This window comes from Dactylosporangium maewongense (assembly GCF_039531485.1).
Taxonomy (GTDB): Bacteria; Actinomycetota; Actinomycetes; order Mycobacteriales; family Micromonosporaceae; genus Dactylosporangium; species Dactylosporangium maewongense.
This window is the reverse complement of sequence record NZ_BAAAQD010000018.1, coordinates 1-57,671: the sequence shown is the minus strand read 5'-3', so window position 1 is coordinate 57,671 and position 57,671 is coordinate 1. Positions and strand designations below refer to the sequence as shown.

Here is a 57,671-nt window from a genome sequence, read left to right as displayed (position 1 = left end):
CAAGCCTGATGAGCTTTCTGAGGTCCTCGCCGCTCTTTAGGACTCCGAAGCCGGCGCCTGACCCCGCTGCTACGCAAGCGGCTGCTGCTTCTGCGACGGGGGCGCGTGAGCTGCGTGTCGGCTTCGTCGAGGCCGGCCGGCCATGTGGGCTGGGTGAAGACCCGCCGCGTTGTCGGCCTTCCGGGGGCTCCAAGGTCCGCGACGTTCTCCCTGAGGTCCTCACCGCTTTGAAGGGCTCCGAAGGCGGCGCCTGACCCCGCTGCCGCGCAAGCGGCTGTCACTTCCGCGGCTGGGTCCTGCAAGCTCGGCGCCGGCCTCGTCAAGGCTGACCGCTTTCGTGGGCTTCATGGAGATGTGCGGTGTCGCCGGCTCTTCCGAGGGCTGTCCAAGGGCCGTGACGTCCTTCTCAAGCCCTGACGAGCTTCCGAGGGGCCGCACCGTTCAAGGCCGCCGAAGTCGACGCCTGACCCCGCTGTCGCGCAAGCGGCTGCTGCTCTCGTGGCTGGGGACGCGCGAGGTGCGCGGCGGCCCCTCCCAGGCCGGCCAGCTGCCTCATGGAGTTCCTGGAGACCGTGGCGTCGCTGGCTCCTAGAGGGTTGCAAGGCCTGCGACGTTCTTGTCAGGCCTGATGAGTTCCTGAGGTCTCGCCGCTCTCCAGGACTCCGACGACGGCGCGTGACTCAGTTGCGCGTTGGCTCCACCAAGGCGGGACGCCTCATGGACCTCATGGCCGCGAGTCACGGTGCGCGGGGACGGGAGGTGTGGGGCGAGGCGTGATCGCGCGGTTCCTGCGGGAGGAGCTCGGTGGCTGCCGTGTTGCTCTTGCTGCGTTCGGGTGGCGCCAGTTGGTCGGGGGCGGCGGTGCGGTGGGTGTCCCCAGGCTGTCGCCGGTTGGCGGCCGCTGATCTTCGTGGGCGTGGGCGTGATCGAAGGATGGGGGTGGTCGCCATCGTGGCCAGGTCTGTCCTTCGATCAACGGGCGGGCGGAGGCGGCGGTCGGGGGTCGTGGGTCGTGTGCTCAAGGTGACGCTGCGGGCGGGGTGGTGTTGGGGGGTGAGGGGACGATGCGACAGTCCGAGGGAGGGCCGGCGCGCGGGACGGGTGGGTGACATGGGTGAGCGGGTGAGGGTGGTCGTGCTGGGGGAGAGCGCCGTGGTGAGGTGGGGGTGTTAGCGGCGTTCGTGCCGATCTGGGCGCTTACCGCTGTCGGTTACGTCGCCGGGCGGACCGGGGTGCTGGGGCTCGGGGCGGTGGACGTGCTCGGGCGGTTCGTGTTCTACGTGGCGATGCCCGCGGCGCTGCTCGACACGTTGAGTCGGCGGCCGATCGCCGGGTTCGCGGGGGAGGGGGTCGCCGCGTTCGTGGGTGCCACGGTGGTGGTGGGCGCGGTCGGGTTCGGGGTGGCGCGGTGGGGGTTCCGGCGGTCGTTGGGGGAGCAGACCATCGCGGGCATGGCGGCCGGGTACGTCAACGCGGGGAACCTCGGCATACCGGTGGCGGTGCAGGTGCTCGGGGACGCGTCGTTCATCGCGGTGGTGCTGCTCATCCAGACGACCATCCTCACGCCGGTGATCCTGGGGACGCTGGACCTGGCTCGGGTGGAAGAAGCAGATGGGCGGGCGTGGCGGCGGCTGGTGACGGTGCCGCTGCGGAGTCCGGTGATGCTGGCCTGCGTCGCCGGGGTGGCGCTCGGGGCCGTGGGGCTGAAGCTGCCGCCGCTGCTGGCCGGGGTCGCGGCGCTGCTCGGCGACGCCGCGGTGCCGTCCGCGCTCGTGGCGCTGGGGTTGTCGCTGGTACGCACGAACGACCCCGACCAGGCGCCCGCCCGCCCGGTCGAGGTGGCGCTGTCGGTGGTGCTCAAGTCGTGCGTCCAGCCGCTCGTGTGCTTCCTGCTCGCCAGGTACGTCCTCGGGCTGCACGGCGCAGGGCTGTTCGCGGCGGTGCTGTGTGCCGCGCTGCCGACCGCGCAGAACACGTTCGTGTTCGCCCGTGCGTACGGCGTGGACGGGCGCTTCCCGCGGGACGCCGTCGTCGCGTCCACGGCGGTGTCGATGGTGACGCTGACGGTGGTGGCTGTGCTGCTGGGATGATTGGTCGGGTGGATGCCGATGCGATCGCAGCGCTGGCCGAGCCGCAGCGCCGGGCCGTGTACGAGTACGTCGCCCGCAGCGGGGAGGCGGTCAGCCGGAACGCGGTCTCGGACGGGCTGGGCATCGGGCGGACCCTGGCCGCGCACCATCTGGACCGGCTGGCCGAGGCGGGGCTGGTCGAGGTGTCGTTCGCGCGGGTCAACGGGCGCAGCGGGCCCGGCGCGGGGCGGCCGTCGAAGCTGTACCGGCGAGCCGCGGCCGAACATGAGCTGAGCCTGCCGCCGCGGGACTACCGGACCCTGGCCACGGTGTTCGCCGACGCCGTCGAGGAGGCCGGGGTGGAGCCGGTCCTGTACGAGGCGGCGCGGCGGCAGGGCGAGCGCCTGAAGCGGGACGCGACCAGCGACGAGGAGCTGCTGCGGGGGCTGGGGTACGAGCCGTACGAGGACGGTGCGGTGTGGCGGCTGCGGAACTGCCCGTTCGACGGGGTGGCGAGGACGCACGCGGCGCTGGTCTGCGGGGCGAACCTGGCGCTGCTGGAAGGGGCGCTCGGGGAGCGGGTCCAGATCGACCCCCGGCCGGACGGGTGCTGTGTGACCGTTAGGCGGTACCAAAAATAACCATGGTTAGTTTTAGAATGACGCCATGACCTTCCACCTCGCGCAGCTGAACGTCGGCCGGACCGTCGGGCCGAAGGAAGACCCCCGCATGGCCGGCTTCTACGGGGACCTCGACCGGATCAACGCCATCGCCGACGGCTGGCCGGGGTTCGTCTGGCGGCTCGTCGACGACGGCGGGGCCGACGCGACCTCGCTGCGCCCGTTCGGCGTCGACCTGCTCGTCAACCTGTCCGTGTGGGAGAGCCTCGAGACGCTGCGGGACTTCACGTTCCGCAGCGGTCACCTCGACGTGCTGCGACGGCGGCGCGAGTGGTTCGTGCCACTCGGGGACGTGTACGCCGTCAACTGGTGGATCCCGGCGGGGCACATCCCGACGGTCGAGGAGGCGGGGGAGCGGCTGGACCTGCTGCGACGCAAGGGCCCGTCATCCGATGCGTTCACGTTCCGCGACCCCTTCCCCGCAGCCTGAGCCCCGATCGGCCCGGTACCCTCGGAGCATGCCCGCCAATGCTGACCGTCGCGTCGCCCTGCTCACCCTCGGCTGCGCTCGTAACGAGGTGGACTCCGAGGAGCTGGCCGCCCGCCTCGCGGCCGGCGGCTGGGCGGTCACCACCGACGGCACCGACGCGGACGTGGTCGTCGTCAACACCTGCGGGTTCGTCGCCAAGGCCAAGCAGGACTCGATCGACACGCTGCTCGCCGCCGCCGACACGGGCGCCAAGGTCGTCGCGACCGGGTGCCTCGCCGAGCGGTACGGCGAACAGCTGGCCGGTGAGCTGCCCGAGGCGCACGCGGTGCTCGGCTTCGACCACTACCCGGACATGGCGGCGCGCCTCGACGCGATCATGGCCGGCGAGACCATCGCCTCGCACGCGCCGCGCGACCGGCGCACGCTGCTGCCGCTGACCCCGGTGGCGCGCCGCGAGGCGGTCGAGGTGGTCGTGCCGGGCCACCTGCCGGCGCACCTGCGCGGCGTGATGCGGCAGCGGCTCGAGAAGGGGCCGGTCGCGCCCCTCAAGCTGGCCAGCGGCTGTGACCGGCGCTGCTCGTTCTGCGCGATCCCGTCGTTCCGCGGCGCGTTCGTGTCCCGGACCCCGGACGAGGTGCTCGCCGAGGCGGAGTGGCTGGCGTCCACCGGCGTCCGCGAGCTGGTGCTCGTCAGCGAGAACTCCACCTCGTATGGCAAGGACCTCGGCGACCCACGCCTGCTGGAGCGCCTGCTGCCGCAGCTGGCGGCGGTCAGCGGCATCGTGCGGGTGCGGGTGTCGTACCTGCAGCCGGCCGAGACCCGGCCGGGGCTGGTCGAGGCGATCGCGACCACGCCGGGCGTCGCGCCGTACTTCGACCTGTCGTTCCAGCACTCCAGCGAGCCGGTCCTGCGGCGGATGCGGCGCTTCGGGTCGACCGAGCGGTTCCTGGAGCTGCTCGAGTCGGTCCGCAAGCTCGACCCGGAGGCCGGCGCCCGCAGCAACGTGATCGTCGGCTTCCCGGGCGAGACCCGCGAGGACGTCGACGAGCTGGCCCGCTTCCTCACCGAGGCCCGCCTCGACGCGGTCGGCGTGTTCGACTACAGCGACGAGGACGGCACCGAGGCCGCCGACCTGCCCGACAAGGTGTCCGAGAGCGACATCAAGAAGCGGTACGACTGGATGAGCGCCCTCGCCGAGGAGCTCTGCGCGCAGCGTGCCTCCGACCGGATCGGATCCCAGGTCGACGTCCTCGTCGACTATCTCCTCGACGACTCGGTCGAGGGGCGCGCCGGGCACCAGGCGCCCGAGGTCGACGGCTCCACGACCCTCGTCGCCGGCGACGGGCTCGACCCGTTCTCGCTGCGCCCCGGTGACCTCGTCCGGGCCAGGGTCGTCGACAGCGTCGGCGTCGACCTGGTCGCCGTCCCGATCGAGATGATCAGTCCGGCGGCCTCATGACCGTTCTCAAGCCCGTCCCGTTGCTCAACGCGGCCAACGTCCTGACCGTCGTGCGGATGGTGCTCGTCCCGGTCTTCGTCTTCTTCGTCGTGGCGGGCGGGCTGACCGACACCGGCTGGCAGCTCGCGGCGGGCATCACGTTCGTCGTCGCGTCGGCGACCGACTACGTCGACGGGTGGATCGCCCGCACGTACAACCTGGTCACCTCCTTCGGGAAGGTCGTCGACCCGATCGCCGACAAGGCGCTGACCGGCGCGGCGTTGGTGCTGCTGTCGCTGTACGACCGGCTGCCCTGGTGGGTGACCGTGCTCATCCTCGTGCGCGAGTGGGGGGTCACCGCCCTGCGCCTGTGGGTGATCAGGCACGGCGTCATCCCCGCGAGCCGGGGCGGCAAGGCGAAGACGGCCCTGCAGATCCTGGCGATCGGCTGGTACCTCACGCCGCTGCCGGACGGGCTCGCCGCCGTGGGACCGTGGCTGATGGCGGGCGCCCTCATCGTGACGGTCGTCACTGGATTGGATTACGTCGTGCGGGCGTACCGGGTGCGCCGCGACTCCCTGCGCCGCCGCCGCGCGAGCGTCGCGAGTGGCGGGCCGGACACGTTCGGCGAGGCCGACCGGCTGGCCGCCCAGGACCAGATGCTGAGCACGCCGATCGCCGCGCCGGCGGTCGCGCCCGTGGCGGACGAGCCGGTCGCATGAGCGGACCGTTCGCCCTGGACCCACGCAAACTCGCCCTCGGTGTACGCGGGCTCGCCTTCGGTGCGCGCGGCGCCGGGACGTGGCGGAGGTGACGGCGTGAGTGCGGCTGAGGTGCTGACGACGCTGCAGGGGCGGGGCGAGACGCTCGCGGTCGCCGAGTCGCTGACCGGAGGGTTGCTGGCCGCCGAGTTCGTCGCCGTGCCCGGGGCGAGCGTGGTGTTCCGCGGCGGGATGGTCGCGTATGCGACGGATTTGAAGGCGGCGTTGCTGGATGTACCGCCGCCGCTGCTGAACTCGCATGGACCGGTGGATCCGTCCGTCGCGGCCGCCATGGCCGCCGGGGCGCGGGAGCGTTGCGACGCCGACTGGGCGGCCGCCACGACCGGCGTCGCGGGCCCGGATCCGCAGGGTGGCCAGCCTGTCGGCAGGGTGTACGTCGCCGTCGCCGGACCCCTGCCCGAGCACGCCGCCGTCCGGGAGCTCACCCTGCCGGGTGACCGCTCCGAGGTCCGCGCGGGCGCCGTCGAAGCGGCCGTCACGCTCCTCGCCGAGGTGCTGGCGACCACCATCACCTCGCGATAACGGCGGGGTAGGGTGTCGATCGGCGCCGCACCAGGTACCGTGGCGGGTACCAGTTTTCGCGGGGAACCCATTCGCGGACTGCCTCAGAGGGGGTGCCAAGGTGCTGCTTCGTCGAGTGATCGGTGACGCGCTGCGTGCGCGGCGGCAGGCCCAGCACCGGACCCTGCGCGAGGTGTCGACCGCCGCCAACGTCAGTCTCGGCTATTTGTCCGAGATCGAGCGCGGGCAGAAGGAGGCGTCCAGCGAGCTGCTGGCCGCCATCTGTGAGGCGCTCGGTGCCGCGCTGTCCGAGGTGCTGCGCGACGTGAGCGACACGCTCGCCACCGCGGAGGACCTGCCACGCGTGCTCGTCCCGGTCGGTGCGCCCGAGTCCACGCAGGACGCCGCGCCCGCATCCGACCCAGCCGCCGCGGGAGCAGGCCCGTCCGCGCCGGAAGCCCGGCTGTCCGGCCGCAGCGGCCCGAAGACCAAGGTCACCACCGACGCGAAGCTGTCGGTAGCGGTGCGCCACGACGGCCCGCTCCGCACGACACTGCGCGCGACCCGCAACCCGCGCGAAGTCGTCTACGCCGCCTGACGCCTTCGCGCGCCACCGGTCGTTTCCGCGACCACCCGTCCCTCCACGCTGCCCATAGCCAGAGGGCCACTGGCCCGTCGGCCGCGCCGTAGGCGCCGTTTGGGTCCCTGTCGTGCCTCCGTCGAGCCGCCGCCCGTGTCTCCGCTGTGCCGCCGCCGCTCGCCCATCGCCGTCGGGCCGCCGGCCGTGCGTTTCGGCCGTTGCTCGGGTGCCCCGTCCGGCTGCGCGCGGAGGGTGAGGGGCGGCGGGGCGTACCGGCGACGCCGCGGCGAAACGGGAGGCGTGGCGGACTCGATCGGGCCTGCCACACTGGGGGCCGGGTGTGCTTGGTGGCTTCTGACAGTCGGATTGACTTCGGTCTTGTTCGGTGCTCGTCAGTGGAAGGCAGACTTGCAGTTGTGGGTGTGAAGGAGCAGCTGACCGAGCCCTGGGGGCTCGTCGCGGCCGGTGTGCTGGGTGGAGTGGGTGGGGCGGTCGGCGCCGCGCTCGCTCCGGCTGGGGTGCTTGCCGGGATTCCGGTGGGGCTTGCCGTTGCCGGCGTCGTGTACGGCGTCCGGATCGGCGTCGGTGCGCTGTTCGGGCGGGGGCCGGGTAGGCGGTCCGCGCGGCATCTGCCGGTGCCGGCGCGTGGTGGGGACGCTGAGCGGTGGTTGCGGAGGGCAGAGTCGGCGGTACAGACGCTGCATCGGCAAGCGGAGACGCCCTCCGACGCCGTCCTGCGGGTGCAGGTGGCCGGGGTCGACGAGCGGGCGGCCGAGGCGCTGGGAGATCTGGTCAGGTTCGCCGGTCAGGTGACGCTGGTCGAGCGGACGTCGGCGGGCATCGACGTCGCCCGGCTCGAGCACGACCGGGCGCAGTTGACGCAGGGGATCGACGGGCTGCCGGCGGGGCCGTTGCGGGCGGAGCGGGAGCGGGCCCTGCGGGCGGTGACCGACCAGCTCGGTGTGGCACGGCGGCTGCACGACGCCCGCGAGATGCTGCTCGCGCGGATGCAGTCCGCTGTACTGGGTCTCGAAGGGCTGGTCGCGCGGATGGCCGAGCTGCTGGCCCTCCACGCGGCGTCCGACGTCGGCACGTCGCTCACGGCGGTGAAGGTGGCAGAGCTCGCCGCGGGACTGGAGGGCATGCGCGACGGTCTGGCGGAGGCGGAGCGGCTGTCACGCTCGGCGCTCACCGGGGAGCAGGTGCAGTAGTGCGCATCCCTGAGATCACCCTGAGTCGCACGTGTTTCACACCGCTTTGTCCGCATTATCCCACCGTTTGAGTTGACGCTGGGCGTGACGCTCTCGCGCTCGCCTGACACGATGGAAGCCGCACGTTTGTAGTGCCGGCGCAGAGAGGACCGCGAGATGGCGAATCCCGCCGTGAAGGGCTGGAAGTACCTGATGGCGCTCTTCGGCGCCAAGATCGACGAGCACGCCGATCCGAAGGTGCAGATCCAGCAGGCGATCGAGGAGGCGCAGCGCCAGCACCAGGCCCTGGTGCAGCAGGCCGCGGCCGTGATCGGCAACCAGCGGCAGCTCGAGATGCGGCTGTCCCGGCAGATGGGTGAGGTCGAGAAGCTGCAGGCCTCGGCCCGGCAGGCGCTCACCCTCGCCGACAAGGCCCGCGCCGAGGGCAACGAGACCAAGGCCGTGGAATACGAGCAGACCGCGCAGATCTTCGCCACCCAGCTCGTCGCGGCCGAGCAGGGCATGGAAGACATGAAGACGCTGCACGACCAGTCGCTCAACGCGGCCGCCCAGGCCCGCCGCGCGGTCGAGAACAACGCGATGCTGCTGCAGCAGCGCCTCGCCGAGCGCACCAAGCTGCTCAGCCAGCTCGAGCAGGCCAAGATGCAGGAGACCGTCGCCAAGTCCCTCGAGTCGATGAGCGGCCTCGCCGCGCCGGGCAACACGCCGTCGCTCGACGAGGTGCGCGAGAAGATCGAGCGCCGCTACGCCAACGCGATGGGCCGCGCCGAGCTCGCCTCCAACTCCGTCGAGGGCCGCATGCTGGAGGTCCAGCGCACCACGCTCGACATGGCCGGCAGCTCCCGCCTCGACCAGATCCGCGCGAGCATGGCCGGCGACCAGCTCGCCGCCGCGCCCGCGACGCCCAGCACGCCCGCCGCGGCCTCCCCGGGCCCGCGGGACGCCGGCGTCGCCCGCCTCGACGAGATCCGGGCGAGCCTGAAGGACAAGCAAGCGGGGGACACCGCCAGCGCCGGCTGACGAGTTCAAGGTCTATTGGGGGGAGTGCCGGTCATGGCGTCGGAGCGGGCGAAGCATCTGAAGCGACTGCGGCGGCTGCACCGCTCCGCGCGTGGCTGGTCCGTGCGGGCCGGCCTGCTGACCGGTGCCACCGCGATTCTCGTGCCGTACAGCGGCCTCGGGCTGCCCGACGCCTTCTGGGCGGCCGGCGCCGGCGGCTCCATCGCGATCGCCATCTGGCGCTGGATGGACCTGCGGGCCTTCCGGGCCCTGCCGGTGCCGCCCGAGCCCGACCCGGCCCTCGTCGGTGCCCAGGCCCGGGAGAAGCTCGTCGGGATCGTCGCCAAGCTGCCCGCGGGGCGCACGGCGATCGCGGAGTTCGGCCGGCAGCGCGAGTCGTTCAAGCTCCGCGGCCTGACGGTCGCCGAGCCGTGGCGGCGCCTCGACCGCGCCTCGGCCATGCTCGCCGGGCTGGTCGGCCGGCTCGGCCCGCACGCGGAGGCCGCCGTGCTGGACGCGACCGTCGCCGAGCAGTCGCTGCGCGACCTGGCCCAGCGGACCGCGTCCGTCGAGCGTGCCATGAGCCTGGGCCCGGCCGGCGACTCGCTCCGGCCCGCCCACGCGTCCCTGGCGGCGCAGCTGGAGCAGGGCGTGTCGGCGTATGAGCAGTTCGTCACGGCGGCGGCCGGCTGCGTCGCCGAGGACAGCGCCACGATCGGCAACCTGGCGGATGCGACAGCGTTCCTGAAGGGCGTCGCCGAGGCGATGTCGGACCTGCGCTCGACCCCGCGGGCCAGCACCGCCTGAAGCGTGCCGCGTCCCGTGCGCCGCGCGGCGGTTACTCGTTGGGGAGCAGGTAGCGCCAGCTGGCTCTGACCGTGTCGCCGGACGCCGACGTGTACGCGGGCCAGGCGCCGCGCTGGTCCAGGTCGCGGGTCAGGGTGCGGACCACGGCCCGCGCGTCCTCGCCGGAAAGGTCCGCCTTGCGGAGGCCGCCGGCGTCGGGGGCGGGCAGCTTCACGTCTGCCGGCCACGGGTTCACAGTGGCGGGCTCGCCGTCGACCGGCATCGCGACCAGCCTCACCCGGTCCGCCAGGTACGGCTGGGCCGTCGCCGCCACCGACTTGTGCACGGCGGCGAGGCGGTCGCGGGCGTTGTAGAGGACGTCGGCGTAGACGTGGTCGGTCTTCAGCTCGTCGAACCCCTCGGCGGTGAACGCGAGCGGCCCCGACGGCGACCACGTGCTCACCCTCGTCACGGGCGCGTTGAGGATCGTCGGCGCCGCGGACCGCGGCTTCTGCGCGTCGCTGGAGCCCAGGTCGGCGAGCAGGCCCGCGGCGAGGCTCTGCAGCGCGTCCGGGTCGAGGCGGGACCGGTACGCGGCATCAGCGATCGCGTCGCCGTCACCGAAGACGACGAGGCGGGGCGCGCGCAGGGCGAGCATCGCCGTGCCGACCAGGCCGCCGGTCAGCTCCCAGACGGCCAGCGGCGTGCCGTCGGGCGGTCGCAGGGTCGGGACCGGGGTCGCGGAGGCGAGCGGAGTGCCGTCGCAGGCGCCGAGCGCGGAAGCCACGAGCGCGGCGGCCGAGGCGGCGAACAGCCCCCGCCGGCTCAGCCGGTGATGCACCGGTACAACACCACACCCAGCGTCACGCCCAAGACCCTACCGCGTGCCCGCAACGATCAGTGCGCGGGCGTGAGCCTCACGACAGCCGACTCCACAGCGCGGGAGCGGCGGGCGGTGACCAGTCCGACTGTGATCTGTGCGCCTGCCTGCACGCATAGACGCCGCCCTGGTACGTCACCTGCGCCCCGACCTTGTAGGCGACGCCCACCGCCCACGCCGGGACGGTCTTCTTCGCCGCCGGCGACCGCGAGACGGCGGTGGATGAGGGCGGCTTCGAGGTGGGCGAAGGCACCACCGGCGGCACCACCGGCGGCACCACCGGTGGCGGCGCCGTTGACGAGGTCGTGGCGACGGGTGACGGTGCCGGCGCTGACGGTACAGTGGCATCGTCGAAACCGGTGGGAGCCGGCGGCAGGCAGGCGGCCCCGACGCCCGCGGAGTTGTAGCAGAGGTGGGTGTCGTCGGCGCCCACGACCGGTCCGCCGTTCGAACGCGCGACCGTGACGGCACCCAGCGTGAACACGATCAGCGCCGCCGTGCCCCACAGCAGCGTCCGATCCGTCGGACCCAACCGGTGAACTCCGTGCACGCCCAGCACTCCCTCGCCTGACCAGCGAGTTCGCAGCCTACGGGCCAGGTGTCGCGGAGACAACCGGCTGGCAGCGCGGGCACCAGTACGTGATCCGGTCGTGGTCGCCGCCGGTCCAGCGCTCGATCCGGGTGCCGCATCGACGGCATTCCCTCCCGGCGCGCTCGAACACCCAGTTGGTCTCGCCGCGGCGCAGCGAACCGGTCGTCGTCTGCGTCCAGCGGCCCCGGTTGGAGTTCAGCAGCCGGTGCGCCAGGTCCACCATCGCGGGCAGGTCCGGCACCGCGCCGACCTCGGTCCACGGGTTGACACCCCTGAGGAACAGGACCTCCGCCTTGTACAGGTTGCCGATGCCGGCGAGATTGCGCTGGTCGAGCAGGGCGTCGGCGATGTGCCGGTCGGGCCTGGCGGCGAGCCGCGCGACCGCCTCCGCCGGGTCCCAGCCGTCGCCCATCAGGTCGGGCCCGAGGTGCCCGATCAACTGGCGCTCGTCCCTGGTCGGCACCAGCGCGAGCTCGTGCAGGTGGAAGCCGACGGCGACGGCCGTCGGGGTGTGCAGCGCGACCCGGATCAGGTGCGCGGGGCGGCCGGTCCAGCGCTCGCCCGGACGGTACGTGCGCCACGCCCCGTCCATCCGCAGATGCGAGTGCAGCGTGTAGGCGCGGTCGGGCTCGCGGCTCAGGCGGAGCAGCAGGTGCTTGCCGTAGCTGGCGGACTCGTGCACCCGCCAGCCGGCGAGGTCCGTGGTCGCGAGCTTCGGCACCCGGAAGTCGCTGCGGGTCAGCTCGTGACCGTCCAGGGCGTCGGCGAGCACGCGGGCGGTGTTCCAGACGGTGTCGCCTTCGGGCACCGGCCTAGCTTATGGGAGCAGCGGCGCCACTTCCGTGGCGAGCAGGTCGAGGTGCTCCAGGTCGTGCAGGTCGAGCACCTGCAGGAACGCCCGCGACGCGCCCGCCTTCATGAAGTCGGCCAGCTGCTCCGCCACCCGCGCCGGCGTGCCGTACAACTGCCCGCCCGACGCCGGCGGCCCCTTCGGGTCGAGCCCGGACGCCTCCGCCCGCCGCCGGACCTCCGCCTCGGTCGCGCCGCACACGATCGTCTGCGCGAACGAGAACACGATCGGCGCCCGCCCGTCGCGCCCCTCGGCCTCGATCGCGGCGACGACCCGGTCGTAGGACGCGGTGGTCTCCGCCAGGCTCGAGAACGGCACGTTGAACTCGTCGGCGAACCGCGCCGCCAGCAGCGGGGTCCGCTTGAGGCCCTTGCCACCCACGATGATCGGCGGGCCGGGCCGCTGCGCGGGCTTCGGTAGCGCGGGCGAGTCGGTGAGGTCGTAGTGGCGGCCCTGGTAGCTGAACGTGGCGCCGTCCGGCGTCGCCCACAGCCCGGTCACGATCTCCAGCTGCTCCTCCAGCCGGTCGAACCGTTCGCCGACCGGGGGGAACGGAACCCCGTACGCCAGGTGCTCCCGCTCGTACCATCCGGTGCCGAGCCCCAGCTCGACCCGGCCACCGCTCATCGCGTCGACCTGCGCCACCGCCACGGCGAGCGGCCCCGGAAGCCGGAACGTCGCCGAGGACACCAGCGTGCCGAGGCGGATCGTGGACGTCTCGCGGGCGAGCGCGCCGAGCGTCACCCACGAGTCGGTCGGGCCGGGCGCCCCGCCGCGGGTCGCCATGTAGTGGTCCGAGCGGAAGAAGCCCTCGAAGCCGAGCCGCTCGGCGTGCTGCGCGAAGGCGAGCTGGTCCTCGTACGTGGCGCCGAGCTGAGGTTCGATGAACACGCAGAGCCGCATGCGTCCGACACTATCCTGATGGACCCCTGGATCTCCTTCACCACCGACTACGGGCTCGAGGACGGGTTCGTCGCCGCCTGCCACGGGGTGATCGCCCGCCTGGCGCCCGCCGCGCGGGTCATCGACGTGACGCACCTCGTGCCGCCCGGCGACATCGGCCGAGGGGCGCACGTGCTGGCACAGACCGTGCCGTCGCTGCCGCGTGGCGTACACCTCGCCGTCGTCGATCCCGGGGTCGGCACCGCACGCCGGCCGATCGCGATCGAGGCCGCGGACGGCGGGTTCCTCGTCGGGCCGGACAACGGCCTGCTGATCCCGGCGGCGGAGGCCCTCGGCGGCATCCGTCGCGCCGTCCACCTCACCAACGCGGCGTGGTTCGCGCCGGACGTGTCGCGCACCTTCCACGGCCGCGACGTGTTCGCCCCGGTGGCCGCCCGCCTCGCCGCCGGCGCCGACCTGTCCCTGGCAGGAAGTGCCACCGCGGCTCTTGTACGACTACCGCCGCCGTTCCTCGAGGTGACGCCGTCCGGTGTGGTGGCCTCGGTACTGACGGTCGACCGGTTCGGCAACCTGCAGCTGGCTTCGCCCGGTTCCTTCCCCGGGGGCGTGGTCACCGTCAACGGTGCGTCGGCCGTCTCGGGCGGCACCTTCGGCGACGCGCCCGCCGGCGGGCTCGTGGTGTTCACCGACTCCGCCGGCTACCTGGCCGTCGCGGTCAACGGTGGCAGCGCCGCCGAGCTGCTCGGCGTCCGGGCCGGCGACCGCGTGACCATCGTTCACGCCACGTAGCCGCATCGTCGCCGCACGTGGTCGAGAGTGACGGAGGGTGATGTCCCGGCATATGATCCAGCCGTCCGATCGATCACACATGGCATCACAACTGGCGGAGAGTGGGACATGTCAGGCGCCGACTGGATGAAGCCCAAGCCCGACGAGGCCCGCGAGCCGGTCGACCTGCAGACGGACCGGCCACACCCGGCCCGGGTCTACGACTTTCTGTTGGGCGGCAAGGACAACTTCCCCGCCGACCGGGGCGCCGCCGAGGCCGGCCTGCGGGCCAACCCCAACAGCCGCATCCCCCCGCGCGAGAACCGGGCGTTCCTGCGCCGCGCGGTGGAGCACCTGGCCCGCGAGGCGGGCATCCGGCAGTTCCTCGACATCGGCACCGGCATCCCGACGTCACCCAACGTGCACGAGGTCGCCCAGGCGATCGCGCCCGACTCCCGGATCGTCTACGTCGACAACGACCCGATCGTCCTCGCCCACGCCCGCGCGCTGCTGACCAGCAAGCCCGAGGGCCGCACCGAGTACATCGACGCCGACCTGCGCGACACCCGCCGGATCCTGGACTCGCCGCAGCTGCGCGAGGTCATCGACTTCGACCAGCCGGTGGGCCTGCTGCTGATCGCGATCCTGCACTTCGTGGGCGACGCCGACGAGCCGTACCGGATCGTGCAGGAGCTCGTCGACGCCCTGCCGTCCGGCAGCTACCTCGCGCTGTCGCACCTCACCGGCGACTTCGACCCCGTCGCCTGGGAGCACGTCGCCGCCATCTACGCCCGCCAGGGCGTGACGATGCAGGTCCGCCCGCACGCCGACATCGCCCGGTTCTTCACCGGGCTGGAGCTCGTCGACCCCGGCCTGCCGCTCGTCACGAAGTGGCGCCCCGACGCCGAGGTCTCACCCGACGTCACCGACACCCAGGTCTCCGTCTACGGGGGTGTGGCCAGGAAGGCCTAGGCCCTGCCTGTGAGCCGCTTTTCGGGGTTCCCGGGGGTGTGACCCGGGGGCGGTCGGGCAGTGGCGTGCGGTGGCTCGCAAAGCTCCGGCGCTGGCGATGGTGCTGCTGCTGCTCGTGACGGCGCTGGTGGTGCCGGTGTCGTGGCCGCGCGCGCTGCAGACGGTGTGCACCACGGACATCGTCCAGGCCAGGGCCGTCGCCGGGCTGGCCAACTTCTCCGCCTGGCTGCGCCGCAACAACGCGACCGGGTTCATCGGGGAGATCGGCTGGCCCGCCGACCGCGACGCGGCGCAGTGGTCCGCGGTCGCCGAGGCCTGGTACACCGCCGCCGACGCCGTCGGGCTGCCCGTCACCGCCTGGGCGGCCGGCACCTGGCCGGCCAACTACCCGATGGCCGTCTACCGCCCGGTCGCGCACGGCATGGACGTCGACGTCGTCGGCCCGCAGGCCCACGTCGTCGAGCGCCACGGCACCTCCGCCGGCTACCTCCGCGGCGTCAACCTGGCCGCCGGCTCCTTCGCCACCTCCGAGGTCAACGGCGGCTTCGGCAGCGCCAACCCCGGCCGGTACGGCGACGACTACACGTACGAGACCCCCTCCAGCTACGAGTTCCTGGCCTCGCGCGGCATCCGCCTCGTCCGCCTCGCCGTCAACTGGGAACGCCTCCAGCCCGTCCCGTTCGGGCCCTTGTCCTCCGAGGAGGTCGCCCGGGTCCGCCTCGCGCTCGACCACGCCAGCGCCGCCGGCCTCCTCGTCGTGCTTGACCTGCACGGGTACGGCGACTTCGCTCTCGGCGGCGGCCGCCACCAGCAGACCCTCCTGCGCCTCGGCGCCCCCGGCCTGCCGACCACCGCGCTGGCGGACTTCTGGCGCCGCATGGCCCCCGCCGCCGACAACCCCGCCGTCATCGGCCTGGGCCTCCTCAACGAGCCCACCCGCCTCGCCGCCGACGGCCGCGCCGGCGCCCTGATCTGGGAACGCGCCGCCCAGCAGACCGTCGACGCCCTCCGCGCCATCGGCGACCGCCGCGCCCTGCTCGTCAGCGGCTACATGCCGATGGGCCCGCCCTCGTGGGGCCTCATGCACCCGCGAGCCTGGATCCACGACCCGCTGCACCGCGTCGCGTACGAGTCCCACGCCTACTTCGACCACGACGGCAGCGGCCACTACTGGAGCTCCTACACAGACGAGCTCCGCGACGTCACCTGGCCCCATCCCACCCTCTGCCAGCGACTGACCCCACTGACCCGTCAGGTGCTTCAATCGTCCGAGTGATCGCCGTCCGCTCTGCCCACCCCGCCGACCTGCCCGCCGCAGCCGACGTCTGGCACGCGGCGAACGCCGCCCGCGGCCTCCCGCCAACCCCACAACGCCTCGCCCGCGTCCGCGAGAAGCTGGCCGCCCCGGACGCCCAGGTCCTGATCGCCACCCTGCCCGCGCCTGCGCCTGCCGGTCCGGTGGCTGCTCCAGCTTCATTCGGGTCGGCGCCCACCGAGCCCGCACCGCACCTCGCCGGTTCCGTGGCCGGATCTGCCCATTCCCCGACGGAATCTGTGGCTCCGGCGGACGTGCTCGCCGCGCCCGGACCTGCTGGACCGGTGGCTGTTCCAGCTCCGTCCGAGCCCGCACCGCCACTCGCCGGACCTGCCTGCTCCCCGACCGGACGCGCGGGTGCTGCGGACGGGTCGGCACCCGCTGGTTCGACGGCCGGACGGGGCGAGTCCGAGGTCGCTCCGGCGCGGGTCGCGGCGGCGACGAGCGGACCCGGGGCGATGCCTGCCGAGGCCGGGACGGTGGTCGGTATGGCCCTGGTCGAGCCGGGGCGCGCCGACGACGGCGAGGGTGCGTTGATTCCCGGGTACGGTCACGTGTCGATGGTGTTCGTCCACCCCTCCCACTGGTCGAACGGCTACGGACAGCACCTCCTCCGCGCGGTCCACGCCCTCGGCTACACCCGCACGACGCTGTGGACCCGCCGATCCAACGAACGCGCCCAGCGCCTCTACGCCGCCGCCGGCTACGTCCCGAACGGCCGCACCACCCACCTCCTCGACGGCGACGAGATCATCCAGCTGGAGCGCCGCGCCGAGCCGGTCTGACCCGTGCCGCCGGGCCGGCTCACCGTGGTCCGTCCCAGGTCCAGTGCGGCATCGTGACGTCGGCGGGCACCTGGGAGTCCGGCGGCGAGTACTGCATGACGTCCGCCGCCGCCCAGGTCATGTAGTCACGCAGGGCCGCCCGGAACTCCGGGTCCGCGGGCAGGCCGGCGTCGTCGCACGCGAGCACGAAGCAACGCACGAACCGCTCCCCGAGGTCGTCCTCGGCGCCCATCCGCGCGTGCAGGTCGAGCACGCCGAAGTGGGTGCCGCACGTCTGCGAGTACGCGGGCGGACCGCCGAACACCTCGGCCAGGTACGTCCCGAGCCGCTGCACATGCTCAGGATGCTGCCCCGGATGCCCGAACGGATGGTTGAGCACCGGATCCGCAAGGCACCGCTCATGCAACGCCGCCGCCAGCGCCTGGAACGCCGGAGCGCCACCGGCGTGCTCGAACAGCGAGACCCGCCGCTCGCCTGCGAGTTCACTCATCGCGCCGTCTCCTTCCGTGGTCACACGCGATGGTCGCGTGCCGGTCGCCAGCTCCGCAGCCGAAGCGTCCAGCTGGGTGCGGTTCAGCTCTGCGGGTGGAGCGCCTGATCTGGTGTGTGGCTCAGTTCCGTGGGTGGAGCGTTCGGTCGGGCGTGTGGCTCAGCTCCGCGGGGGAGCGTTCGGTCGGGTGTGTGGCTCAGCTCCGCGGGTGGAGCGCTTGATCGGGTGTGGATCAGTTCCGCAGGCGGAGTCCCTTCGGGGTGGTCCGGAACCCTGCTGCCGACAGCGCGTCGCCGAGCGCCGACGCGTGGATGGACTCCCCGTCGGCACGCTCGACCGACATCGCGCCGAGCGCACCGCCGTGGACGGCGTCGGCGAGGGCCTTCGCGGCGAGCGCGAGCAGCTCGGTGTCCTCGACGTACGACAGCAGCGTCCGCCCTCCGCGCTCCACATAGATGACGAGGTCACCGCCGACCGTGACGACGAGCGCGCCCGCCTTGCGCCCCGGCCGGTGCCCGGAGCGCTCACCGTCACCGGCGTCGACGACCCGCTCGGGCCAGGGCAGCGCGGCCCCGTACGGATTGGCTGGATCGGTCGAGGCGAGCACCAACGCGTCGCGGGTGTCGGTGCCGCCGCGCAACCGGTCGACGGCCCCCGGCAGCGCGAACTGTGCCGCGCCCAGACCTTCGACGAAGTAGCCCCGCCGGGCGGCGCCCCGCTCCTCCATCGCCGCGAGCACGGGATACACGCCGGCGAACGCCCCCGGCAGATCCTCGGCCATCACCGCCCCACGGGTGACGATCCCGTGCCGGTCCAGGAGCAGCTCGGCGTTGGCGGTCGCCCGGCGGGTCGGGTCGAGGTCCCGATCGGGCAGCCGGTGCCACCGCCCGGCCCCGGTCGGCGGCCCTGACCGCCCACCGGCGAGCGACGCCCGCGCCGCCGCGATGCCAGCGCGCCGGTACCGCGACCGCGGCGCCGCCGGCTTCGCCTTGTGCGCTCCACCACCACCGAGCTTCGCCCGCAGAGGACCGAGCGTGTCGTTGGACAGCTGCCCGGCCCACACCAGATCCCAGACCGCGTCGAGCACCTCCGCCTCGCTGACGAACCCCGGCGCACCCCAACCGTCCGAGTCCCCACCCGGACCGCCGGCGTCGCGTGAGCCAGCCGACCCGGCGTGCAGCGACGCTTCGACGCCCCGCAGGGTTTCGCTGATCGAGCCGGGTGCCGCCTTCGCCCTCCGCAGTCTGGCGACAGGAACCGGCGGCGGCACGACCGCATCGGGCTCCTCGCCACCGGCGGAACTGCCAGCACGCCTCCGCGTGGTGGCCTCGTCGTCCGCTGCGGGCAAGGCCACGGCTCCGTTGTCAGGCTCCGACAAGGGCGCTGGCCCGCCGGCCCCCGACGACACCACGGACCCGTCACCGGATGCCGACGCCGCCCCGAATTCGCCGCTTGGCGCCGGCCTCGCCACGGACCCGTCGCCTGGCGCCGGCATCGCCCCGACATCGCCGCTGGATGCTGGCAACGCCACGGACCCGCCGCCGGACACCGACCACGGCGTCGACTCGCCACCGGATGTCGATGACCTGACACCCTTCCCGCCCGGACGCGCCCGGCCCTCGGTCGCGGAGGCCCCAGCCACGGACGACGAGCTCGCGCCGCCCCTGGACGACGACCCAGCCGCAGAGGGCGAACTCGCGCCTCCCTTCGGCGACGACCCGGCCGCGGGCGGCAGCTCCCTGCCCACCGCGGAAGGCGGCGGAGCGGAGGCGAGGATCTCGTTGACCCGCTCCGCCAGCGTCCGCAGGAACAAGGCCTGCCCACCCGCGAGCGCGGTGAGGATCGCGGCGTGGACAGGGCCGCCGACGTCGGCGGGCGGCGGGAGGAGCAGCGACGCGGTGTCGGCGAACGCGAGACTGACCCACCCGTCGTGCTCGCCGATGGCGCCGCCCCCGGACCAGAGCAGGTCGCCGGACGCGCACAGCTCGTCGAGGTAGGCGGGCGTGTAGTCGGCGACGCGGGTGGGCAGGATCAGCCGCTCGAGGGCGGATGCCGGCATGGCGATGCCCTGGAGCTGCTCGACCGCGGCGGCGACGGCGTCGATGCCCCGGGCCCGGGACGAGCCGACCTGGTGCCACTGCGGCAGGAAGCGGGCCAGCGCGCGGGGCGGCACGGGCTCGATCTCGCGGCGCAGCGCGGCCAGGGACCGGCGGCGCAGCAGCCGCAGGATCTCGGCGTCGCACCACTCGGTGCCGGCGCCGCCGGGCGTGAACTCGCCGGAGACCATCGCCGGCAGGCGGCGCAGCGCCTGCTCGACGACGAAGACGCCGAGCCCGAAGCGGGCCGCGCAGGTCGCCGCGGTGAACGGTGCGTGCGTGCGGCCATAGCGGGTGACGAGGTCGCCGAGCGGGTCCGCGACCGGCTCCAGGTAGGCGGTGGGGAGGCCGACGGGCAGCGCGACGCCGAGGGCGTCGCGGAAGCGGGCCGCGTCCTCGACCGCGATCCAGCGGGGCTCCCCGGCGACGCGGACCTGGATGGCGCGGCGCTGCGCGCCCAGCTCCGCCGCCCACGCGGGGTCGGCGCCGCGGGCGGTGAGCTCGGCGTCGGACAGATCGCCCAGGACGCGGAGCATCTCGGCGACGTCCTCGGCGTCGCGCGGGGTGCGTTGGTCGCCGAGCCACTGCAGGGTGCGCTCGGTCTCGGAGACGACCTCGGGGTCGAGGAGGTCGCGCAGCTCGACCCGGCCGAGGAGCTCGGCGAGCAGCGTCGGGTCGAGGGCGAGCGCGGCGGCCCGGCGCTCGGCGAGCGGTGAGTCGCCCTCATACAGGAAGGCGCCGACATAGCCGAAGAGCAGCGACCGGGCGAACGGTGACGGCCGCGGCGTCTCCACCTCGACGAGGCGCAGCTTGCGCCCGGCGATGTCGCGCATGACGCCGACGAGCCCGGCGACGTCGAACACGTCCTGCAGGCACTCCCGCGCGGCCTCGAGGGTGATCGGGAAGTCGGTGTAGTCGCGGGCGACGTCGAGCAGCTGGGCGGAGCGCTGCCGCTGCTGCCACAGCGGCTGGCGGCGGCGCGGGTCGCGGCGGGGCAGGAGCAGGGCACGGGCGGCGCACTCGCGGAACCGGGCGGCGAACATGGCCGACGTGCCGACGGTCTCCTCGACGATGCCGGCGATCTCGTCGGGGTCGAACGCGACCAGGTCGGCGCCGGGCGGCTCGTCGGCGACGTCGGGCAGGCGGACCACGATGCCGTCGTCGCTGGGCATGACCTGCGCGTCGACGCCATAGCGCTCGTTGAGCCGGCGGGCGATCGCCAGGGCCCACGGCGCGTTGACCCGGGCACCGAGGACACAGTGGACGGTCATCCGCCAGTCGCCGAGCTCGTCGCGGAACCGCTCGACCAGCACGGTGCGGTCGTCGGGCAGGTGACGCGTCGCTTCGCGCTGCTCGCGCAGGTAGGCCAGGAGGTTGTCGGCGGCCCACTCGTCGAGCCCGCCGCTGCGCAGCTGCTGGTGGGCGACCTCGTCGCCGGCCTTGACGAAGCCGCGCAGCCGGGCGCCGATCGCGCGGCCGAGCTCGACGGGGCGGCCGGGGGAGTCACCCTTCCAGAACGGCATCTTCGCGGCGGCGCCCGGCGCGGGGGAGACCAGCACCCGGTCGGGGGTGATGTCCTCGATGCGCCACGAGGTCGAGCCGAGCAGGAACACGTCGCCGACGCGGGACTCGTAGACCATCTCCTCGTCGAGCTCGCCGACGCGGGCTGCCTTCTCCGCGCCGGCCAGGAACACGCCGAAGAGCCCGCGGTCGGGGATGGTGCCGCCGCTGGTGACGGCGAGGCGCTGGGCGCCGGGGCGGGCGGTGAGGACCCCGTCGGTGCGGTCCCACACGATGCGTGGGCGCAGCTCGGCGAACGCGGTCGACGGATAGCGCCCGGCGAGCATGTCGAGCACCGCGAACAGCGCCGACTCGGGCAGCTCGGCGAACACGGCGGTGCGGCGCACCAGGGCCGCCAGCTCGTCGACGTGCCACGGCTCCATGGCGACCATCGCGATGATCTGCTGGGCGAGCACGTCCAGCGGGTTGCGCGGATAGCGCAGCTCCTCGATGCCGCCCTCGACCATCCGCTCGGCGACCACGGCGCACGAGACGAGGTCGCCGCGGTGCTTCGGGAACACCACGCCGCGGGACACGGCGCCGACCTGGTGCCCGGCGCGCCCGACCCGCTGCAGGCCGGCGGCGACGCTCGGCGGCGCCTCGATCTGCACGACCAGGTCGACGGAGCCCATGTCGATGCCGAGCTCCAGGCTGGAGGTGGCGACGACCGCCGGCAGCTGGCCGGACTTGAGCGCCTCCTCGATGTGCTTGCGCTCCTCGCGGGAGACGCTGCCGTGGTGGGCGCGCGCCACGACGGGCGCGGCACCGTTGGCGGTGCCGGCCTGCGCCATCATCTCCGCCGGCGTCCGTGGCGGGGTGGGTGCGGGGACACCGGCACGGGCAGAGGACAGCTCGTTGATCCTGGCGCAGAGGCGCTCCGCGCCGCGTCGCGAGTTGGTGAACACGATCGTGGAGCGGTGGCCCTCGATCAGGTCGAGGACCCGCTCCTCCACGGCGGGCCAGATCGACGCCTGCCTGGGCGCCCCGTCGTCGTCCTGCGAGGGGTCGGCCTCGCCGAGGGCGGTCATGTCCTCGACGGGCACCTGCACCTCGACCTGGATGGTCTTGGCGCTGGGCGGCTGCACGACCTCGACGGGCGCGGACCCGCCGAGGAACCTGGCGGTCTCCTCGATCGGGCGGACGGTCGCGGACAGGCCGATCCGCTGCGCGGGCCGCTCCAGCAGGGCGTCGAGCCGCTCCAACGACAGCGCCAGGTGCGCGCCGCGCTTCGTCGCGCAGACCGCGTGGACCTCGTCGACGATCACCGTCTCGACGCTGCGCAGCGACTCCCTGGCCTGCGAGGTGAGCAGCAGGAAGAGCGACTCGGGCGTGGTGATCAGGATGTCGGGCGGAGTCTTGGTGAACGCGCGCCGCTCGTCGGCCGGGGTGTCACCGGTGCGCATGCCGACCCTGATGTCGGGCGGCTCCTGCCCGAGTCGCGCCGCCGCCTGCCTGATGCCGGCGAGGGGGGCCCGCAGGTTGCGCTCGACGTCGACCGCCAGCGCCTTCAGAGGGCTGACATACAGCACCCGGCAGCGCTTCGCCGCCTCGACGTCTGGTCGGGCCGCCAACTGATCGAGGGACCACAGGAACGCGGCCAGGGTCTTGCCGGAGCCGGTCGGCGCGACCACGAGGGCGTGCCGGCCGGCGCTGATCGCCTGCCACGCACCCGCCTGCGCGGCGGTGGGCGCCGCGAACGCCGCACCGAACCACTCCCGCGTCGCCGCACCGAACCGACCCAGCTCATCCATGCCTCCATCCTGCCCCCGGGGTACGACACTTTCCCCCGCCCGGCCGGCGCCGCCGATCGGATTAGTCCGATTTGTACGAAAGGGGGAATTTGGCTAAGATGCACCAATCCCCAGAACACAGGAGCAGCCGGTGGCAGCACAGCGCACGATCGCCCAGCGGGCGATCCGCCAGGAGTCGGAAGTGCTGCTGCGCCAGCTGGACGCATACCTGGCCGCCCTGCGCACCGGATGCGGCACCACGGACGTCGGGCATGCCGAGCGGATGGCTGAGGCGCTGCGCCGCCTGATCGCCGACACCGCCAGGTCGAGCGCGGTCGACCGGGCCCGCGTCCGCGCCGCCGTGCACTACTTCGTCTACCGCGGCGCCGCCGGCGACGGCCCGGCCCGCACCGGCGGCGGTGCCAGGCTGGCGCTGCTGACCGGCGGCCGGGCCCCCGCCGACCGGCGCCGTCAGGGTGACGACGACCGCGTCGTCAACGACCTGCTCCGCGACCTCGGTCGCGCCGACCTGATAGTCGAGCACTGATGACTTGCCTGGCCGGGCAGCGAAGAGGGTCCCCCATAACCAGTGGGGGACCCTCCATGCGTTACGGGACCAGTCGCAGCGCTAGGAGATGCTGGCCGTCGCCAGCTTGATGCTGAACGCCAGGAACAGGCCGCCGACCGAGGTGCTCAGCCCCGCGGCGAGCTTCCGCCGGGAGCGGAACTGCTCGGCCAGATACCGCCCGGCGAAGATGAGCACGGACAGATAGATCGCGCTCAGCACCTCGGCGACGATCCCGAGCAGCAGGAAGCTCACCGCCGGGTGGGCATAGCCGGGGTCGACGAACTGGATGAAGAACGACACGAAGAACAGGATCGCCTTCGGGTTGAGCAGGCTGATCACCAGCGCGCGCCGGAACGGGCGGTCGGCCGGCGCCTCGGGCTGCGGCGCCGAGGCGGGTGCCCGTAACCGCCGGACGGTGTCGACCACCAGGCGGATGCCGAGATAGGCCAGGTAGCCGGCACCCGCGTACTTCACCAGGAGAAACAGCCAGGGATACGTGTGCAGCAGCGAGGCGACGCCACCGGCCGAAAGGACCATGAGCACCGCGTCACCGAGCCAGACCCCGGCCGCGCCCCGATATCCGTCCCGCACGCCGCGACGGGCGGCGACGGACAGCACGTACAGCGAGTTGGGGCCGGGCAGGAGCACGATCGCGGCCGTGCCCAGCAGATACGTCCAGGGGTTGGTCACGCCGAGCATCAGCGCCCGCCCGCTTCCAGCGCCGCGGTCAGCCGGTCCCGCGCCGCGGGCCACTCGTCGGCGAGCATCGAGAAGCAGACCGTGTCGCGCCAGCTGCCGTCGGGACGCTGCCGGTGCGCGCGCAGCAGACCCTCGCGCTGCGCGCCGAGCCGCGCGATCGCCTGCTGTGAGCGCTCGTTGCGGATGTCGGTGTGCCACTCGAGCCGGACCGCGCCCAACGTGTCGAACGCGTGCGCCATGAGCAGCAGCTTCGACTCGGTGTTGATCGCCGTGCGCCAGTGCGGGCGGCCGAGCATCGTGTGCCCGATCGCGATCGAGCGGCGCGCCTCGTCGATCGCGTAGAAGGAGGTGCTGCCGAGGATCTCTCCCGTCGACGGATTCCGCTGTACGAAGGGAGTCCGTGCCGGATCCTTGATCGCCGCGTCCACGATCGCGGCCATCCCGGCGGCCGAGGCGGGTCGGGCGACGGTGAGGTGCGTCCAGACCTCGGCGTCGTCGAGCGCCGCGAACAGGCCCTCCGTGTGCACGTGGTCGAGCCGCTCCAGCACGACGTGCCGCCCCCGCAGCGTCGGCGCGCCCCGCCAGCCGTCCTCGGCGGGGCGAAGATAGCCGGGCAGCGGCACGAGCACGCCGGGTGCGGGCTCTGGCTGCCCGGCGACGAGCTTCAGCGGTACAACACCCGCCCAATGCGGCAAGAGCAGGTCTTCCTCGTCGTCGCCGACGCCGCCGGTGCGGACCTTCGCCGAGACCTCCTGCAGCGTCAGGGCCAGCACCGCGGTCTTGGCCAGCTCCTTCGTGTCCGGCGGGCGGCTGTCGGCGGCGCGGCCGGGCATGATCTTGTCGACCAGCGCCGCGAACGCCCGGTCGCGCTCGCCGGGGTCGGTGACCAGCCGCGCGGCGCCGTGCGCGACCACGGAGCGGTAGTTGGCGCTGTGGTGGAACTGCGAGCGCGCGAGGACCAGCCCGTCGATCAACGTCACCGTCACGCAGATCGGCAGGCCGCCGGGGCGGGCCGCGAGCGCCGAACTGCTCCCGGTCGAGCCGTGCAGGTAGACCGTGTCGCCGATGCGCGCGTGCAGGTTCGGCAGGACCCGCGGCTCGCCGTCGACGACGAATCCGACGTGGCAGACATATCCCTCATCGAGGACCGAGTGCACCAGATCGGCGTCGTACGACGCGCGCTCGCTCATCCGTCTCGGCGTCGTTTTCGGCGTTCGCAGGTAGGTTTCCACCATGACCTCGTTTGTTCTAGTACAATCCCTGAACTGTGGCAGTACAGTACCAGCCGACAGGCGCGACGGCAGCCCAGATTTCGGCCAGCGTCGAGCGCGGCATCCGCACCGGAGAGCTCGATCCTGGCGCTGCGCTGCCGTCCGTCCGCGCGCTCGCGGCAGACCTCGGTGTGAGCCCCGCCACCGTCGCGGCCGCCTATCGGTCGTTACGCGAGCGGGGCCTGGTCGAGACGGCGGGTCGCGGCGGCACGCGGGTCCGCCCGCGCCCCCCTGTGGCCAGGCGCGGCCAGCACGGGTTGGCGGTGCCTGCCGGCGGCCTCGACCTGGCCAGCGGTGCCCCCGATCGGGCGCTGCTGCCGATGTACGCGCCGCATCTGATCCGATTGGCCGAGACCATGCCCGCGGTCGGCTACTCCGGGGGAGGCCCTCTGCCTGAGCTGCTCGACCTGGCCGGTGAGCGGTTCGCCGCCGACGGCATCCCGTCCGGGCGCCTCACCGTCGCGGGCGGGGCCCTCGACGCGATCGAGCGCGCCCTCGTCGCGCACCTGCGCCCCGGCGACAAGGTCGCGGTCGAGGATCCGGGCTGGGCAAACCTCCTGGACCTGGTCGCGGCGCTCGGCTACACGCCCGTGTCCGTGCCCGTCGACGACGAGGGCCCCACCGAGGAAGGACTGCGGGCGGCGCTGAGCGCGGGGGTGGCCGGACTGGTCGTGACGTCCCGCGCCCAGAACCCCACCGGAGCGGTGATCTCCGGGCGGCGATCCGCTGCGTTGCGGCGTCAGCTCAGCATGTACCGGCAGCTGCTGGTCCTGGAGGACGACCACGCGGCGGAGCTCGCGCACGACCGGGCGCACCCGTTGGCCGGCGCGACCGGTGCATGGGCATACGTCCGGTCGCTGTCCAAGCCGTACGGGCCGGATCTCCGCGTCGCGGCGGTCGTCGGCGACGAGGTGACCATCGCAAGGATCGAAGGGCGAATGCGACTCGGCGCGGGCTGGGTCTCCACCGTCCTGCAGCGCCTGGTCGTCGAGCTGTGGAAGGACCCGGACGCCACCGCGACGGTCGACCGCGCCCGCGACGTCTACGCGACCCGCCGGGAGGCGATGCGCGCCGCGCTCGGCGATCTGCCGGCCCGCGGCGTCAGCGGCATCAATGTCTGGCTCCCCGTGCCGGACGAGACGTCGATGGTCGCAGGGCTGCGCGAGGACGGCATCGCCGTGGCGCCAGGATCCATGTATCGGCTGCTCACACCCCCTGGGATCCGTATCACGACGGCCTGCCTCGACCCCCGTGACGCCGGACGGGTGGCCGACGCGGTGATGCGCCGCCTGGCCGGCACCTCCCGGCTGCAGGCGTGACCCGCGGGGCGGAATTGTCGGACCCGGCGGTTAGTCTCCGTGGGTGGCTGCGGGGTTCTGCGGCCATCGACGCACCCGAAGTCGTCTGCGCGCTGTTGGGCAGGGAGCAGCGTTCTCAGGGCGCGTCATCAAGGAGGGAATGGCATGCGCAGCAGCACGTTCAGGACGTTCGGCATCGCCGTCGCGACGGTCGCACTGGCACTGGTGACAGCCTGCGGGGGCAGCGACGACAACACGACCAGCAACGCCTCGAAGGGCTCCAGCGGCAGCGCGTCGCAGGCACCGTCCGCGAAGGACACGCTCGCCGCGGCCGTCAAGGACCTCAACGCGGGCGCCTACAGCTACACGATGAAGATCCCCGAAGGCACGTTCACGGGCTCGATCGACCCCGCCGGCAAGCAGCAGGTGAAGGTCGACGGGGTCGCCGCCGGCGGCGTCAAGTACACGATCGAGGGCATCACGCTCGGCACCGACTACTACTTCAAGACCAGCATCCCGACCACGGGCATCAACGCCAAGAAGTGGTACAAGCTGGATCGATCGAAGGTCAAGAAGGACGCGATCATCGGGCTGATCGAGGCGAAGGATCCGACCGTCAGCCAGGGCCTCATGTCCCGCGTCGCCACCGCCACGCAGAGCGACCCGGCCACCGTCACCGGCACTTATGACCTCAGCAGCGGCGGCGACCTCGGCATCGACGACGCCGCGGTGCTGCAGGCCCTCGGCGACAAGGCCAAGTCGGCCCCGTTCACCGCGACCCTCGACGGCAAGCACCTGGTCTCCTTGAAGATCACGGTCCCGGCCTACGGCACGGTCGCCGAGCAGGCCCTGACGGTCGACTACACCGGCCACGGACAGCCGGTCGCGGTCGCCGCGCCCAAGGCCGCCGACGTCGCCGCCGCCCCCGCCGCCGTCTACGGCCTGCTCAACGGCTGACCTCCATGTCACGACAACAGCCACTCCGGCCATCCGCCCCGGGCCAGTCGCCTGCACCGGCCCGCCTGTCCGCGCGGCTCGTTCGGGCAGCGGGCCTGCCAGGTGGCGGGCGGAGCGTTCGCGCTGCGGGCCTGCCAGGTGGTGGGTGGAGCGTTCGCACTGCGGGCCTGCCGGGCGGTGCGTGGAGCGTTCGGCCGGCGGGTTCGCGGGGTGGTGCGCGGCGCGGCAGGCTGGTGGGCGCGCTGGCGGTGGGGCTGGTCGCGGCGGTGGCGTTGGCAGGGTGCTCGTTCGGCAAGAGCGACCCGCCGAAGCCGACCGCCGGCCCGTCGGTCGCGCCCTCGCAGAGCGAGCTGGCGAAGAGCCTCGGCGCGCTGATCAACGGCGGCTACCGGTTCAAGGTGGTGGCCAAGGAGGGCAGCTACACCGGCGGCATCGACCCCGTCGCGGACCTGCTCGACGCCACGGTCAGCGTCACCTCCGACGGCGCCACCCTGAAGATCGACACCGTGGCGGTGCGCGGGACCGCGTACACCCGGCTCACCGGCCTGCCCCTGCCGGGCTTCGACGGCGCCACCTGGTTCCGCGTCGATCCCGCCCGCATCACGCGGCCCGGCTCGCTCGGTCTCAGCGCCGTCAAGGACCCGACCGGCATTCAGGCGCTGATCGCCGCGACGCACGACGTACGCCGCGAGGACCGCTCCTACAACGGCACCGTCGACATGACCCGCGTGACCACCTGGGGGCCTGTCAACATCCCGCAGGTGATGCAGCTGGGGCAGGCGGCCACCAGGATCCCGTTCGAGGCGACGGTCGACGACCACGACCGTCTCGTCGCGATGAAGGTCGAGATCCCCGACAACCCCGTCACCGCCACCTACTCCGACTTCGGCACCAGCCTGACCACCACCGCGCCGGCCGGCGCCGAGCCGTTACCGGACCACCTGTACGGCATGCTCGGCCTCTGATTCCCGCCCGCCCGGCAGAGCACGATGGGGGTAGGCGAGACCGCGTCTCACGGAGAACACTGCACGTCATGGAACAGCACCTGTACGAAGCCGAGCACGAAGCCTTCCGGGAACTGTGCAAGGCGTTCCTGGCCCGCGAGGCGGTGCCGTACAACGACGAGTGGGACAAGGCCGGCATCGTCGACCGGGAGGTCTGGCGGAAGGCGGGCGCGGCCGGGCTGCTCGGGATGGACGTCGACGAGGAGCACGGGGGCGGCGGGCAGAAGGACTTCCGCTTCAACGCCGTGCTCGTCGAGGAGATCGTCGCTGCGGGGGCGTCCGGGCTCGGGTTCGGGCTGCACAACGACGTCGTGGCGCCGTACCTGACGGACCTGGCGACGGAGGAGCAGCGGAAGCGGTGGCTGCCCGGGTTCTGCTCCGGGGACATCGTGACCGCCATCGCGATGAGCGAGCCGGGCGCCGGGAGCGACCTCGCCGGGGTGCGGACCTCTGCGGTGCGGGACGGGGACGAGTGGGTCCTCAACGGGCAGAAGACGTTCATCACGAACGGTGAGCTGGCGGATCTCGTCGTCGTGGTGGCGAAGACCGATCCCGCGCTCGGGGCGCACGGAATCAGCCTGTTCGTGGTCGAGTCGGGGACGCCCGGGTTCACGCGGGGGCGCCGCCTGGAGAAGGTGGGCCTCAAGGCCAACGACACCGCCGAGCTGTTCTTCGACGACTGCCGCATCCCCGCCGACCACCTGCTCGGGCAGGAGAACTCGGGCTTCTACCACCTGATGGCGAACCTGCCGCGGGAGCGGCTCGGCATCGCCGTCGCCGCCGTGGCGTCGGCCGAGCAGGTGCTCGCGATCACGCTCGACTACGCGAAGACGCGGCAGGCGTTCGGCAAGCCGATCGGGTCGTTCCAGCACAACCGGTTCGTGCTCGCCGAGCTCGACACGGAGGTGACGATCGCCAGGACGTTCCTGAACCAGTGCATCGTCGAGCAGAACGCGGGGCGGCTCACGGTCGCCGACGCGGCCAAGGCGAAGTGGTGGACCACGGAGCTGCAGAACAAGGTGGCGGACCGCTGCGTCCAGCTGCACGGCGGGTACGGCTTCATGATGGAGTACCCGGTCGCGAAGGCCTGGCTGAACAGCCGCGTCCAGACGATCTACGGCGGCACGACCGAGATCATGAAGGAGATCATCGGGCGCAGCCTCGGGGTCTAGGTCACATCGGCGAGAGCGGCGAAGATCAGCGCGGTGGACGTGGCGCCCGGGTCCTGGTGGCCGACGCTGCGTTCGCCGAGGTAGGACGCCCTGCCCTTGCGGGCCTGCAGCGGCGTCGTCGCGGCCGCCCCGTCCGCCGCCGCCGTGGCCGCCGCGGTGGCGGCGGCCACGAGCCCGGACGGGGCCGCGGCCTCGAACGCGGCGACGGCCGGGGTGAGCGCGTCGACCATGGTCTTGTCGCCGGGCTCGGCCTTGCCGAGCCGCACGATCGCGTCCAGGCCCGCTCGCAGGCCGGCACCGAAGGTGGTGACGGACGAGTCGTCGGACAGGGTCTTACCGAGGGCGCGGAAGAGGCTGCCGTACAGGGGGCCGGAGGCGCCGCCGACCTTCGACACCAGGGTCGTGCCGGTCTTCGTCAGGACCGCGCCGGCCGTGTCCGCCTCCAACGTGGCGAGGGCCGCGACCACCGCGTCGAACCCGCGGCGCAGGTTGACGCCGTGGTCGCCGTCGCCGATGGCGGCGTCGAGGTCGGTCAGCTCGGCGGCGTGCGCGGTGACGGAGGCGGCGACGGCCGCGACCCACGCACGAGCCAGCGCGGCGTCCACCCCGGCCGCCCCACCGGACGGCGGTGCCACGTCGGAGCCGGACGGCGGGGCGGCGTCAGAGCCGGACGGCGGGGCGGTGTCGGTGCCGGACGTCAGGCCGCCGGAGGCCGGGGTGGCGTCCCCGCCGGGCACGCCACCGGAGGTCGGAGCGGCATCCATGTCAGGCACCCCACCGCAGGCCGGGGGTGCGGACCGGGGCGTCCCAGAGGCGCAGGAGCCGCTCGTCGGCGCGGCACACCGTGAGCGAGATCCCGGCCATGTCCAGGCTGGTGACGTAGTTGCCGACGAGGCTGCGGGCCACCTGTACACCAGCATCGGCCAGCAGACGGCTGACCTCCTTGAACATGAGGTAGAGCTCCAGCAGCGGTGTCCCGCCCAGCCCGTTGACCAGCATGATCACCTCGCTGCCGGGCGCGAGCGGCTTGGCGGTGAGGATCGGCTCGACGATGCGGGCGGCGAGGTCGCGGGCGGGGCGCAGCTGCTCGCGGGCGCGGCCGGGCTCGCCGTGGATGCCGACGCCGACCTCGATCTCGTCCTCCGGCAGGTCGAACCCGGGCTTGCCGGCGGCCGGGGTCGTGCCGGCGGTGAGGGCGATCGCGAACGAGGCCGACCGCTCGTTGACGTCACGCGCCACGGCGGCGACCTCGGCGAGTGCCGCGCCCTGCTCCGCGAGCGCCCCGGCGATCTTCTCGACCAGCAGGGTGGCGCCCGTACCGCGGCGGCCCGCGGTCCAGGTGGAGCCGTCGACCGCGACGTCGTCGTCGACGAGGACGCTCTCGATCGGGGTTTCGGCGTCCTCCGCGGCCATCTCGAAGTTCATGACGTCGCCGGTGTAGTTCTTGACGATGTGCAGGACCCCCGCGCCGCCGTCGACGGCCCTGGTGGCGGCCAGGATCTGGTCGGGGACGGGGGAGGTGAAGATCTCGCCGGGGCACGCGGCGTCGAGCATCCCGAGCCCGACGAACCCTCCGTGCAGCGGCTCGTGGCCGGAGCCACCACCCGAGACGAGGCCGACCTTGCCGGGGCGGGGCGCGTCGGCCCGGACGATGATCTGCTCGTCGAGGTCCACGCGCAGCTCAGGGTGCGCGGCGGCCATCCCGGCGAGCGCTTCCCGGACCACGTCGTCCGGATCGTTGATGAACTTCTTCATGCCTAGCATTTTGGCGGTACAGCGGCTGCATAGCATTGCTCACGTGGCACACATGGTGGGAATCGTGCTGGTTTCACACAGCGAACGGCTCGCGCACGGGTTGCGGGACATGCTCGTGCAGGTCGCGGGGGAGGAGGTGCCGATCGAGGCGGCGGGTGGCACGGACGACGGCGGGCTCGGCACGAGCTACGACCGGATCCTGGTCGCGATCGACCGGGCCGACCGGGGCGCCGGGGTGCTGGTCCTGACGGACCTGGGCAGCGCCGTCCTCACCGCGCAGACCGTGCTCGAGGACCGGGTCGCCAACACGGCCACCCTGGTGGACGCGCCGTTCGTCGAGGGAGCGGTGGCTTCGGCGGTACTGGCCGGCGCCGGTGCCGACCTCGCGGAATGCATCCGGGCGGCGACGGAGGCCCGCGATGTCCGCAAGCTCTGAGGCGACGGTGGTGTTGCCGGCGGACCTGCACGCACGCCCCGCCGGCGCGCTGGTGCGGGCAGCTGCGGGGTTCACCAGTACCGTCGAGATCACCGCAGGCGAGCGGCGGGTGAGTGCCCGCAGCGTGCTCGGCGTGATGGGGCTGAACGCCCGCGCGGGCTCCTCGGTGGTGGTGTCCGCCACAGGCGCCGACGCGGCCGACGCGGTATCCGCCCTGGCGGCGCTGCTGGCGGAGTACGAGTAGCCGTCCGCCTCCGCGGTAAGGAGTGGTGCGGGCTGCGGTGCCTACGCCAGGATGACGGCGTGATCGACGCACCCGCCGTCCTCCAGCGGCGCACCCTGGGCCTGCTCGTGTCCACGCAAGTGATCGGCGGGCTCGGCGTCGCCAGCGGGGTGTCGATCGGTGCGCTGCTCGCCGCCGACATGGCCGGCCCGAGCGCCGCGGGACTCTCCGGCAGCGCCGCGGTCATCGGGGCGGCGCTGATCGCGATCCCGGCGACGCGGCTGATGCGCACCGGCGGCCGGCGGCCGGGGCTGGTGTTCGCGTACGGCGTGGGCGTGCTCGGCTCGCTCCTGGTGGTGGCCGCGGTGTCGTGGCGGCTCGTGCCGCTGCTGTTCGTGGGCACGTTCCTGTTCGGCGGGGCTTCGGCGGCCAACCTGCAGTCGCGGTACGCGGCCGTCGACCTCGCCGACAACGACCGCCGGGCGCGGCACCTGTCGCTGGTCGTGTGGGCGACGACGCTGGGCGCGGTGGTCGGCCCGAACCTGGCACCGTTCGCGGACAGGGTGACGATGCCGTGGGGTGCGCCCGAGTACGCGGGGCCGTACCTGTTCAGCGCGCTGGCGTTCCTTGCCGGCGCCGTCACGCTGTTCGTGCTGCTGCGGCCCGATCCGCTGCTGACGGCACGATCGATGTCCTTGTCGGATTCATCGGACAAGTCGTCTTCCTGGTCGTCGGCCTTCGCGGCGATCCGGGCCAGTGTCGGGGCGCGGCTCGGCGTCTCCGCCGTCGCGGTCGGGCACGTGGTGATGGTCGGCGTCATGTCGATGACCCCGGTGCACATCGGTGAGTACGTGCACGCGCACGGTGACCTGCTGCGCATCGTCGGGCTGGTGATCAGCATCCACATCACCGGCATGTACGCGCTGTCGCCCGTCGTCGGCTGGGCCGCCGACCGGTTCGGCCGCCGCCCGGTGATCCTGGCGGGCGTCGTGCTCCTGGCGTCGGCGTGCGCCCTGAGCGGCACCGCCGGCGACGACACGGTCCGGCTGGCGGTCGGGATGGGCCTGCTCGGGGTGGGTTGGGGCTGCACGATGGTGGCCGGATCCACGCTGCTGTCGGAGTCCGTGCCCGTCGGGGAGCGCGCCGGCGTGCAGGGGCTGTCGGACGTCATCATGGGCGTGTCGGCGGCCACCGCGGGCGCGCTCGCGGGGGTCGTGGTCGACCTGTTCGGGTTCGCCACCTTGTCGGTGCTGGCGGGGATCGCCGTGGTGCCGCTGGCCGCGCTGGCGCTGCGGAGGTCTTAGTCTTGGCCGCGTGCGACTGACGGATTTCTGGCAGCGGTTGGAAGAGGCGTTCGGCGCGGCGTACGCCGGCAGCATCGCCAACGATCAGGTGCTGACCCAGCTCGGCGGCAGGACGATCAAGGAAGCCCTCGCAGGTGGCGAGGATGTGGCCGTGGTGTGGCGCGCCGTAGTCGCCGCATACCCGGAGCGTGTTCCTAGCAGGTTAAGGTGACTTTTTGGCGTGTCGGCTCGTTGATCGTACAGATGTACGGGTAATCTCCTCAGGCGTCGGCGCCGATTTTTTGTCATACCCGGCGCTTACCTTGTCAGCGTGAATAAACGAACGCCGACGAAGACCGCGAACTCAGGGGTGACGGACATGGCAGTGCAACCTGACCGGGAGAAGGCGCTCGGGCTCGCCCTCTCGCAGATCGACAAGCAGTTCGGCAAGGGCTCGGTCATGCGGCTCGGTGAGCGGGTCATCGCGCCGATGTCCGTGATCCCGACCGGATCCATCGCTCTCGACGTGGCGCTCGGCATCGGCGGGCTGCCCCGCGGCCGGGTCATCGAGGTCTTCGGGCCTGAGTCCAGCGGTAAGACGACCGTCGCGCTCCACGCGATCGCGAACGCGCAGGCCCAGGGTGGCATCGCGGCGTTCATCGACGCCGAGCACGCCCTCGACCCCGACTACGCCAAGGCCCTCGGCGTCGACACCGACGCGCTGCTCGTCTCCCAGCCGGACACCGGTGAGCAGGCCCTCGAGATCGTCGACATGCTGGTCCGCTCCGGCGCGCTCGACATCATCGTCATCGACTCCGTCGCGGCCCTCGTGCCCCGCGCCGAGATCGAGGGCGAGATGGGCGACAGCCACGTCGGTCTGCAGGCCCGCCTCATGAGCCAGGCCCTGCGGAAGATCACCGGTGCCCTCAACAACTCCGGCACCACCGCGATCTTCATCAACCAGCTCCGCGAGAAGATCGGCGTCATGTTCGGCAGCCCGGAGACCACCACGGGTGGTCGCGCGCTGAAGTTCTACTCGTCGGTCCGCCTCGACGTGCGGCGCATCGAGAGCCTCAAGGACGGCACCGACGTCGTGGGCAACCGGACCCGCGTCAAGGTCGTGAAGAACAAGGTGGCCTCGCCGTTCAAGCAGGCCGAGTTCGACATCATGTACGGCAAGGGCATCTCCCGCGAGGGCTCCCTCATCGACGTGGGTGTCGAGCAGACGATCATCCGCAAGGCCGGCGCCTGGTATACCTACGACGGCGACCAGCTCGGCCAGGGCAAGGAGAACTCCCGCAAGTTCCTGCGGGAGAACCCCGACGTCGCCGCCGAGATCGAGAAGAAGATCAAGGAGAAGCTGGGCGTGGGTGTCGGCCAGGCCACGGACGCCGCCGGCGGCCCCGAGGTGGCTCCGGTCGACTTCTGACCGTTCTGGGCGCTGTTCCCCTGGCGCTGGGTCCCACGCGCTCGGGGGCTTTGCGTCCGGTTTAGCGCGGTTTAGCGCGGCTCACGCGGCGATCGGTGCCGGTTCGTGGGAGGGTCTCCTGGTTTGGAGGTCCGTCCCACGGCCGGCCCGCCCGCGCTGTTCATGGTTTTTCGGAGGTGTGTTCGTGCCGGGCAGGCGGCGGTCCGACGATCCCAGCCAGCAGTCAACGGAACCCGAGGACGCTGAGCCCTCCTTCGCCGGTCCCGACCCGTCGGCGGGTGCGTCCGCTGGTCCTGATCCGGCGGCGAGTGGCGTGCCTTGGATCCTCGCCGACATGAGCGACGACAACCCGTGGCTGTCCGCCGAGGCTCAGCCGGGCGGCGCCGTGGCCGCGCCGCCGGCGCCCATGGCAGGAACGACGCCACGAGACCCGTCCGGCGACGCCTCGACCTCAGCCGGGCCGGGTGTGAGCACTGACAGCGCTCCGCCGCCGTGGCCGACGACCGCCCGGGAGCTTCCGCCCGGCTGGCCGACCGCTCCGGGGCGCGGGGTTCCCGCCGGCGAGCTCCCGCCGGGCTGGCCGGCGGCTCCGGCCGGTGCTCCGCCTGGTCAGACCTCCGGCTCCGGCTCCGGCTCCAGCTCCAGCTCCAGCTCCAGCTTCGGCTCCAGCTCCGGCTCCACCTCTGGCTCCAGCTCTGGCTTTGAGCGCGGCGCCCGGCGCGGCCGGGCATCCGCCGCACCGCGTGGTGCCGCCGGGGAGCGGCCGTCCACGTCTCCGCTCGACGCCGCCGGGGATCCCTGGAGCGGCAGTCTTACCGAGGACCTGCCGTCCACCACCGCACCCGCTTCGGACCGCGACACCAGTGGCGGCTCCGGTCGCGGTCGCCGATCGGGTCAGAAGCGCGGGGCGCGCAGGCAGTCCCAGGACGGTCCGGGGCACGACTCGATCCCGGAGCGGCAGGGCGGGTCCGGGCCGTGGGGAGACCCTGCGGAGGCCGGGCCTCAGTCCGATCCTCAGCAGGACGGGTCCGGGCAGCGGGGCGACGGTTCGGAAGGCCGGTCGGGCCGGCGGGGCGGCTCCCGCCGTGGTGGGCAGCCGGCGGCGCCGCTCGATCCGAGGGAGGCGGCCCGCGAGATCTGCCTGCGGCAACTCGCCGTCCGGCCGAGGACCAGGCTCGAGCTCGCCACCGCCATGCGCAAACGTGGCGTCGAGGACGAGATCGCCGACGAGATCCTCGACCGGTATGACGAGGTCGGCATCATCGACGACGCCGCGTTCGCCCGGGCGTGGGTGGCCAGCCGGCACCACGGGAAGGGACTGTCCCGCAGGGCGCTGGCGGGGGAGCTGCGCCGCAAGGGCGTCTCGTCCGACGAGGTCGGTGAGGCGCTCGACGAGCTCGACCCCGACGTCGAGGAGCAGACCGCGAGGGCTCTGGTCGCCAGGCGCCTCCGCGTCGAGTCCAACGCCCCACCCGAGGCGGTGTTCCGCCGGCTGGTCGGGATGCTGGCGAGGAAGGGGTACCCCCCGGGTATGGCCATCCGCCTGGTCAAGGAAGGCCTGGCGGCCCGGGACGACGCCGCCGAGTTCGCCGACGGCATCGACGCCGACGCCCTGGCCGACGCCGCCCTCGACCCCGACCAGCGCTGAGCCCGCACGGGAGGGGCGCCGCTGAGCCCGCGGACGGAGCTGACCCGGACGCCCCGCCGACGCTGCTCTCAATACCCCGACCAAACGCTGAGCCCGCCGGAGAGGCGCCGGCATCAAAGCTGATGGCGCCTCAGCCCGCGCTGATAGCTGAAACCCGGGAGCACCACCCACGAGGTCGGCTGGCCCGGGAGCGCCCCGCGCGGTCGGCTTGATCGAAGGACGGGGCTGGCCGCGATCACGGCCAGATCCCTCCGTTGATCACGCGCCCCGGCCCGGTCGCCACCCCGAGAGAAGCGTCACCGCGTAGAAACGGACGCCGGAGGGTACGAGCGGGGCACCCGGTGTGGTCCGGGAGTCGGCGAGGTGAGGGCAGCTGGCAGAACGCCACCTGGCGTCGGCGCGCGGCGGGAGGGTGGAGTGCGACGAGCTTCGATGGTGTGGTTGGTGGGCGCACGGTGTGTGGTGGAATGATTGCAGCAGGGCTGATGCCGAGGTTGAGCAGCTTGCGAACAGACGACTACTGGCGGTCGACAATTTTGGGGTGAGTGCGACCGACATGCCGGAAAGGTCTGGTCAAATGTCACTGGTAGGGTGTTTCGCCTGGCGGGGGTCTTGACGGACTTAAGTCCCGTATGGTGCCCGATCATGAGTCCTTGACCGAAGCGCCCTTCACGACCTAGCCTCGGCGTTACCAGATGGAGACCGCCCAACCACCGCGGGTTTACCGCACAACATAGATCGCGTCACAGATCAGCAACGTTTATGCACGACATATAAGCGCCACGCCTTGCGGGAGGTGTGGTGTCGACCGGTCTTCGGGGCACCCTGTGTCCCGATATTGATACATCTTGATGGCAGGCTGTGGTCGGGCGTCTCCTCCACAACATCCCGCGTTGCGCCACCCTGCGCAGCGCCGAGCGGAGCGAGGTGACGTCGTGACGGAGTGCGCCCCTGCCATCCTCCGCGAACGACTCGCAGGTCGTCAGCACGCGACCAGTGCCGCCGAGGTGACCGCGTGACCGGCCTACAGGTCGTGCTCCTCGTCGTGGTCGTCGTCATCGGCCTCGGCGTCCTCGCCGCGCTGCTGGTCTCGCTGAAGATCATGCGCCGGCTGCACACCACGGCCGCCGCGCCCGCTCAGCCTGTTGCCGAAGATCCCGCGTTCCTCGCCGAGAAGGACCGGCAGGAGCACTCGCTCGCATCTCTGCGCACCGCCGCCGAGGACGCCACCGCCGCCGTGGACGAGGCGAGGGCCGTGGCGGCCGCTGCGCGTACAGAAGCCGCCGCCGCGAAAGCGGAGGCCAGCTCCGCCAGGTCGGAGGCGCGACGCATCCTCGACGCGGCGCGGGCCGAGGCCGACTCGCTGCTGGAGCGGGCGCACCGGCAGGCCGAGGTCGACGCGGAGCAGGCCAGGGCGGCCGCGCGCCGGGCGGGGGAGCGGGAGGTCAGCCAGCTGACCACGGTCGCGAAGGAGCAGTCGCAGGACGCGGAGCGGCGCCAGCGCCGGCTCGACGAGCGGGAGCGGCTGCTCGCCGAGGAGGCCGAGCGGCTCGCCGAGCGTGACCGGCGCATCACCAGCACCGAGGCCGACCTGCTCGAACGCGAGGCGGCCTTCACCCGCCGCGAGGTCGAGATCGCCGCCGGCGAGGAGCGGCACCGCGAGGAGCTCGAACGGGTCGCGGGCCTGACGACCGACGCCGCCCGGGTCGAGGTCATCGAGACGATCGAGGCGCAGGCGAAGCGGGAGGCCGCCCTCCTCGTCCGCGACATCGAGAACGACGCCCGCAACACCGCCGACCAGCGGGCCCGGCACATCGTCGTCGACGCCATCCAGCGGGTCGCCAGCGAGCAGACCGCGGAGAGCGTCGTCAGCGTCCTGCACCTGCCCAGCGACGAGATGAAGGGCCGGATCATCGGCCGCGAGGGGCGCAACATCCGCGCGTTCGAGTCGACGACCGGGGTCAACCTGATCATCGACGACACGCCCGAGGCGGTCCTGCTGTCGTGCTTCGACCCGGTCCGGCGCGAGATCGGCCGGCTCACGCTGGAGAAGCTCGTCCTCGACGGCCGGATCCACCCGCACCGGATCGAGGAGGTGTTCGAGCAGGCGAAGCACGAGGTCGAGCGCCTCTGCCTGCGCGCCGCCGAGGACGCCCTGGTCGAGGTGGGGATCACCGACCTGCACCCGGAGCTGATGACGCTGCTGGGACGGCTGCGCTACCGCACCTCCTACGGCCAGAACGTCCTCAAGCACCTCGTCGAGACCGCCCACATCGCCGGCATCATGGCCAGCGAGCTGCGCCTCGACCCGAAGCTCATCAAGCGCAGCGCGTTCCTGCACGACATCGGCAAGGCGCTCACGCACGAGGTCGAGGGCAGCCACGCCCTGATCGGCGCCGACGTCGCCCGCAAGTACGGCGAGTCCGAGGACGTCGTGCACGCCATCGAGGCCCACCACAACGAGGTCCTCCCGCAGACGATCGAGGCCGTCCTCACCCAGGCCTCCGACGCCTGCTCCGGTGGCCGTCCCGGCGCCCGCCGCGAGAGCCTGGAGGCGTACGTCAAGCGCCTCGAACGCATCGAGGAGATCGCCGCCGGCAAGTCGGGCGTCGAGAAGGTCTTCGCGATGCAGGCCGGCCGCGAGATCCGGGTCATGGTCCGCCCCGACGACGTCGACGACATCGGCGCCGCCGTCCTCGCCCGCGACGTCGCGAAGCAGATCGAGGAGGAGCTGACCTACCCCGGCCAGATCCGCGTCACCGTCGTCCGCGAATCGCGCGTCACCGAGATCGCCCGCTAGGAAGAACCGAGAGCGGAGGGGCATGGCCCCGGCCCGCCGAAGGAACGGCCTGCCGAAAGCGCCCCTGCATCCCCCGACACAGGCCGCCGGCTGTGTGGGGTGCCGGCGGCCGGACGTGGGCGAGGGACGCCGCGGACGCCCGCAGCGTGCTGTTACGGGGCGATCGAGCTCTCCGACGACGCGTAGCCGCCGCCGATCTTGTAGGACCAGATCAGGGGGTCGGGGACCGAGAGGTCGCCGTTCGAGGCGAACTTGTACGACCGGGCGATGCCCTTCGCGTCGTACCTGTTGACGAAGGCGAGCATGTCCTCGCGGGTGGCCTTGCCGGCCGTGAAGCCGGCCAGGATGATGCTCGCGCCGTCGTAGGCCTCGGGGCCGTAGTAGCCGGCGCTGGTCTTGTACGCGGCCTGGTAGCGCGACGCGTAGTCGTTGCCGGCGTGGTCGCTCGGGATGCAGGGGCAGGTGACGACGATGCCGTCGGCGGCCTTGCCGAGCGTGTCGACGAACAGCTGGGTGAAGAGCCGGTCGCTGACGACGACCGCGATGGCGGGCTTCGCGGCGCGCAGGGCCTTCAGGAACGCGGTGCCGTCATCGGCCTCGCCCGCGTAGTACACGGCCTCGGGGGCGGCGTTCGTGACCTGGGTGACGGCGGCGGAGAAGTCGGTGGCGGTGCGGCGGATCGAGACGCTCGTGGTGACGCTGCTGCCGAGCGTGGTGCTGACCGCCTGCCGGGCGACGCCGCCGAAGTCGGAGTCGTCGTAGACCAGGACGACCTTCGAGGCGCGCAGCGTGTTCTTGATGTACCGGGCGCCGGCCGCCGCCTGGTCCTTGTCGTTGGCGATGAGCCGGTGGAACGTGGACCAGCCCTTCGCGGCGAGGTCGACGTCGGGCGCGTACGTCGTGAAGAACGGGATGCCGGCCTTCTCCAGGACGGGCGCGGCGCCGAGGACCTCCGTGCGGTACGAGGGACCGACGACGCCGATCACCTCGCTGTCGGCGACCAGGCTCTCCGCGGCGGCCTTGCTGCCCTCCTCGGTGCCCTTCGTGTCGAACTCGACGAACCCGACGTTGCAGCCGGCGTGCTTGGCGTTGTAGTCGTCGACGGCCAGCTTGGTCGCGTTGCGCATGCCGTTGCTGTCCTTGGAGCCGGTCCCGGCCAGGATGCCGAGGAACCCGACCTTGTGCCCGCAGGCCGGCGAGACCGCGGGCCCCGCCTGGTTGGTCGGGCTGCTGCCGCCGCCGCCCGGCTCGACGTCGTCACCGTTGCGGTTGACGGCCCAGACGATGCCCGCGACGACCAGCAGCAGGGCGAGCACCCCGCCACCGACGGCGGCGACGAGCGTCTTGCCGCCCCGGCCGTGCGCCGAGGGCGGCGCGGACGACGGGTAGGCGGGCGGCCCGGACGACGGCGGACCCGACGTGGGCGCCCATCCCTGCACGGCGTTGACCGGAGGCCCGGCCGCGGGCGGCGCGCTCACCTGCGGCCGCTGTACAGGCGGCGCCTGCTGGAACTGCGCCGGCGGGACGACCGGCGGCCGCTGCTGCACCTGCGGCTGGACCGGCTGCTGGTACTGCGCGGGCGCCTGCTGCGGAACGACCGGCGGCACGGGCTGCTGAGGAACCGGCGGCACGGGCTGCTGCGGGACAACCGGCGGAACAGGCTGCATCGGCTGCTGGTACTGCGCGGGCTGCTGCGGCACGGGCTGACCAACGGGCGGCCGCTGGACCGGCGGCTGCTGCGGCACCGGCGGCCGCTGGACCGGCTGCTGCGGCACGGGCGGCTGCTGCGGAGGAACAGGCGGCTGCTGCGGTGGCTGCGGCTGAGCCGGCGGCTGCTGGTACACCTGCGGCGGCTGCTGACGGCTCGGCACCACCGGCATCGATCCGGTCTGCAGCAGCGGCGGCAACCCCGGGTTCATCGACGGCATGCTGAACCCCGGGGACACCGGCGTCGCCGACACGGGCTGCGCCGAGACGTCCCCGCTGACCTCATGCGAAGGCCCACCAGAAGTCGGCCCACCGGAGGACGGCGCACCGGACGAGGGAGCACCGGACGACGGCGCACCGGACGACGGCCCGCCAGAGGACGGCCCGCCAGAGGACGGCCCGCCAGAGGACGGGACCGGCACCGGGCCGAACGGCCCGGACGCGACCGGCGTCGGCGCGCCCCCGACGTGCGCCCGCCCCGTCGGCGGCGCGAGGTGCAGCGCACCCTCGGCCACCACCAGCTCGGGCTGCTCGATCGCCGTCGGTGCCAGCCCGAACGCCCGGTGCAGCAGCGTCGCGGCGAGCGGGATGCGCGACGAGCCGCCGACCAGGAACACCGCCGCCAGGGGCTGCCCGGCGACGCCCGCCGACGACACCGCGAGCTGCGTCGCCGTCACGGTCCGGTCGAGGATCGGCCGGGCGAGCTGCTCGAGCTGCTCGCGCCCGATCGGCACGCTCTCGTCGTACAGCGGCACATGCACATACGTGGTCGCGGCGCGGCTGAGCATCTCCTTGGCGAGCCTGGCGTCCTCCCACAGCTGCCAGGCGGCGCGCCGGTCGGACTCGCTCTCGGGGTTGGTGAGGCGGCGCCACTGGTCGCCCTCGCGGCCGGTGAACGCACGGCCCAGGTATGCCACGACCGCGGCGTCCACGTCCAGCCCGCCCGCGTCGGGAAGGCCCTCGCTGGCGAGGACGTCGAAGCCACCGCCGGCGTTGCGGCGGACCACGCTCGCGTCGAAGGTGCCGGCGCCGAAGTCGTACACGACGGCGATGCCGCCGACAGGGACGTGGGTGCCGACGGTACCGACGAAGTAGGACGCGGCGGCGACCGGCTCCGACGAGAGGAAGGGGCTCGGGAAGCCCGCGGCGACGGCCGCCTGCGACAGCGTCTGGCGACGCTGCGGCGGCCAGGTCGCCGGGTGGGTCAGGTTGACCTCGTTGGGGTACGCGCCGGCGACCCGGTACGTCTCGGCGGCGACCCGGCGCAGGACGGTCGTGACGAGGTCGAGGACCGGGACGTCCTGCTCGCCGAGCCAGACGGTGCCTTCCTCGACGCGGCGCTTCGGGTACGGCTCGAAGCGGTGCGGCTGCAGGCGCGCCGAGTGCACCGCGTCACGGCCCGTGAGGATGGTGCCGTCGGCGTTGACGTACACGGCGGAGGGCAGCAGCGGCGAGCCGTCGAACAGCAGCGGCTTCGTGCGCCCGTCCGGCCAGCGGAGGACGGCGACGGTGTTCGAGGTGCCGAAGTCGATGCCCAAACGAAAGCCGGTGTCCGCCACCCGCGCAGCGTACGTACTACGCGCAACGTTGCCAATCAACCAACGGCCTAGCTCACACGGCCTGGTTGACGTCGGCCAGCTTGACGGGGCGCGCGGCCGTCTTCACCTGCTTGGGACCGCCCATGAGCCGCTTCTGCAGCCAGAAGGCGAACCACGACAGCAGGCCGCAGGTGCCGATGTAGACGGCGGCGACGACGAGGTACCCGGGGACGTACGGGAAGCCGAAGAGCAGCCGGCCGCCGAACTGCTTGCCGTAGTACAGCAGCTCCGGCAGCTGGATGATGAACCCGAGCGCGGTGTCCTTCAGCAGTACGACCAGCTGGCTGACGATCGCCGGGAGCATGGCCCGGACCGCCTGCGGCAGCAGGATCGACGTCATGACCTGCGACTTGCGCATGCCCAGCGCGTACGCGGCCTCGGACTGCCCGCGGTGCACGGCGAGGATGCCGGCCCGGAAGATCTCGGACAGGACCGCGCCGTTGTACAGCGTGAGGCCGATCACGAGCGGCCAGAACGGGCCGACCTTGTAGCCGAGCTGGATCGGGCCGTAGTACGCGAAGAAGATCAGGATCAGCAGCGGGATGGCGCGGAACAGCTCGACGAAGCCCGACGCCGGCGCGCGGAAGACCGCGTGGTCGCTCAGGCGCGCGGTCGCCAGCAGCGCGCCGAGGAGCAGCGCGAGCACGGCCGCGGCGCCGGCGGCGCGCAACGTGGTGAGGTAGCCGTCGAGGAGGTCCTGCTGGATCTTCGTGTACTGGAACTGCTCCCAGCGGAGCGCCTCGAACTGGCCGGTGTCGTAGAAGCGCCAGACGACGTACGCGAGCAGCGCGACGATGCCGAGTGCGCTGACGATGCCGATGATGCGGTACCGCACGCGGGCCTTAGGGCCGGGCAGGTCGTAGAGGACGTTGCTCATCGGGCGACCTTCCAGCGTCGTTCGAGCATCCGTTGCAGGGTCACCAGCGGCACCACGAGGATCAGGAACCCGATCGTGATCCACAGCAGGCCGTAGATCTGGTTCTCGCCGCGCTCCGAGAGGTAGAACGTGATCGCGCCGGCCTCGGCGACGGAGAAGCCGGCCGCGACGGTGGTGTTCTTCAGCATGGCGTTGAGCACGCTGACCAGCGGCGGCACGACGGTGCGGAACGCCTGCGGCAGCACCACGTTGGTGAGCACCTGCAGGAACGTCATGCCCAGCGCGCGGGCCGCCTCGGCCTGCCCGACGGGCACCGTGTTGATGCCGGAGCGCAGCGCCTCACACACGAACGCGCTCGTGTACGCGGTCAGCGCGACGCACGCGCCGGTGAAGAACTCGAAGTTGACGCCGAGCTTCGGCAGCGCGAAGACCTGCAGCGCGAAGATCAGGGTGAGTGGTGTGTTGCGCAGCAGCAGCACGTAGGAGCTGCCGAACGCGCGCAGCGCCGGGATGGGGGAGACCCGCATCGCCACCAGCAGCGTGCCGAGGACGATCGATCCGACGGCGGAGATCAGAAAGAGCTTCACCGTCTCCCAGAAGTGGGAGCCGATGACGTCCCAGTTGTCCGTCAGGACATGAAAAAAGTCGCTCACGCCGGGGTGACCTCCACTTCCGCCCTTTGTCGCTCGTCCACGGCACGCGCTTTGTTCGCGGGACGCGCTTTTAGTTCATGGGACGCGCTTGAGTTCATGGGACGGGGCGCCGCCGTTCGGATTGGCGGCGCCCCGTCTGTGGCTGGATCAGTACTTCTCGAGGGTGGGCGGGCTGCCCGCCGAGCCCGACTTGCCGAGCGTGCCGTCGTAGATCTTCTGCCAGGTGCCGTCGCCGAACGCGGCCTCCAGCGAGGCGTTCACGAAGTCGCGCAGGGCCTTGTCGTCGTGCCCGAGGCCGATGCCGTACTTCTCCGGGTAGGCCTTGCCGGTGGCCGGGTCGAGGAACGGCTTGCCGACGACCTTCAGCTGCGACGGCGCCTGCGCCGCGAAGCCCTTCAGGATCGCGTCGTCGGTGGTGACCGCGTCGACCTTCTTGTCCAGCAGCTGCGACACGCACTCGGAGTAGGTCTTGAACTCCACGATCTTGTCGGTCAGCTTCTGGTCACGGACCCGCTGGATCGGCGTGGAGCCGGTCGCGGAGCAGACCGTCTTGCCCTTGATGCTGTCGGAGCCCGTGATCGACGAGTCGTCCTTGCGGACCAGCAGGTCCTGCGCGGCGACGAAGTACGGGCCGGCGAACGACACGTCCGCCTTGCGCTTGTCGGTGATCGAGTAGGTGCCGACGTAGTAGTCGACCTCGCCGCCCTTGATCGCCGTCTCGCGGTTGGCGGAGGCGATCTCCTTGTACTCGATCTTCGCCGGGTCGATGCCGAGCTTCGACGCGATCAGCTGGGCGATCTCGATGTCGAAGCCGCAGCGCTTGCCGGCGGCGTCCTTGTAGCCCAGGTTGGGCTGGTCGAACTTGACACCGATGACGACCTTGCCGGCCGCCTTGATGCGGTCGAACGTCGGGCTGCCCGTGATCGCCACGCCGGTGGCGGGCGTGAACGTGGTGCCGGACGAGGTGCAGGTGTCGCTGGCCGGTGCCGCCGCGCCGGAGCTACCGCCCTCGGCCGACGGCGTGGGCGTGCCGTCCTTGCCGCAGGCGGCCAGGCCGAGCGCGAGCGTGACGGCGGCGGCTGCCGCTGCGATCCGCGTGATGCGCATGATGGTCGCTATCCCCTTTCGTGGGTTTCTAGTGCGTCAGGATCTTTGACAGGAAGTCTTTGGCGCGGTCGGTGCGCGGGCTGGCGAAGAACGTCTTCGGGTCCGCCTCCTCGACCAGCTGGCCGTCGGCCATGAACACGACCCGGTTGGCGGCGTGCCGCGCGAAGCCCATCTCGTGCGTGACGACGACCATCGTCATGCCCTCGCTCGCGAGGCCCGTCATGACCTCGAGCACCTCGCCGACCATCTCCGGGTCCAGCGCGCTCGTCGGCTCGTCGAAGAGCATCGCCTTGGGCTGCATGGCGAGGGCCCGGGCGATCGCGGCGCGCTGCTGCTGACCGCCGGACAGCTGCGCCGGGTACTTCTCCGCCTGCGCGGCGATCCCCACCCGGTCGAGCAGCCCGAGCGCGCGCTCCCGCACGACCGCCGGCTTCTCCTTGCGGACCTTCACCGGGCCGAGCATCACGTTCTCGAGAATGGTCTTGTGTGCGAACAGGTTGAACGACTGGAACACCATGCCGACCTCGCTGCGCAGCCGCGCCAGCGGCCGGCCCTCCTGCGGCAGGCGGGTGCCGTCGAAGACGATGTCGCCGTTGTTGATCGGCTCCAGGCGGTTGATCGCCCGGCACAGCGTCGACTTGCCGGAGCCGGACGGGCCGATCACGACCACGACCTCGCCCCGGGCGATCGACAGGTTGACGTCCTTGAGGACGTGCAGCTCGCCGAACCATTTGTTGACGCCGCTGAGCACGATCAAAGGCTCGTTCGTCATCATCCGCCCCATCGCAGTGCTTGGCTCCGTCGGTGCGCTCGACGTTAGCGGTGCTCATACCCACGAACAGCCGCATAGCGGTCACGGACGGATAACGGCCGGTGGTTGTCACAATGATGACCATGCGTATCCTGGTGACCAACGACGACGGCATCGACAGCCCTGGCCTGCACGCGCTCGCCGCGATGGCCGTCCGCCAAGGCCACGACGTGGTGATCGCGGCGCCGGCCCGTGAGGCCAGCGGCGCGGGCAGCTCGCTCACCGGTGTGGAGGCCGACGGCCGCATCGCCACCGAGACACGTGCCGCGTTGTTCGCCGATGTACCGACGTACGCCGTCTCCGCGTCGCCCGCGTTCATCGCGCTGATGGCGACGCGCGGCGCGTACGGGCCGGAGCCGGACGTCGTGCTCTCCGGGATCAACCGCGGCCCCAACACCGGCGCCGCGGTCCTGCACTCCGGCACGGTCGGCGCCGCGTTCACCGCCGTCGCGAACGGCTGCCGCGCCATGGCGGTCTCCCTGGACGTGCCGTTCCGCGCGACCTCCGGCGAGCTCGAGGAACGCTGGGACACCGCCGCCGAGGTCGCCGGCGACCTGCTGCCGCTGCTGGCGCCGGGGTTCGTGCTCAACGTCAACGTGCCCAACCTGGACGCCGGCGACCTGCGCGGCATCCGCCGGGCGACCCTGGCCCAGTTCGGCACGGTGCAGATGGTCCTGATGGAGCAGGGCCACGGGTACGTGCGGATGTCCCTCGAACAGAGCGACCACGGCGCGGAGCCCGGCAGCGACGACGCGTGGCTGCTGGACGGCTATGTCGCGGTCACGCCGATCCGCCCGCCGCACGAGGCCCGCGACGTGCTCCTGCCGGGGCTGGTGGATACCGCCGGAGAGCACGTCGGCGGCTAGACTTCTCGCTGCTATGACTGAGACCCCTCGCAGCTTCAAGGTCATCACCTACGGCTGCCAGATGAACGCGCACGACTCCGAGCGCATCTCCGGCCTTCTCGAGGACGCCGGCTACGTCCCGGTGCCCGCCGACGCAGAACCCGACGTCGTCGTGTTCAACACGTGCGCCGTGCGCGAGAACGCCGACAATCGCCTCTACGGCAACCTCGGCCACCTGCGCCCGACGAAGCTCGCCCAGCCCGGCATGCAGATCGCCGTCGGCGGCTGCCTGGCGCAGAAGGACCGCGGCGACATCGTCAAGAAGGCCCCCTGGGTCGACGTCGTCTTCGGCACCCACAACATCGGCTCGCTGCCGGTGCTGCTGGAGCGCGCCCGCCACAACGCCGCCGCCGAGGTGGAGATCCTCGAGTCACTGGAGGTCTTCCCCTCCACGCTGCCGACCCGGCGGGAGTCCACCTACGCCGGCTGGGTCTCCATCTCCGTCGGCTGCAACAACACCTGCACCTTCTGCATCGTCCCGGCCCTGCGCGGCAAGGAGAAGGACCGCCGCCCCGGCGACATCCTCGCCGAGGTCCGGGCCCTGGCTCTTGAAGGGGTCCTGGAGGTCACCCTCCTCGGGCAGAACGTGAACTCCTACGGCGTCGAGTTCGGCGACCGGCTCGCCTTCGGCAAGCTGCTGCGGGCCTGCGGCGACGTCGAGGGCCTGGAGCGGGTCCGCTTCACCAGCCCGCACCCGAAGGACTTCACCGACGACGTCATCGCCGCGATGGCCGAGACGCCCAACGTCTGCCACTCGCTGCACATGCCCCTGCAGTCCGGCTCCGACGCTGTTTTGAAGGCGATGCGCCGCTCGTACCGCGCGGACCGCTACCTGGGCATCATCTCCAAGGTGCGCGACGCCATGCCCGACGCCGCCATCACCACCGACATCATCGTCGGCTTCCCCGGCGAGACCGATGCCGACTTCGAGCGCACCCTCGACGTGGTCCGCGCCGCCCGCTACTCCAGCGCCTTCACCTTCCAGTACTCCAAGCGCCCCGGCACCCCCGCCGCCACCATGGACGAGCAGGTCCCGAAGGCGGTCGTGCAGGAGCGGTACGACCGGCTGATCGCCACCCTGGAAGAGATCAGCTGGGACGAGAACAAGAAGCTCGTCGGCACCCCGGTCGAGGTCCTGGTCGCCGTCGGCGAGGGCCGCAAGGACGGCGCCACCGGCCGCATGTCGGGCCGCGCGCGCGACGGGCGCCTCGTGCACTTCGCCACCGACCCGTCGGTGACGCTGCGCCCCGGCGACATCGTGCACACCACCGTCACGTATGCCGCCCCGCACCACCTCAACGCCGACGGCCCCCTGCTGTCCCACCGCCGCACCCGCGCCGGCGACGCCTGGGAGGCCGGCCGCGTCACCCGCACCCCCGGCGTCTCCCTCGGCATGCCCACCATCGGCACCCCACCCCCGTCCCCCTCCCCGGCCAGCTCCTGCTGACCCCGACGCCGCTCGCTCATGATCCGGAAGACTTCTTGTCGCCATAGCCACAACAACTCTTCCGGATCACGAGAGCCCGCCCACCCCCCGCACTCGGCAAGTTGGCTCTCCCATGATCCCGTGCGGTTCTGGTAGCCAGGACCACCGAAACCATTCGGGATCATGAGAGACGGCCCAGTTCCGCACGGATGAGCGGTTGATGGCTGTGGCACGGGCCAGTGGCGGGGTTGGAACACCGGATGGCGCTCTCAGCGGTGCCGGATCGTGAGGGCGGAGCCGCGACCGACAACCACGGAAGTGCCCGCCGGAGCGCAGGCGCCCGTTCGTCGATCTCATGATCCCGTGCGGTTCTGGTAGTCAGAGCTACCGAAAACATTCGGATCATGGGAGATGGGCCTGGTGGCAGCCGGTTGAGCGGTCGACGGGTTGTGTTCTGTGATCCCGTGCGGGTTACCGGAACCGTTCGGGATCAGGGGAGCGAGAAGGGCAGGGGCGCGGGGTCAGCGGTGGGGGGCGTAGCCGCGCTCGTAGCCGTCGTGGTCGCCTGGGTGGCCGGAGCCGTAGGCGCCGCGCTGGTCGTAGCCGGGCTGGGGGGCGCCGTACATGCCGCCGCCCTGCGGGGCCGGAGGCGGGAAGCCGCGGGGCTGGTCGTAGGACGGCGGGGCGAAGCCGGGCTGGTGGTTGAAGTCGCGCGGGTCGGACGGGTGCGAGCCGCCACCGAAGCCGCCGTTGCCCGCGTTGCCGCCGCCACCGAAGCCGCCGTCGTTGCCGCCGAAGGGGCCGGGGTCGTTGGAGAAGGCGCCGGCGGGGCCGGACGCGCCGTAGACCGTGCCGCCGGGGGCGGAGGCGCCGCGGGCGGCGGAGGCGCCGGGGCGGGCGCCGTAGACGGTGCCGGTGGTGTTGTCGTCGGACGGCGGGGCGTCGTCGTCGCCGGGGCGGGGAGCGGAGCCGCGGATCGGGCCGGAGGTCGCGGCCGTGAGGCGGCGGGCGGCGCGGGAGCGGCGGATGCCGATGATGCCGGCGACCACGAGGATCAGGCCGAGGATGCCGATCGCGGCCACCATGTACGTGATGTCCTGCAGCGTCAGGTCTTCCAGGAACGACCGGTCGTCGGGCTTCGGGGTCGGCAGGACCGCGCCGCCGGCCTTGCCGGGCGTGACGTTCTGCGGGGTGTACCGGAGGATCGGCGCCCTGACGTCGGCGGGGACGTCGGAGGCGGTGATGTACTGCTTGCCGTCGGTCGAGTAGGTGATCGCCTCACCGCGGGCCTCGTTGGGCAGCGGGGTGATGCGGGGCTTGCCGCTGGTGATCGCCTTGACGACGTCGCCGTCCTTGACGTCGAACTCGTAGGCGTCGGAGTAGGTGCGGATGACGACGCGGGTGCCGTCGGGGGAGGAGGCGGCGCCGGTGATCGCCTTATAGCCGAGGAAGGAGAGCGGGTTGGGCGTCTTCGTCTCCTGGGGCGTGAACGTGCCCACCTGCTTGAGCTTGACGCCCTTGGTGGTGTTGGGCTGCAGGGGGCCCTCGGGCACCCAGACCTCGCCGACGGGCTCCTTGGTGATGATGATCGGCGTGCCGTCGCCGTTGAGCAGCAGGGCTTCGGCGTCGCGCTTCTTGCCGTCGGGGTACGCGAGGCGGTTGATGACCGGGGCCTTCGCGCCCTTCGCCAGGGTCCAGACCGCGACCGTGGGGCGCGGCGCGGCGCTGCCGCCGGACGCTTCCGTGTTGTCGCCGATGTCGGCGATCCACAGCGTCTCGTTCTTGTCGATCGCGAGGTCCTCGGGGTCGCGGGCGACCGGGTCGTAGTTGATCGGGGTGCCGACGACCTTGCAGCTCGCGTCGAGGGTGAAGATCCTGGCCTTGCCGCCGGCGGGGGCGCTGTCGTTGATCGCGTAGTAGCCGGTGGCGGTCGCGACGAGACCGGAGATCTCGTTGATCTTCGAGGAGTCTGGGGTGCAGATGGGCTGGCCCGCGCCCGCGGCCGCGGACTGGCCGGTGGTGGCGGACGGGCTCGGAGCGGCCGCGGCGGGGGCTCCGAGCCCCAGGAGCTGACTCGTCACCACGCCACAAGCCGCACTCAAAGCCAGGCCCACCCGCTGTCGCATCGCACAAGTTTGGCAGAGCCGGACCAGATGTGGGTGCGCCCGGTCCGGCTCTCACTCGCAGTGATCGGATAAACCTATTACTTCACGGCAAATGGGGCCAACTCCGCTGCAAGGGCGTCATTGATCCGCGCCCGGATCCGCGTGCCCTCCGCCAGGTGGGCGGTCTCCAGCACCTCACCGATGGTGTGGACCCTGGCGACCAGGTCGCCCCGCTCGTACGGCACGACGGCCGTCAGCTCGATCGCCGGCCACGGCAGCCGCTGCTCCAGCGCGGCCTTGACCGCGTCGATGCCCGAGCCGGTGCGCGCGGAGGCGAACACGGCGTCCGGCCAGAGTGACTTCAGCCGCAGCTGGGTCTCCTCGTCGGCGGCGTCGATCTTGTTGACGACGAGCAGCTCCGGCACGGCGTCGGCGCCCACCTCGGCGAGCACCTCGCGGACCGCGCGGACCTGCTCCTCGGGGTCGGCGTGCGAGCCGTCCACGACGTGCAGGACCAGGTCGGCCTCGGCGACCTCCTCGAGCGTGGAGCGGAACGCCTCGATCAGCTGGTGCGGCAGGTGCCGGACGAACCCGACCGTGTCCGACAGGGTGTAGAGCCTGCCGTCGTCGGTGCGGGACCGCCTGGTCGTCGTGTCCAGGGTGGCGAACAGCGCGTCCTCCACCAGCACGCCGGCGCCGGTGAGCCGGTTGAGCAGGCTCGACTTTCCGGCGTTGGTGTACCCGGCGATCGCGACGCTGGGCACCCGGTTGCGGCGCCGGGTGGCGCGCTTGGTGTCGCGGATCGTCGCCATCGCGGCGATCTCGCGCTTGAGCCGGCTGATCTTCGTGCGGATCCGGCGCCGGTCGGTCTCGATCTTGGTCTCACCGGGGCCGCGGAGGCCCACGCCGCCGTTGCCGCTGGCGGAGCCACCGGCCTGCCGGCTCAGCGCCTCACCCCAGCCTCGCAGCCGCGGCAGGAAGTACTGCAGCTGCGCGAGCTCGACCTGGGCCTTGCCCTCCTTGCTCTTCGCGTGCTGGGCGAAGATGTCCAGGATCAGCGCGGTCCGGTCGATGACCTTGACGTTGACCTTCGCCTCCAGGGTCCGCAGCTGCGAGGGGGAGAGCTCCCCGTCGCAGATGACGGTGTCGGCGCCGCTGCTCTGCACCACGGCCCGCAGCTCGTCGACCTTGCCGGAGCCGATGTAGGTGCTGGAGTCGGGCCGGCTGCGGCGCTGGATCAGCCCGTCGAGGACCTCCGAGCCGGCGGTCTCGGCGAGCGCGGCGAGCTCCGCGAGGGAGTTCTCCGCGTCGGTGGCGGTGCCTTCGGTCCACACCCCGACGAGCACGACCCGCTCGAGGCGCAGCTGGCGGTATTCGACCTCGGTGACGTCGGCGAGCTCGGTCGACAGACCTGCGACACGGCGAAGCGCATGCCGCTCCTCGAGCTCCAGGCCGTCGCCGTCCTCGGCGAGATCCCAGGATTCTGCGGCAGTCACTCGCAACATGTTCTCCTAAAGTCGATCAGTACAACCCTCCAATCGTGACACTTCATCGGCCATACGGCACTTGATATGTCCCGGTGCGCCGCCGGGTGAACGTGCGAGTGAGAATGGGGTACGTGACGACTGCCACGCACCGATTGCCCAGCGCCGGGTTCTCAATCACGATCCGTGTCTCCGTCCGTGCCGACGCCTCGGCGATCGGGCGCCTCACCACCGCGGTCGGCGAGGCAGGGGGTGTCGTCACCGCGGTCGACGTAGTCGACTCCGACAGCACCGCCGTCGTGGTCGACCTGACCTGCGACACCGCCGACTCCGCGCACGCCGAGCAGGTCGTCTCCTGCCTCGAGAAGCTCGACGGCGTCGACGTGCGGAAGGTGTCCGACCGCACGTTCCTGCTGCACCTCGGCGGTAAGATCGAGGTCACCCCGAAGGTCGCCCTGCGCAACCGTGACGAGCTGTCACGGGCGTACACACCCGGGGTGGCCAGGGTCTGCCTCGCGATCGCGGAGAACCCGGACGACGCCCGCCGCCTCACCATCAAGCGCAACACGGTGGCGGTCGTCACCGACGGCTCCGCCGTGCTCGGCCTCGGCAACATCGGCCCGGCCGCCGCGATGCCCGTCATGGAGGGCAAGGCGGCGCTGTTCAAGCGGTTCGGCGGCGTCGACGCGTGGCCGGTGGCCCTCGACACCCAGGACACCGACGAGATCATCGCGATCGTGCGGGCGATCGCCCCCGCGTACGGCGGCATCAACCTCGAGGACATCGCCGCGCCCCGCTGCTTCGAGATCGAGGAGCGGCTGCGGGCGATGCTGGACATCCCCGTGTTCCACGACGACCAGCACGGCACCGCGATCTGCGTCCTCGCCGCGCTCACCAACGCGCTGCGGGTGGTCGGCAAGTCCATCGGTGACATCAGGGTCGTCGTGAGCGGTGCCGGCGCGGCCGGCACGGCCATCATCAAGCTGCTCCTGCACCAGGGCGTCGGCGACGTGATCGCCACCGACCGGCCGGGCGCCCTGCACCGCGGCATGTCCGGCCTGTCGGGCGCGTGGCAGTGGCTCGTCGACAACACCAACAAGTCCGGCTACTCGGGCGACCTCAAGGGCGCGCTCCGGGGCGCCGACGTGTTCATCGGGGTCAGCGCCCCGAACCTGCTCACCGGCGACGACATCGCGACCATGGCGCCAGGCTCGATCGTGTTCGCCCTGGCCAACCCCGACCCGGAGGTCGACCCGCGGGAGGCCCGCGAGCACGCGGCGATCGTCGCGACCGGCCGCTCCGACCAGCCGAACCAGATCAACAACGTGCTCGCCTTTCCGGGCGTGTTCCGCGGGATGCTCGACGCGCAGGCGCGCGAGTTCACCGAGGCGATGGCGATCGCGGCGGCGCAGGCGATCGCGGACACCGTCGGCGAGGACAAGCTCAACCCGAGCGTCATCGTGCCCAGCGTCTTCGACGCGAGGGTCGCCCCGGCCGTCGCCGCCGCCGTCAGGGCCGCCGCCAAGGGCGTCCACCTGGACAGCACCGTCGACGGCGCTGCGGAGGCGGAGCCGGCGCCCGTCGAGCAGCCGTAAGGCCACCAGGGCCGGCCCGGGGCGAACAACCCCTGGGCCGGCTCAAAGGCTGCGGAGCCGGGTCAGAAGGTCGGGGCCAGCTGCCGGATCGCCTGGGCGTCGACGTCACCGTGCGCGACGATCACGGCCGGCCCGGCGAGCAGGAACTCCGAGCCGGTCTGCGTGATCGTCAGCCGGCCGCCCGCCACGTCCACGACGACCACGCCGGTCTCCAGGCCGGCGTGCTCGAGGGCGACCGCCGCCACCGCGCACGCGCCGGAGCCGCACGACTGGGTCTCGCCGGAGCCGCGCTCGTAGACGCGCATCCGCCGGTACAGGTCGGCGCCGGCCGGAGGCGACCCCGCCGCGGCGAACTCGACGTTGACGCCGGCGGGGAAGATCAGCGGATCGACCCCGGGGGCGTGGCTCAGGTCGAGCCGCTCCAGGGTCGGCTCGTCGACCGGGCACACCAGATGCGGGTTGCCGACGTCCACGGCCGTGCCCTCGAACACGCGTCCCTCGCTGGTGGCCTCGCTCTGCACGTACACCCGCGGCATCGGCATCCCGGCGGCGATCTCCTCACCGATGGTGACCGGCACCACTCCCGCGCGGGTGACCAGGTTGAACGACCCCTCCGGCGCGACCAGGCCGGCCTCGGCGAGGTAGCGGGCGTAGACGCGCACACCGTTGCCGCACATCTCGGACTGGGAGCCGTCCGCGTTCCAGTAGTCCATGAACCACTCGGCCGTCCCCGCGGACGCCTCGGCGTCGGGGTGGGCGGCGCTGCGGACCACGCGCAGGACGCCGTCGGCGCCGATGCCCCGCCGGCGGTCGCAGAGCGCGGCGACGAACGTGGGCGTCAACGGCAGCACGCCGTCGGGGTCGGGCAGGATGACGAAGTCGTTGCCCGTTCCATGTCCCTTGGCGAAGCGCATGGCGTCAATCTTGCCGCACGAGCTCCAGCGCCGTCGCAGTGATGTCACCAGCACCACCATCGAGCCACACGATCCGGTCATCCCGGCGGAACCATGACCGCTGCCGCCGGACGAACCGCCTGGTGGCCCGGACCGTCTCGGCCTTGGCCTCCGGCTCATCCGACAAACCGGAAAAGTGGTCCAATACCTGTTTGTAGCCCAGCGCGGCGCCGGCGGTCCGGCCGTCGCGCAGGCCGACCTTCTCCAGGGCGCGCACCTCGTCGACCAGCCCCGCCGCCCACATCGTGTCCACCCGCGCCTCGATGCGCTCGTCGAGCACCGCCGTGTCGACGTCCACGCCGAGCTGCAGCGACTCGTACACGGGACGCGGTTGTGACGGCAGGCGTGCGGTGAACGTGGTGCCGGTCAGCGCGTTGACCTCCAGCGCGCGGACGATCCGGCGGCCGTTGCCGGGCAGGATGCGCTCCGCGGCCTCCGGGTCGGTGCTCCTGAGCCGGGCGTGCAGCGCCTCCGGGCCCACCTCGGCGAGCTCCTGCTCGAGCGCCGCCCGCAGCGCCGCGTCCGTGCCCGGGAAGTCGAAGTCCTCCAGCACGGCCCGCACGTAGAGGCCCGAGCCGCCGACCAGCAGCGGAACCCGTCCGCGGGCGGCGATGTCGTCGATCGCGGCGCGGGCGAGCCGCTGGTACACCGCGACACTCGCCGGCTCCGTCACGTCCCAGATGTCCAGGACGTGGTGCGGCACCCCGTCACGCTCGGTGACGGAAAGTTTCGCGGTGCCGATGTCCATGCCGCGGTACAGCTGCATCGAGTCCGCGTTGACCACCTCGCCGCCGAGCTCGTGGGCGAGCCGGAGGCTGAGCGCCGACTTGCCGGCGGCGGTCGGGCCGACGACCGCGACGACCCGGGTCACCGCCAGCTCGCGACGAGGTAGCCGACGCCGTACGGGGCGGAGCGGTGCAGCAGCTCGGTCGTCTCAGGCCTGCCGGCCGCGCCCGCGAGGACCTGCCACGGCGCCCGGCCGACCGCGAGCAGCTCGGTGGCGAGGGCGGGGTCCAGGTCGAGCAGGGCCGCGGTGTCACCCTTGGCGAGGGCGTCGGCGACGGCCGCGTCGAAGCCCTCGGCCCGCGGGTCGTCGTAGCCCGGCGACTTCTCGCCGTGGCACGCGGATCCGTCTCCGAGGATCAAGAGCGCGGCGTCGGTACTGGTCAGCTGCTGCCCCAGTGCTGCGCACTCGCCGGGGGTCGCGTCGGCGGCGACGCTGTAGAACTGGATATTTCCGAAATGTACGTCCTGGAGCAGCCAGGCGCCGATGAGCAGGCTGAGCGGCAGGGGGCTACTGGTCTCCTCGCCGACCCGTTTGTCGATGCCCCACGGGGCCAGGGTCCCCCCGAACGGTGGCTCACGGCGTACCGTCGACGTGTCGGCACCGACCACGACCAGGGACTCGGCGCCGGACAGGTGCGCCACCGCCACGCGGCAGGCGGCCCGCAGCTCGTCGAGCTCCCCGGCGGCCCCCGCGGCCACCTCCGGCACGAGCATCGGCGGATGTGGGCAGACGGCGGCGGCGACGAGTGGCACGGTCTTAACGTTATCGGGGACGGTCTTTGTGGCATCCTGCGGCCCGTTCGGCACCGGAATGGTCACGGTTCGGCCGCAGGCCCTCGACCGCCCCCGGGGCGCACCTGTGAGAATGCCCTGGGGAACTTTGCTGTGCGATGGCGGCGTGACAGTGGGATACCCGATCCCACGGACGCCGGGAGCGAGGATGGCAGATGAGCGAGCCTACGACGTTTGGACGGATCGACGCTGACGGCAACGTCTTCGTGAAGACGGCAGCCGGAGAGCGGGCCATCGGATCGTGGCAGGCCGGCACACCGGAGGAGGGCCTTGCCCACTTCGCCCGCCGGTTCGCCGACCTGATGACCGAGGTCGACCTGATCGAGGCCCGCCTCGGCAGCGGCGCCGCCGACGCCGGCCAGTCGCTGTCCACCATCAAGCGGCTGCGCAGCGGCCTCGACGAGGCCCACGTGGTCGGCGACATCGACGGGCTCGCCGCCCGCCTCGACAAGCTGACCTCGATCGCCGAGGAGAAGGCAGGCGCTGCCCGCGCGGCCCGCGACGCCGCCCGCGCCGAGGCGCTCACCCGCAAGACCACCCTGGTCGAGGAGGCCGAGCAGATCGCGGCCGACGCGACCGGCTGGAAGACCGCGGGCGACCGCCTCAAGGAGATCCTCGACGAGTGGAAGTCCATCCACGGCGTCGAGAAGAAGGCCGAGAGCGAGCTGTGGAAGCGGTACGCGGCAGCCCGCGACGCCTTCACCCGCCGCCGCGGCGCCCACTTCGCGACCCTCGACGCCAGCCGCAAGCAGGCCCAGGGTCGCAAGGAGGAGCTCGTCGTCGAGGCCGAGCAGATCGCCGAGTCCACCGAGTGGAACGCGACGGCCGCCCGCCTCAAGGAGCTCATGACCGAGTGGAAGACCGCGCCCCGCGCCGCGAAGGAGACCGAGCAGAAGCTCTGGGAGCGGTTCCGCGCCGCCCAGGACTCGTTCTTCAAGCGCCGCAGCGAGGTCTTCAGCGCCCGCGACGCCGAGTTCAAGGGCAACCTGGACGCCAAGCAGGCCCTCCTGGTCCAGGCGGAGGCGCTCGACGTCGACGCCGACCCGAAGGGCGCCCAGGCGAAGCTCCGCGACATCCAGGCGGCCTGGCACGAGGTCGGCCGCGTGCCCCGCGAGGCGCAGACCGGTCTGGACCGGCGCCTCCGGGTGGTCGAGGACAAGGTGAAGACCGCGATGGACGCCGCCTGGCGCCGCACCCCGCCGGAGGCGAGCCCCCTGCTCGCCCAGATGCGGGAGCAGGTGGCCCGCGCCGAGCAGCAGCTGGCCTCGGCCCAGGCCGCCGGCGACCAGCGCCGCATCAAGGAGGCCGAGAAGGCTCTGGAGAGCAAGCGCAAGTTCCTGGCGATGGCCGAGCACACCGGCTGACCCTCGAGACTTCTCCAGTGACGGGCCCCCGAGCCCGTCCGACATAGAAAGTTGACCACTACACGCCGCGGCGTGTAGTGGTCAACGTCGTTTATGCCCCCGCGATGATCCGGAAAACTTCTGGTCGCCCGAGCAGCAATAAGTCTTCCGGATCACGAGAAATGGCTCCGCGGGCCGCTTGCCTGCCGAGGTGCCGCTGGCGGCGGGGTGTCGGTGAATGCTGACCGGCAGGCGCTCTTTCCGTGATCCGGAAGAGTTGTGCTCGCTCGGGCAACAACAAGTCTTCGGGATCATGAGGGTGGGCTGCTCGCGTGTGGGGGTGGTGATGTCCCGCGGTGGTCGGCGGGGTGTGGTGGGTGCTGGCCGGCCCGGACGGGGTTTTCCGTGATCCGGAAGGGTTTTGGTTGCTTGGGCGGCAATAAGAGCGACCGGCAATAGGGCGTAAGTCGGTCAGAAGATCAGAGCGGGGCAGCAAGCGGGCACAGGCATCAACGATCATGTGAGTTCTCTACGCTCCGTGATCGACAAGGATGCCCGTGCCCGCGATC

48 protein-coding genes and 2 pseudogenes are annotated in these 57,671 nt (G+C 72.2%); 30 read left to right on the top strand and 20 right to left on the bottom strand.

The window, feature by feature from the left end; genetic code table 11:
* Positions 1 to 1,160 precede the first annotated feature (1,160 nt).
* The 10 genes and pseudogenes from ABD332_RS37595 to pspM all read left to right on the top strand — a co-directional run bounded on the left by ABD332_RS37595 (position 1,161) and on the right by pspM (position 9,497).
* Positions 1,161 to 2,090, top strand: a complete 930-nt coding sequence (locus tag ABD332_RS37595; protein ID WP_344507807.1) for an AEC family transporter — start codon at positions 1,161 to 1,163, stop codon at positions 2,088 to 2,090.
* 8 nt (positions 2,091 to 2,098) lie between these two features.
* A complete protein-coding gene (locus tag ABD332_RS37590; protein ID WP_344507805.1) occupies positions 2,099 to 2,710 on the top strand; it encodes a helix-turn-helix transcriptional regulator in 612 nt (203 codons plus the stop codon).
* Between the two features lie 25 nt (positions 2,711 to 2,735).
* Complete coding sequence (locus ABD332_RS37585) at positions 2,736 to 3,179, top strand: DUF3291 domain-containing protein (RefSeq protein WP_344507803.1); 444 nt, start codon at positions 2,736 to 2,738, stop codon at positions 3,177 to 3,179.
* A 28-nt stretch (positions 3,180 to 3,207) separates the two neighbouring features.
* Positions 3,208 to 4,638 (top strand): 30S ribosomal protein S12 methylthiotransferase RimO, encoded by a 1,431-nt coding sequence (gene rimO, locus ABD332_RS37580; protein WP_344507801.1) that lies wholly within the window; start codon positions 3,208 to 3,210, stop codon positions 4,636 to 4,638.
* Positions 4,635 to 5,189: pseudogene (pgsA, locus tag ABD332_RS37575) on the top strand (CDP-diacylglycerol--glycerol-3-phosphate 3-phosphatidyltransferase); the annotation flags it as partial. The gene rimO and the pseudogene pgsA, both read left to right, overlap by 4 nt.
* A gap of 246 nt (positions 5,190 to 5,435) precedes the next feature.
* Positions 5,436 to 5,921, top strand: coding sequence for a CinA family protein (locus ABD332_RS37570; protein WP_344507799.1), 486 nt, complete (start codon positions 5,436 to 5,438; stop codon positions 5,919 to 5,921).
* A gap of 100 nt (positions 5,922 to 6,021) precedes the next feature.
* Positions 6,022 to 6,498: a helix-turn-helix domain-containing protein gene (locus tag ABD332_RS37565; protein ID WP_344507797.1), complete on the top strand. Its 477-nt coding sequence runs from the start codon at positions 6,022 to 6,024 to the stop codon at positions 6,496 to 6,498.
* 404 nt (positions 6,499 to 6,902) lie between these two features.
* Positions 6,903 to 7,691: a hypothetical protein gene (locus ABD332_RS37560; RefSeq protein ID WP_344507795.1), complete on the top strand. Its 789-nt coding sequence runs from the start codon at positions 6,903 to 6,905 to the stop codon at positions 7,689 to 7,691.
* Between the two features lie 156 nt (positions 7,692 to 7,847).
* The gene (locus ABD332_RS37555) at positions 7,848 to 8,711 is read left to right on the top strand and encodes a PspA/IM30 family protein (protein ID WP_344507793.1); all 864 of its coding nucleotides are present in this window, start codon (positions 7,848 to 7,850) and stop codon (positions 8,709 to 8,711) included.
* Between the two features lie 33 nt (positions 8,712 to 8,744).
* Complete coding sequence (pspM, locus tag ABD332_RS37550) at positions 8,745 to 9,497, top strand: phage shock envelope stress response protein PspM (RefSeq protein WP_344507791.1); 753 nt, start codon at positions 8,745 to 8,747, stop codon at positions 9,495 to 9,497.
* Positions 9,498 to 9,528: 31 nt separating this feature from the next.
* Here the strand turns inward: pspM and ABD332_RS37545 are convergent, their stop codons facing one another.
* The 4 genes from ABD332_RS37545 to ABD332_RS37530 form a co-directional block, all read right to left on the bottom strand.
* A complete protein-coding gene (locus tag ABD332_RS37545; protein ID WP_344507790.1) occupies positions 9,529 to 10,317 on the bottom strand; it encodes a hypothetical protein in 789 nt (262 codons plus the stop codon).
* Positions 10,318 to 10,393: 76 nt separating this feature from the next.
* Complete coding sequence (locus ABD332_RS37540) at positions 10,394 to 10,888, bottom strand: carbohydrate-binding protein (protein ID WP_344507789.1); 495 nt, start codon at positions 10,886 to 10,888, stop codon at positions 10,394 to 10,396.
* 55 nt (positions 10,889 to 10,943) lie between these two features.
* Complete coding sequence (locus ABD332_RS37535; RefSeq protein ID WP_344507787.1) at positions 10,944 to 11,756, bottom strand: DNA-formamidopyrimidine glycosylase family protein; 813 nt, start codon at positions 11,754 to 11,756, stop codon at positions 10,944 to 10,946.
* Between the two features lie 9 nt (positions 11,757 to 11,765).
* Entirely contained in the window at positions 11,766 to 12,701 is a 936-nt protein-coding gene (locus ABD332_RS37530; protein ID WP_344507786.1) for an LLM class F420-dependent oxidoreductase, read from the bottom strand.
* 18 nt (positions 12,702 to 12,719) lie between these two features.
* On the opposite strand from ABD332_RS37530, the gene ABD332_RS37525 reads away from it, so the two are divergent.
* The 4 genes from ABD332_RS37525 (at position 12,720) to ABD332_RS37510 (ending at position 16,541) form a co-directional block, all read left to right on the top strand.
* A complete protein-coding gene (locus ABD332_RS37525) occupies positions 12,720 to 13,490 on the top strand; it encodes an SAM hydrolase/SAM-dependent halogenase family protein (protein ID WP_425552349.1) in 771 nt (256 codons plus the stop codon).
* Positions 13,491 to 13,598: 108 nt separating this feature from the next.
* Positions 13,599 to 14,441 carry an SAM-dependent methyltransferase gene (locus ABD332_RS37520; protein ID WP_344507784.1) on the top strand — a complete coding sequence of 281 codons (843 nt, stop codon included), beginning with the start codon at positions 13,599 to 13,601 and terminating at the stop codon, positions 14,439 to 14,441.
* A 70-nt stretch (positions 14,442 to 14,511) separates the two neighbouring features.
* Entirely contained in the window at positions 14,512 to 15,717 is a 1,206-nt protein-coding gene (locus tag ABD332_RS37515) for a glycoside hydrolase family 5 protein (RefSeq protein WP_344507782.1), read from the top strand.
* Between the two features lie 497 nt (positions 15,718 to 16,214).
* The gene (locus ABD332_RS37510) at positions 16,215 to 16,541 is read left to right on the top strand and encodes a GNAT family N-acetyltransferase (RefSeq protein ID WP_344507780.1); all 327 of its coding nucleotides are present in this window, start codon (positions 16,215 to 16,217) and stop codon (positions 16,539 to 16,541) included.
* A gap of 19 nt (positions 16,542 to 16,560) precedes the next feature.
* Here ABD332_RS37510 and ABD332_RS37505 read toward each other — a convergent pair whose 3' ends face one another.
* Together ABD332_RS37505 and ABD332_RS37495 are read right to left on the bottom strand one after the other, a co-directional pair.
* Positions 16,561 to 17,031, bottom strand: coding sequence for a globin domain-containing protein (locus tag ABD332_RS37505; protein WP_344507778.1), 471 nt, complete (start codon positions 17,029 to 17,031; stop codon positions 16,561 to 16,563).
* Between the two features lie 232 nt (positions 17,032 to 17,263).
* A pseudogene (locus ABD332_RS37495) lies at positions 17,264 to 22,429 on the bottom strand (Lhr family helicase); the annotation flags it as partial.
* A 139-nt stretch (positions 22,430 to 22,568) separates the two neighbouring features.
* On the opposite strand from ABD332_RS37495, the gene ABD332_RS37490 reads away from it, so the two are divergent.
* Positions 22,569 to 22,964, top strand: coding sequence for a hypothetical protein (locus ABD332_RS37490; protein ID WP_344507776.1), 396 nt, complete (start codon positions 22,569 to 22,571; stop codon positions 22,962 to 22,964).
* 81 nt (positions 22,965 to 23,045) lie between these two features.
* On the opposite strand, the gene leuE is transcribed toward ABD332_RS37490, so the two are convergent.
* Both leuE and ABD332_RS37480 read right to left on the bottom strand, forming a co-directional pair.
* Positions 23,046 to 23,684 (bottom strand): leucine efflux protein LeuE, encoded by a 639-nt coding sequence (gene leuE / locus ABD332_RS37485; protein WP_344507775.1) that lies wholly within the window; start codon positions 23,682 to 23,684, stop codon positions 23,046 to 23,048.
* The gene (locus ABD332_RS37480; RefSeq protein WP_344507773.1) at positions 23,684 to 24,874 is read right to left on the bottom strand and encodes a bifunctional pyridoxamine 5'-phosphate oxidase family protein/GNAT family N-acetyltransferase; all 1,191 of its coding nucleotides are present in this window, start codon (positions 24,872 to 24,874) and stop codon (positions 23,684 to 23,686) included. The genes leuE and ABD332_RS37480 overlap by 1 nt, the downstream gene beginning before the upstream one ends.
* Before the next feature lie 77 nt (positions 24,875 to 24,951).
* Between ABD332_RS37480 and ABD332_RS37475 the strand changes: the two genes are divergently transcribed.
* From ABD332_RS37475 to ABD332_RS37460, 4 genes are all read left to right on the top strand, one after another.
* Positions 24,952 to 26,274 carry an aminotransferase class I/II-fold pyridoxal phosphate-dependent enzyme gene (locus ABD332_RS37475; RefSeq protein WP_344507771.1) on the top strand — a complete coding sequence of 441 codons (1,323 nt, stop codon included), beginning with the start codon at positions 24,952 to 24,954 and terminating at the stop codon, positions 26,272 to 26,274.
* 144 nt (positions 26,275 to 26,418) lie between these two features.
* A complete protein-coding gene (locus ABD332_RS37470) occupies positions 26,419 to 27,210 on the top strand; it encodes a hypothetical protein (protein ID WP_344507769.1) in 792 nt (263 codons plus the stop codon).
* Positions 27,211 to 27,443: 233 nt separating this feature from the next.
* A complete protein-coding gene (locus ABD332_RS37465) occupies positions 27,444 to 28,175 on the top strand; it encodes an LppX_LprAFG lipoprotein (RefSeq protein WP_344507767.1) in 732 nt (243 codons plus the stop codon).
* 68 nt (positions 28,176 to 28,243) lie between these two features.
* On the top strand, positions 28,244 to 29,386 hold the full coding sequence (locus tag ABD332_RS37460; RefSeq protein ID WP_344507765.1) for an acyl-CoA dehydrogenase family protein: 1,143 nt from the start codon (positions 28,244 to 28,246) through the stop codon (positions 29,384 to 29,386).
* Here the strand turns inward: ABD332_RS37460 and dhaL are convergent.
* Positions 29,383 to 30,150 carry a dihydroxyacetone kinase subunit DhaL gene (gene dhaL / locus ABD332_RS37455; RefSeq protein WP_344507764.1) on the bottom strand — a complete coding sequence of 256 codons (768 nt, stop codon included), beginning with the start codon at positions 30,148 to 30,150 and terminating at the stop codon, positions 29,383 to 29,385. The two genes, ABD332_RS37460 and dhaL, sit on opposite strands and share 4 nt — an antisense overlap.
* A gap of 1 nt (position 30,151) precedes the next feature.
* The gene (gene dhaK, locus ABD332_RS37450) at positions 30,152 to 31,141 is read right to left on the bottom strand and encodes a dihydroxyacetone kinase subunit DhaK (RefSeq protein ID WP_344507762.1); all 990 of its coding nucleotides are present in this window, start codon (positions 31,139 to 31,141) and stop codon (positions 30,152 to 30,154) included.
* A 64-nt stretch (positions 31,142 to 31,205) separates the two neighbouring features.
* Here dhaK and dhaM point away from each other — a divergent pair, with 64 nt between their 5' ends.
* The 7 genes from dhaM (at position 31,206) to rny (ending at position 38,960) form a co-directional block, all read left to right on the top strand.
* On the top strand, positions 31,206 to 31,577 hold the full coding sequence (gene dhaM / locus ABD332_RS37445) for a dihydroxyacetone kinase phosphoryl donor subunit DhaM (protein ID WP_344507760.1): 372 nt from the start codon (positions 31,206 to 31,208) through the stop codon (positions 31,575 to 31,577).
* Positions 31,561 to 31,821, top strand: a complete 261-nt coding sequence (locus ABD332_RS37440) for an HPr family phosphocarrier protein (RefSeq protein ID WP_344507758.1) — start codon at positions 31,561 to 31,563, stop codon at positions 31,819 to 31,821. The genes dhaM and ABD332_RS37440 overlap by 17 nt, the downstream gene beginning before the upstream one ends.
* Positions 31,822 to 31,880: 59 nt before the next feature.
* A complete protein-coding gene (locus tag ABD332_RS37435) occupies positions 31,881 to 33,104 on the top strand; it encodes an MFS transporter (RefSeq protein WP_344507756.1) in 1,224 nt (407 codons plus the stop codon).
* Positions 33,105 to 33,114: 10 nt separating this feature from the next.
* Positions 33,115 to 33,315: a DUF3046 domain-containing protein gene (locus ABD332_RS37430; protein ID WP_344507754.1), complete on the top strand. Its 201-nt coding sequence runs from the start codon at positions 33,115 to 33,117 to the stop codon at positions 33,313 to 33,315.
* Between the two features lie 147 nt (positions 33,316 to 33,462).
* Positions 33,463 to 34,512, top strand: coding sequence for a recombinase RecA (gene recA / locus ABD332_RS37425; RefSeq protein WP_344507752.1), 1,050 nt, complete (start codon positions 33,463 to 33,465; stop codon positions 34,510 to 34,512).
* 946 nt (positions 34,513 to 35,458) lie between these two features.
* Positions 35,459 to 36,160 (top strand): regulatory protein RecX, encoded by a 702-nt coding sequence (locus ABD332_RS37420; protein ID WP_344508167.1) that lies wholly within the window; start codon positions 35,459 to 35,461, stop codon positions 36,158 to 36,160.
* A 1,102-nt stretch (positions 36,161 to 37,262) separates the two neighbouring features.
* Positions 37,263 to 38,960, top strand: coding sequence for a ribonuclease Y (gene rny / locus ABD332_RS37415; protein WP_425552357.1), 1,698 nt, complete (start codon positions 37,263 to 37,265; stop codon positions 38,958 to 38,960).
* 152 nt (positions 38,961 to 39,112) lie between these two features.
* Here rny and ABD332_RS37410 read toward each other — a convergent pair whose 3' ends face one another.
* The 5 genes from ABD332_RS37410 to ABD332_RS37390 form a co-directional block, all read right to left on the bottom strand.
* Positions 39,113 to 42,226, bottom strand: coding sequence for an ABC transporter substrate-binding protein (locus ABD332_RS37410; protein WP_344507748.1), 3,114 nt, complete (start codon positions 42,224 to 42,226; stop codon positions 39,113 to 39,115).
* Between the two features lie 52 nt (positions 42,227 to 42,278).
* Positions 42,279 to 43,142, bottom strand: coding sequence for an amino acid ABC transporter permease (locus ABD332_RS37405; protein WP_344507747.1), 864 nt, complete (start codon positions 43,140 to 43,142; stop codon positions 42,279 to 42,281).
* On the bottom strand, positions 43,139 to 43,795 hold the full coding sequence (locus tag ABD332_RS37400; protein ID WP_344507745.1) for an amino acid ABC transporter permease: 657 nt from the start codon (positions 43,793 to 43,795) through the stop codon (positions 43,139 to 43,141). The genes ABD332_RS37405 and ABD332_RS37400 overlap by 4 nt, the downstream gene beginning before the upstream one ends.
* Positions 43,796 to 43,942: 147 nt before the next feature.
* Positions 43,943 to 44,902, bottom strand: coding sequence for a glutamate ABC transporter substrate-binding protein (locus ABD332_RS37395; protein WP_344507744.1), 960 nt, complete (start codon positions 44,900 to 44,902; stop codon positions 43,943 to 43,945).
* 28 nt (positions 44,903 to 44,930) lie between these two features.
* Positions 44,931 to 45,677, bottom strand: a complete 747-nt coding sequence (locus ABD332_RS37390) for an amino acid ABC transporter ATP-binding protein (RefSeq protein ID WP_425552348.1) — start codon at positions 45,675 to 45,677, stop codon at positions 44,931 to 44,933.
* 119 nt (positions 45,678 to 45,796) lie between these two features.
* On the opposite strand from ABD332_RS37390, the gene surE reads away from it, so the two are divergent.
* The gene (surE, locus tag ABD332_RS37385) at positions 45,797 to 46,579 is read left to right on the top strand and encodes a 5'/3'-nucleotidase SurE (protein WP_344507741.1); all 783 of its coding nucleotides are present in this window, start codon (positions 45,797 to 45,799) and stop codon (positions 46,577 to 46,579) included.
* Positions 46,580 to 46,592: 13 nt separating this feature from the next.
* Positions 46,593 to 48,065 (top strand): tRNA (N6-isopentenyl adenosine(37)-C2)-methylthiotransferase MiaB, encoded by a 1,473-nt coding sequence (gene miaB / locus ABD332_RS37380; protein WP_344507740.1) that lies wholly within the window; start codon positions 46,593 to 46,595, stop codon positions 48,063 to 48,065.
* 500 nt (positions 48,066 to 48,565) lie between these two features.
* On the opposite strand, the gene ABD332_RS37375 is transcribed toward miaB, so the two are convergent.
* On the bottom strand, positions 48,566 to 50,125 hold the full coding sequence (locus ABD332_RS37375; protein ID WP_344507738.1) for an SdiA-regulated/phytase-like domain-containing protein: 1,560 nt from the start codon (positions 50,123 to 50,125) through the stop codon (positions 48,566 to 48,568).
* Positions 50,126 to 50,247: 122 nt separating this feature from the next.
* Complete coding sequence (gene hflX, locus ABD332_RS37370) at positions 50,248 to 51,645, bottom strand: GTPase HflX (RefSeq protein ID WP_344507736.1); 1,398 nt, start codon at positions 51,643 to 51,645, stop codon at positions 50,248 to 50,250.
* A 122-nt stretch (positions 51,646 to 51,767) separates the two neighbouring features.
* Here hflX and ABD332_RS37365 point away from each other — a divergent pair, with 122 nt between their 5' ends.
* The gene (locus ABD332_RS37365) at positions 51,768 to 53,228 is read left to right on the top strand and encodes an NAD-dependent malic enzyme (protein ID WP_425552347.1); all 1,461 of its coding nucleotides are present in this window, start codon (positions 51,768 to 51,770) and stop codon (positions 53,226 to 53,228) included.
* Positions 53,229 to 53,290: 62 nt separating this feature from the next.
* Here ABD332_RS37365 and dapF read toward each other — a convergent pair whose 3' ends face one another.
* Genes dapF through ABD332_RS37350 form a run of 3 tightly spaced genes read right to left on the bottom strand, consistent with a single transcriptional unit; the run spans position 53,291 to position 55,681 of the window.
* Positions 53,291 to 54,142 carry a diaminopimelate epimerase gene (gene dapF, locus ABD332_RS37360; RefSeq protein WP_344507735.1) on the bottom strand — a complete coding sequence of 284 codons (852 nt, stop codon included), beginning with the start codon at positions 54,140 to 54,142 and terminating at the stop codon, positions 53,291 to 53,293.
* 4 nt (positions 54,143 to 54,146) lie between these two features.
* Entirely contained in the window at positions 54,147 to 55,058 is a 912-nt protein-coding gene (gene miaA, locus ABD332_RS37355; RefSeq protein WP_425552356.1) for a tRNA (adenosine(37)-N6)-dimethylallyltransferase MiaA, read from the bottom strand.
* On the bottom strand, positions 55,049 to 55,681 hold the full coding sequence (locus ABD332_RS37350) for a class III extradiol dioxygenase subunit B-like domain-containing protein (protein ID WP_344508163.1): 633 nt from the start codon (positions 55,679 to 55,681) through the stop codon (positions 55,049 to 55,051). Before ABD332_RS37350 ends, miaA begins: the two co-directional genes overlap by 10 nt.
* 233 nt (positions 55,682 to 55,914) lie before the next feature.
* Between ABD332_RS37350 and ABD332_RS37345 the strand changes: the two genes are divergently transcribed.
* Complete coding sequence (locus ABD332_RS37345; RefSeq protein WP_344507731.1) at positions 55,915 to 57,123, top strand: DUF349 domain-containing protein; 1,209 nt, start codon at positions 55,915 to 55,917, stop codon at positions 57,121 to 57,123.
* Positions 57,124 to 57,671: the final 548 nt, after the last annotated feature.

What these genes read in the sequence shown, in the direction of transcription:
- ABD332_RS37585 (WP_344507803.1), top strand. Translation starts at nt 2,736, where the DNA reads ATGACCTTCCACCTCGCGCAGCTGAACGTCGGCCGGACCGTCGGGCCG.
- rimO (WP_344507801.1), top strand. Translation starts at nt 3,208, where the DNA reads ATGCCCGCCAATGCTGACCGTCGCGTCGCCCTGCTCACCCTCGGCTGC.
- ABD332_RS37555 (WP_344507793.1), top strand. Translation starts at nt 7,848, where the DNA reads ATGGCGAATCCCGCCGTGAAGGGCTGGAAGTACCTGATGGCGCTCTTC.
- pspM (WP_344507791.1), top strand. Translation starts at nt 8,745, where the DNA reads ATGGCGTCGGAGCGGGCGAAGCATCTGAAGCGACTGCGGCGGCTGCAC.
- ABD332_RS37530 (WP_344507786.1), bottom strand. Translation starts at nt 12,701, where the DNA reads ATGCGGCTCTGCGTGTTCATCGAACCTCAGCTCGGCGCCACGTACGAG.
- ABD332_RS37525 (WP_425552349.1), top strand. Translation starts at nt 12,720, where the DNA reads ATGGACCCCTGGATCTCCTTCACCACCGACTACGGGCTCGAGGACGGG.
- ABD332_RS37520 (WP_344507784.1), top strand. Translation starts at nt 13,599, where the DNA reads ATGTCAGGCGCCGACTGGATGAAGCCCAAGCCCGACGAGGCCCGCGAG.
- ABD332_RS37510 (WP_344507780.1), top strand. Translation starts at nt 16,215, where the DNA reads ATGCCTGCCGAGGCCGGGACGGTGGTCGGTATGGCCCTGGTCGAGCCG.
- ABD332_RS37505 (WP_344507778.1), bottom strand. Translation starts at nt 17,031, where the DNA reads ATGAGTGAACTCGCAGGCGAGCGGCGGGTCTCGCTGTTCGAGCACGCC.
- leuE (WP_344507775.1), bottom strand. Translation starts at nt 23,684, where the DNA reads ATGCTCGGCGTGACCAACCCCTGGACGTATCTGCTGGGCACGGCCGCG.
- ABD332_RS37480 (WP_344507773.1), bottom strand. Translation starts at nt 24,874, where the DNA reads ATGAGCGAGCGCGCGTCGTACGACGCCGATCTGGTGCACTCGGTCCTC.
- ABD332_RS37470 (WP_344507769.1), top strand. Translation starts at nt 26,419, where the DNA reads ATGCGCAGCAGCACGTTCAGGACGTTCGGCATCGCCGTCGCGACGGTC.
- ABD332_RS37460 (WP_344507765.1), top strand. Translation starts at nt 28,244, where the DNA reads ATGGAACAGCACCTGTACGAAGCCGAGCACGAAGCCTTCCGGGAACTG.
- dhaL (WP_344507764.1), bottom strand. Translation starts at nt 30,150, where the DNA reads ATGGATGCCGCTCCGACCTCCGGTGGCGTGCCCGGCGGGGACGCCACC.
- dhaK (WP_344507762.1), bottom strand. Translation starts at nt 31,141, where the DNA reads ATGAAGAAGTTCATCAACGATCCGGACGACGTGGTCCGGGAAGCGCTC.
- ABD332_RS37440 (WP_344507758.1), top strand. Translation starts at nt 31,561, where the DNA reads ATGTCCGCAAGCTCTGAGGCGACGGTGGTGTTGCCGGCGGACCTGCAC.
- recA (WP_344507752.1), top strand. Translation starts at nt 33,463, where the DNA reads ATGGCAGTGCAACCTGACCGGGAGAAGGCGCTCGGGCTCGCCCTCTCG.
- rny (WP_425552357.1), top strand. Translation starts at nt 37,263, where the DNA reads ATGCGCCGGCTGCACACCACGGCCGCCGCGCCCGCTCAGCCTGTTGCC.
- ABD332_RS37405 (WP_344507747.1), bottom strand. Translation starts at nt 43,142, where the DNA reads ATGAGCAACGTCCTCTACGACCTGCCCGGCCCTAAGGCCCGCGTGCGG.
- ABD332_RS37395 (WP_344507744.1), bottom strand. Translation starts at nt 44,902, where the DNA reads ATGCGCATCACGCGGATCGCAGCGGCAGCCGCCGCCGTCACGCTCGCG.
- ABD332_RS37390 (WP_425552348.1), bottom strand. Translation starts at nt 45,677, where the DNA reads ATGATGACGAACGAGCCTTTGATCGTGCTCAGCGGCGTCAACAAATGG.
- surE (WP_344507741.1), top strand. Translation starts at nt 45,797, where the DNA reads ATGCGTATCCTGGTGACCAACGACGACGGCATCGACAGCCCTGGCCTG.
- miaB (WP_344507740.1), top strand. Translation starts at nt 46,593, where the DNA reads ATGACTGAGACCCCTCGCAGCTTCAAGGTCATCACCTACGGCTGCCAG.
- dapF (WP_344507735.1), bottom strand. Translation starts at nt 54,142, where the DNA reads ATGCGCTTCGCCAAGGGACATGGAACGGGCAACGACTTCGTCATCCTG.
- ABD332_RS37350 (WP_344508163.1), bottom strand. Translation starts at nt 55,681, where the DNA reads ATGCTCGTGCCGGAGGTGGCCGCGGGGGCCGCCGGGGAGCTCGACGAG.
- ABD332_RS37345 (WP_344507731.1), top strand. Translation starts at nt 55,915, where the DNA reads ATGAGCGAGCCTACGACGTTTGGACGGATCGACGCTGACGGCAACGTC.